Raw genomic sequence first — 57,671 nt, 5'->3', positions numbered from 1 at the left:
GGAGAAATGCCGATACCATTATCTTCGACGACGAACCGTACGCGGCCATCTTCCATCCAGGATTTCAGCTCGACCTCCGGCTTCCTGCCGTTGGTGAATTTGAGGGCGTTGGCGAGCAGGTTCTGAAAAAGCTGCACGAGTTGAACGCGGTCTCCGTAGATGAACGGCACCCCGCTATCCACACGGATTTGGGCATCCGACTGCTCGATGGCGTCGTTCAGGTTCTGGATCGCTTCGCCGATCACCTCTTCCACGTCCAGCTTCTGACGTTGCAATCCGCTCTTGCTTATCTGCGAATAATGCAGCAGATTATCGATGAGCTCGTGCATGCGCTGCGCCGCCAGAATCCCCTTTCCAATGCTTGGTTTCAAAAGGTTGAATTTCTGCTGGTCGACGTGCTGATCCATCAGATACAAAAAGCTCCGCACAGTTCGCACGGGCTCTTTCAAATCATGTGAAACAATGGCCGTGAACTGTTCCAGCTCACTGTTCACAGACGAGAGTTCGTTGTTGGCCACCGAAAGTTCCTGCGCCAGCTGCCTGTACTTGTCGGAACTCTCCTGCAATGCCTGCTCGCTCATTTTGCGCTCGGTCAGGTCACGCGTCACTTTCGAAAAACCGCTCAGCCGCCCTTCGGCGTCATATACTGCCGTAATGACCACGTTCGCCCAGAAACGGCTCCCGTCTTTCCGTAAACGCCATCCTTCCTCTTCATATTTACCGGTTGCCCTTGCCACTTTCAGCTCCCAACCCGGCTTCCCGTTGAGAATGTCCTCTTCGGGATAAAAAATGGAGAAATACTTTCCGATCACATCTTCCGCACTATAACCTTTGATGCGCCTCGCGCCCTCGTTCCAGCTGATAATGCGGCCTTTCGTATCGAGCATGAATATGCCGTAATCGCCCACCTGCTCCACCAGCGACCGGTACCTGGCCTCGCTCTGCCGCAATATTTCCTCTTCTTTCAACCGCCCTGTCAGATCGCGTGTCACCTTTGAATAACCAATCAGTGCATTACGGTCACTGAAAAGTGCGGTCAACACCACATTGGCCCAAAACAATGAGCCATCCTTCTTTACCCGCCAACCTTCCTCCCGGTAGGAGCCATTGTCACGCGCCATTTGCAACTTCTTTTGAGGCTTGTCATCGAGCAGGTCGGCGGCTGTGTAGAACACGGAAAAATGTCTGCCCAGGATTTCGCTTTCCGCATAACCGTGGATAAACGTCCCACCCTCATTCCAGGTAACTACGTTCCCCTCCGGGTCCAGCATGAATATCGAATAATCGCGGATCGCCTCGACCATGAGCCGGTAGCGTTCCTCACTTTCGAGCAGACCTATTTGCTTATTCTTTTGCTCTGTAATGTCGCGGAGCAGCACGCAATATCCCGCAAGGCCTTCCGATTCATCGAAAACCGGGGAATAGGAAGTTTCTGCCCAATACCTGGTGCCATCTTTTCTCAACTTCCAGCCCTCGGCTACAAACTTTCTCCTTTTCAAAGCCTGATCCAGCTCGTAGCGATACTTGATGGGATCGTCGTGCCCATCACCGATTGCATATAAAGGCTTTCCGGTTATATCAATGTCCTGATAGCCTGTAATAGCGCTCGCGGCCGCATTGCAAGTCGTTATTTTGCCTGTTTCATCCAGCAGAAAAATGCCTTCTGCGAAGTCCCGGAAAATCAGGTTACTGTTCAAATGCATGTGTGGGTAAGGTATAAATCAAATCGGCAAAAAATGCAGCAAATTCCATGCCAAAAAAATCAGGCGTACCGGAGCTAAGCCAGCACGCCTGAAATACATTCACATCCATGGTTTTTAACCAATATGGTGACCGGCTACATGGCCGCCATCGAGGTTGATCACCTCGCCGGTGATAAAGTTGCTGCCTGCCAGGTACAATGCAAGCTGTGCAACGTCCTCCGTTTCGCCGATACGATCTACCAGGTGCAGACCGGCTAGGCTGTCGGCATCGCTGACGCCCGTTTTCGCTTGAAGCGGGCTCCGGATAATGCCCGGCGCGATCGCGTTGACACGGATATTGTTTTTGCCAAACTCGGCCGCGAGCTGCCGCGTCAACGCATGAATACCCCCTTTGCTCGAAATAGGTGCGGTTGCGGGGAAGCCGCCGATCGCATGGTCCACCAGCACGGTGCCGATGTTGATGATCGAACCTTCACCCTGTTGCAGCATTTGCCGGATAGCTGCCTGGCTGGTAAAATAGGTACCTTTCAGGTTGATCCCCAGGAAATAGTCGAGATGGGCTTCGTCGACTTCGAGGAAGTTGCGCGGTTCAAATACCCCTGCATTATTAACGAGCACATCCACGCTGCCGAACCGGCTTACGGCGGTATCGACCAGCAATTGACCCGTTGCCCGCTTGCTGATATCGCCGGCCACCATAACCAGGCGGTCGTGGTTACCAAGCTCGTTATACGTTGCCGCCAGGTTATCCCGGTTGGCCGAATTGATGACTACGTTATGCCCGTGTTCGAGAAACAGGCTGGCTACTGCTTTGCCGATGCCGGTGGATGCACCGGTTACGATGATGGTTTGTGTTTTCATGATGTTATGTCAGATCTGTTACTGTTTTCTTTGAGCGGTGATCCCTTTTTCGCGGAGCACGGAAACCTGTTCTCCGGCGTACCCCCAATCGTCGAGTTCCACTTCCCGGATCACGACGTGGGTGAGATGAGGATCTTTGTCGAGCACTTCGGTAATCAACTGTGTGACACCGGCAATGAGCTCCTGTTTTTGCTTGCGGGTAACGCCTTCGCGGGTCACCTCAATTTTTACATATGGCATGATTACTGCATTTAAAAAGGGTTGTCAATGTATTCTTTGCCAATCCATTACTGCGTTTTGACGATACAAAGTAACCCGGCTTACGGCAGACCATTACGTGACATACATCACAAGTACACGTCCCCTGAAACGTTCTTAATGCTCACCTTCGCAATCGTCTTCTTCATCGTCGGCATCATCGGCCGGGCCGGAAAAAAGAACGTCTCCGGTGTTAGCGCAGCTGATAAGCGGATATTGAAATAATACATGAAAAACCATCACCTTTATTTTAGCTGGATTTAAATAAAGGATTTCTCACGAATGCCGCGCCAGGCGAGCGGACGAATCCTGAAAGACTGGAATTGAGCCATTTACAGCATTTTTCTTTTTATCAAAATGAGAGACTATTCTCAAAAAGGAAGTGTTCCTAACCCTTGTTACCGCACGATGTTTTCATACCGCATTTGCATTGCCGGCCAAATAGTGAGAAATTGCGCGCCCAATTTTCCAAAACAATGACAACTCCTGTTTTCTGCGGCATCGATTTCGGCACTTCCAATTCCAGCCTCGCAATAGCAAACCCAAACGACGTTTTCCTGATTCCGGTAGAAAACGACCATAAAACAATCCCCAGCGCGATGTTTTTCGCGCGGAAAGATAACGAGGCATTCTTCGGACGGGCAGCGATGGAACGCTTCCTGAGCCGCCATCCGGGCAGGTTAATGCGAAGCCTGAAACGCGTGCTGGGAACACCTGCTATGCGCCAGGGCACGATGGTGAATGGCGAACTGATGAAATTCGATCAGATCGTCGCCGCCTTCCTGGACCAGATGAAGAAAAAAGCCGAGGCAGACTGCGGTACCGAACTGAAACACGTGGTAATGGGCCGACCGGTGCATTTTATCGACAACGACCCTGCCGCCGACGAACGGGCAGAAAACGAGTTGAAAGCGATTGCCGAAAGCCTCGGCTTCGAGCACGTCGGCTTTCAGTTTGAACCCATCGCAGCCGCATTCGCCCACGAAGCGCAGGTGACGGGCGAAAAGCTGGCCATGGTGGTCGACCTGGGCGGTGGAACTTCGGATTTTACCATTATCCGACTTTCCAAGGACAATGCGCGCAAACACGACAGAAGTAGCGATATCCTCGCGAATACCGGTGTGCGCCTCGGCGGTAACGACTTCGACAAAGACCTCAGCCTCGCCCGCATGATGCCCGAGCTGGGTTTCCGTACCACTTACGGTGCCAAGAACCTCGAAGTACCTTCCTACCATTATTTCGATCTTTCGGAATGGAGCAAAGTCAATTTCCTGTACACCAACCGCACCATTTTCCAGGCCAAGCAACTACTTCGCGAGACGCATTCTCCGGAAAAATACGGAAGGCTGATCAACGTCCTCGAACAGGAAAGCGGCCACGCGGTACTTGCTGAAACCGAAAATATCAAGATCGGCCTCACCCAAAACGATACCTACGTCGCTTCCCTCCCGTTTATCGACGAAAATTTGCAGATCAACGTCGAACGCGAGGTATTCAACGAAGCGATAAACACCAAGACGCAGCGCATCATCGATGCCGCCAAACAATGCCTGCAAAGTGCGGCAGTGGCGCCGGAGGCGATCAGTCTGGTGATCATGACCGGCGGTTCTACCGAAATCCCGCTCATCCAGGAGCGCTTCCGCGAGCTGTTCCCCGCCGCCGAATGGTCGGAAGAAAACAAGCTTTCCAGCGTAGGCCTCGGCCTCGCCTATGATGCCCGGAGCCGGTTCTCCTGAGGGAAGTTCGACGCATTGCTGGTCTCCAATTCGCTCCACTCGCGCGGCGCATCCTAATCTCTTTGCTGCTGGCGTTTGCTTCGGATACTGATATCTGGTTATACTTGCATTATGTCAATTTCAGATAGAAGCATCTTAATACTCGGCTGTTTCGATACCAAGGGCGATGTGTTTTCTTACCTGCGGGAATGCATTGGCGCACAGGGCGAAACGGTGATAACCGTAAACACGGGCGTTTTTGGCACCACCAGCGCATTCCCGGTCGATTTTGAAGCCGATGCCGTGGCCGCGGCGGCCGGCCACGATATTACCGACCTCCGCCGCGACCGCGACCGCGGGAAGGCGATCGACATCATGGGCCGGGGCGCTTCCAGGCTGGTTTCGCAGCTTTACCAGGACGGAAAAATCAAAGCCGTCGTCGGAATGGGCGGCGGGGGCGGCACTTACATTGCCCTCTCAGCCATGCAGGGTATTCCTTTTGGTGCACCGAAGGTTTGCCTCACTACATTGGCCACGAAAGACCTTTCCCGGCAGATCGGCGATAAGGACATTATGCTGATCCCGTCTGTGGTGGACGTGGCCGGCATGAACCATATTTTAAGACAACTGGTAGCACAGGCCGCAGCGGCCGTTTGCGCCATGGCCAATGTCGATACCGCCGATCACCATACGAAAGCTCGAAGCATCGCCATCAGCATGTTCGGGAACACGACGGCATGCGTCGACAAATGCACCGAACTCCTCACCCAGGCCGGTTATGAAGTGCTGGCCTTCCATGCTACCGGTGTGGGCGGCAAAACCATGGAATCCCTCATCCGCGAAGGCTGCTTCGACGCCGTCCTTGACATTACCACCACCGAACTTGCCGACGATCTTTGCGGCGGCATTTGCAGCGCAGGCCCCGAAAGGCTCACCGCCGCCGCCGAAATGGGCATTCCGCAAGTGGTGGTCCCCGGCTGCATGGATATGGTCAACTTTGCACACCTCGATACCATCCCGCCTGCATTCGCGGGCAGGCACCTGTATAGCTGGGCGCCCGACGTGACGCTCATGCGTACGGACGCGCACGAGAACGCGATCCTGGGCGAGCGCCTGGCGCGCAAGGTAAGCCGCTCGCCGGTTCCTGCGGCGGTGGTGCTCCCGTTGAGAGGCATTTCACAGGTCGCTTCGGAGGGCGGCATTTTCCACAACCCTGCCGTCGATGAGGCATTGTTCAGCGCCATCCGAGCCCACGTATCCGGCAACGTGTCGGTAACCGAAGCGGATACGCATATCAACGACCCGGCATTCGCCCATTTGCTGGTGGAAACGTTGCTTGATTTAATGCAGAAGAAATAGCAGTAAGAAAATAAATCAATCAAATCACTTAACAACCGAAACAAGAACATGCCTAATCCATGGACAGGTAAGGGAAATCCTTATACGAAACAGGAAGTAAGAGACCGCCTGCAAGCGACGATAGATCAGGGTAAAGCGATCATCGCGGCCGGTGCGGGCACAGGTATCAGTGCCAAATTCATTGAAAAAGGCGGGGCCGACCTGATTATCATCTACAACTCGGGCCGCTTCCGTATGGCCGGGCATGGCTCTACGGCCGGCCTGATGGCCTACGGCGATGCCAACGCAGTAGCAATGGAAATCGGTGAGTTCGAGGTGCTGCCCGTGGTAGAAGAAATACCCGTGATCTGCGGCGTACACGGTTCCGATCCCCGCCGCCGGATGTGGCACCATTTGCTGAAAGTGAAGGAAATGGGCTTTTCGGGTGTCAACAACTTCCCTACCCACAGTATTGTAGACGGGCATTTCAGGCAGGTACTGGAAGAAACCGGGATGGGTTTTGCCAAAGAAGTGGAAATGGTCCGGCTGGCGACCATGATGGATCTTTTCTCGATCGTGTACGTAGCAACGCCCGAAGAAGCACGCCAGATGGCCGAAGTGGGTGCGGATGCCATTATCGCGCACGTCGGCACTACCGTGGGCGGCTCCATCGGTGTGGTAGACGCCACTTGCAGCATGGACGAAGCCATCGAACGCACGCAGCTCATCGGCGACGCGGCAAGGGAGGTTAACCCCAACGTATTCGTGCTCGCCCACGGCGGACCCGTCAATACCCCCGCCGACGTCCGCGAAGTGCTCTCCAAAAGCGATATCCACGGCTTCGTAGGCGCATCTTCGCTCGAACGCATGGGCGTGGAGCAGTCGCTGACCGAGCTGACGAGGGACTTTAAGAGGTTGACTTTGGGGAATATTTAGTGACCGCCGACGACTGACCGCTGACCGCCGATTACTTGATTTAATAAAATAGGTAATCGGCGGTCGGCGGTCAGAAATTCAATACAAAAACACCTTCCTCGCCACAGTACCACCAGCAGTCGTCACCCGCACGAGCACGATGCCGGCGGCGGCGCGGGAAAGGTCTAGCGTGGACTCTTTGGATATGATCAGCATACGCCCCGAAAGGTCGAAAACAGTCACCCGCTCAACAGCCTCACTCGACCTGATATGTAGTTGGCGTGATGCATCCGCCCATACTGTTACGGAATGCTCCGGATCGGCAAATCGCACGGCTGCCACGCGGGAACGCTCGGTGGTACCGTCGAAATCCGTTTGGCGCAGGCGGTAGTAGCTAAGGCCCGCAAGCGGTTTTTCATCCCGGAATGTGTAATTCTTCACGACCGAAGTGGTTGCGTTGCCATCCACGAAGCCGATATCGTGCCAATTGAATGCGTCGGCGCTGCGTTCGATGTAGAAACCGGCATTGTTCGTCTCCGAAGTTGTGCGCCATTCGAGTTTTACGAACGAATCTTGTGCCCGGGCATTGAAGGAAACAAGTGTGACCGGCATCGGGTCGTCGTAACGTAATTTCACTGCATTATCCTCATACAGCACCTTCCAGCCTATTGCCAACCCTGTTACCGAGCTGAATGTACCCGATACAGAATTGGCACTCAGGATTGTAAACATATCCCCGATGGTTGGCGCGTAGTTTACTGTCACAGCCAGCGTACCGCCTAGCGTCGCCTGCCCCGTAACCACGATCTGGTCGTAATCGGTACCGGCAGCGCCTGCTCCGTTAAGCTCCATATCCAGAATGCTGTTTGTGAAATCCTGGCTATCGTTGAACGTGAGAATACCAGGTGAATAGCCGGGCGACAACGTGCCGCCTGCGCTGGTAAGGGCTTGTGCATTGATATTGCCGGTGCCTTTCAATACCCCGCTCCCATTGTTGCTGAAAGTTCCGCTTCCGTCACGCGTAAGCATGACGGTCACTTTCGGAGGGGCTGCTACTTTCACCGTGCCCGCATTGGCAAATGTGCCGTCCTGCGAGTATATCCCGTCGTGCGATCCTTCCAGGTTAATCTGCCCGCCGGCATTATTTGCGAAAGCCGCCTGGTTACGGATACCGTAGTCACCCGAAGCGCTCACAGCGCCGATGGTGATATTTCCTCCGTTGGTAAACGTACTCTGGAAATTCCGCAGGCCGGAGCCCGCAGACCGATCGATCCGGATATCGCCATTGGCATTGTTATTAAAAACAGCTTCATTGAAAATGCCATGACCTCCGGGCGACTGGTTCGCACCGATAGTCAGTTTAGCGTCGTTCGTGAATGTTCCATTCGAATGGTAAAGTCCGGTGTCCGTCGAGCGGTCTATACGGATTTGTCCGGCACCAGTGTTGTTAAATGTCGAGCGGTTTACCAGGCCGTATGTACCTACGCTCTCGGTACCGCCGATGGTAATCTGCGCTTCATTGGTGAAAGTCCCGTAAGGCGTTTTCAATGCAATGCCCGTGCTCCGGTCAATGTGAATATGCCCTGCGCCGGTGTTGGTGAATGCTGCCTGATTTTCCAAACCATCGGCACCTATCGCCGCATAGCCGCCAATCGTGAGGTTGCCTGCGTTGGTAAAAGTAGCTGCTGGTGCGGGTGCCTCAGCGTTGGTCTGCCACAAACCGGTTACGGTCGAACGGTCGATCCATATACCGGCATTATTCCTGAATTCGCCGGTATTCCTCAAACCATATTGGCCTACGGCGTCGCTGTTGCCGATTATTACAGCACCATCGTTCGTAAAAGTCCCCGCTATATGGTACAGTCCGACTTCCGATGTGTTGTTGATCCGGATATTCCCTATTGTCTTGTTATTGAACTCCGCGCGGCTCTCGATACCGGTCGTTCCACCGGAGACACCTTCGCCGATGACGATGCTGGAGGTATTGTTGAAGATACCCGCAGCATGGTAAAGCGACGAGCCCGTTGCTCTGCCTATCCAGAGGCCGGCCGTTCCCCCATGCTCAAATACACCCTCATTCACAAGCCCGTGTGTACCTGTACTGCCTCTCCAACCGATGACGATGCTGGCAGCATTGGTAAACGTTCCTGCGGAATTATACAAGCCGATATCGGTGGCCCGGTCTATGGTAATATATCCTCCGACATTATTATTGAAACTGGCCATATTACGAATACCTACCGTACCAACGTCCGCCGACACGCCGATGTAAAGGTCGGCGGCGTTGTTGAAGGTTGCGTGTATAGATTTGGATTCGTCGGCATTGTTGACCAATGCCCTTAATGTGGAATTGCTGATCACGATCTGGCCATCGCCATTGTTATTGATCACAGCGTCGTTCCAAATTCCGTGCAACCCTATGGGATCACGCTCGCCGATCATTAGCAGACCGGCATTCGTAAAGGTACCGGATGCGTTATAAAACGCGGTGTCGTCAGCCTTCGAAATGCCTAACCTTGCGTTTGTATTGTTATTTAAGGTCTTCTGGTTAATAATCCCAAAATCTCCGCCTTCGTTGATTGACCCTGTACTTAGGAACCCGCTATTGTCGATCTTTCCTTCATTGTTGATCGCCGCCTCAAAATTGAATGGGAACGTGTAAGCCGCCTTGCCCTGCACCCCTACGATTACCCCTGAGTTGATCGTCAGTGAGGCATCCTGCTGTATGTGGAGCGACCACATGATGGCGTTCGACGTGATCACGGGCGCATTGGCCGCGTTTGGAATGACCACATTGTCGCCACCCACTGGCGCGGTTCCGTCCATCCAGTTTGCTCCGTCGTTCCAGTTGGTCGATACGCATCCGGTCCAGGTATCGAGGACCGTCGCCGGATATTGTGGGTTAATTACCACGGGATTTGCCGGGTATGCGCCCTCGCATTCCGGGCTGGCCTTTAAACGCGCTTTCAAAATGTAACTTCCACCAGGAAGCGCGGAAAAAACGGAATCCTCGGACCATGACTGCCCATTGTCCACGCTGTATTCGAGCACGCCTTTCCCCGTAGCGTGCATGGTTATCGCTCCGGTCGCCTGGGAGCACGACGTTTGTGTCACATCAGGTGCGGTCAACACGGGCGGTACGCAGCATTCCGTGAGCGTCAGCTGCCAGGGCACAGTCCACGAGCAATCTGCCCCGTCGGCGATCTTTACGAACAGGTTATAAGTCTGTTCGCTCAGTGAAGCGTCGGGTGTAAAAGTGTTGGTCGCGCTATCATACACGCCCGCAGACGTAGTTCCCGCCTGATCGGTAAAAACACCCGCAATGGTGAAGTCGATCGGGCCTGCGCCAAATGGCTGGTTCAGTGTTCCGCAGCTGCTGACGGAGCGCGGTGTATTGACAATCTCATGATTATAAATGCCTTGAAAAGGGTTGCCTTGCGGAAAAACCAGGACAGCATAATTCATAAATTGTGCAGGGGCAAGATACGTATGCGTACCGGAGGTAGTAACCTCGAAAAAACCTCTGTTCCCGATATCAGAAGCCATATTAACCGGGGCAAAGAGGCGTATTTCAGCGCAATCATTGTTATCCAGAACCGCTGCATTGGAAATGCTGTAAGTCCCCGGAACATCGGCACCGATGATCATCCTCCCGTCATTTCTGAAACTCCCCGTCCATTCGAGACGAAATCCATTGGTGGTCGCACGGTCTATTTTGAGCGTACCGGCATTCACAAAGCCGCCCAGGTTTTCGAATCCCGAAATACCCACGCCGGCAGTGGCACCGATTGTGATCTCTCCATCGTTCTGCATCGCGCCGCGAATGCCGGCAACTGCATTGGCATTGTTCATGATAGCGCGTATCGAGGTGCGGTCGATCACCACTTTTCCAGTGCTGTGAAGATAGGTTTGTCCATCGTTCCAGAGTCCGTGGTTACCCGAACTGGCCAATCCGCCGATCGATATTTCTCCACGGTTCTCTAAGCGCCCCCCGCTATTGAAAATCCCGGCCTCGATGGAATTGTTGATCTCCAATTTTGCGCCGACCATGTTGTTGAATGTCCCCGGGTTATAAATGCCGTGGTCGCCGGAACTACCTGTGGAGCCGATCACAAGCTCACCCATATTACTAACAGTCCCCAGGTTGGCCAGCGCCGAAGTGAATGCCGAAGGCGTCGTGTAAGAGGCAAAACTGGCAATAGTGAGTTTCCCTCCTGCATTGATCGTTAGCAAAGCATTCACCTGTACCAGTACCGAGCGGGCCGTTCCCACAGTGCCCGCTCCTATCACTGGGGTATTTGCAACGAGCGGTATTCGCACATCGTCATCGGCATCCGGCACCCCGGCCGACCAGTTCGCCGGATTACCCCAGTTCGCATCCGCACCGCCATGCCAGGTTGTCTGCGCAAACGCATTTGCGGCAAGCAGGACCAGTAAAAGGTTTAATATAGTTGATTTCATTTTTGATGATTTAGATAAATGACGGCCGACGGCTGACGACCGACGGCCGATCGGCAAGAAGCATCGGCGGTCGGCAGTCGGTCGTCGTCGGTCAAAAACTCACTTCCCCGGCTGCGCTACATACCGCAGATATGGTTTCACGGTCTTCCAGCCTTCGGGGTATTTCTCTTTTGCTTCGGCATCGGATACGGCCGGGACGATAATCACCTCATCGCCGTCCTGCCAGTTTACAGGCGTTGCCACCTTGTGCTGGGCGGTGAGCTGCATGGAGTCGAGGACACGGAGGATTTCGTGGAAATTGCGTCCAGTCGTCATCGGGTATGTAAGGTTCAGCTTGATTTTCTTATCGGGACCGACGATGAACACCGAGCGCACAGTCTGGTTTGTGGCAGCGGTACGCCCTTCGGAAGTACCCGGTTCTTCGGCCGGGAGCATATCGTAGAGCTTCGCGATGGCGAGATTCGGGTCGCCGATCATCGGATAGTTCACGGCGTAGCCCTGCGTTTCCTCAATGTCCTTTTCCCATTTCAAATGGCTATCCACGGGGTCGACGCTCAGACCGATCACCTTGCAGTTACGTTGCCCGAACTCGGGTGCAAGCCTGGCCATGTACCCAAGTTCAGTCGTGCAAACGGGTGTGAAGTCTTTGGGATGTGAAAACAGAATGGCCCAGCCGTCACCGATCCAGTCATGAAACTGGATGGTACCTTGGGTAGTGTCGGCCTGGAAATCCGGAGCGATGTCATTGATTCTCAAACTCATGGTATGGAGTAATTAAAAGGTGAATGGATAATTACGATCATGTGCAGGGGTGTGGGCGAGTACTCAAAAAAGCGTGTACCGCTTTTTACAGGTTTCGCATTCGTAGCATTCGGGTTTGACCTTCCCCAGTGACACGATCCTCGCTATACGGGCGAAATGGCACTTTCGGTCGGAAACGACCAGATTCCCGCCGCAAACGGTGCAGCGGATGCTCAGCACGGTCCGTTTAATGATGATTTTGTCGAGATCAAGCAAACCCATAACGTCGCCAAAAGTGGCGTCTGGCGGGCATTTGAGCAAAAAATAGGGACGAACGCCGTTGGCGTGGGATGAATGTGGGGAGGTTTGGGAAGGGGGTCAATTATCCCCCCTAATCCCCAACGCCCTCAGCAACTCCTCCCGATACGACTTCCCGATCGGGAGCTTTTCGCCCTGAATGGACAGCTCGTTAGGGAAAATGTCGTCGATAAAATGGGCGTTGACGGCGAAACTCCGGTGAATACGTATAAAACGGGCTGGTTCGAGTTGCTCCATGAAGTCGCTGATCGTGGAGCGGATCATGACTTTCTTTTGGGACGTCAGATGCAGGAGAACGTAATTGGCTTCGCTTTCCATGTAGAGCAGTTCATCAAAAAAAACCTTCCGGAATGCGTAGCCGTCTTTTACGAAAATGTAATTCCTGGCCGCAGAGGCGGCGGGCTTGCCGGAGCCTGCCTGGTTGCCGGTAAAATTATGGAAGGCAATCTCGATTGCAGCGTAAAGCTCCTCCTTGGTAAACGGCTTTACGATATACGCGTGAGGTTTTACCTTTTTGGCGCGGTCGATGGTTTCAAAATCACTGTTGGCAGTAAGGAAAATGAATGGCAGCTTGTAAGTTTCATTGAGCTGCTCCGCTACGTCGAAGCCGTCCTTTCGCCCGGCAAGCTGGATGTCCAGTAAAAGCAGGTCCGGTTTATCGGCATCGAGCATTTCCAGCGCCTCGGTATAGCTGATCGCCGGGCCGCAATGCGTGTAGCCCAGCTCTTCGAGCGTGCCCGCGATCGTACGCGCGATCACCAGCTCGTCTTCCACAATACCTATTTTCAGTTCTGCCATCAGGGTTTAGTCTTGATTTTTACGCACTTCGCGATTGGTGAAATCGATGATAAATACGGCTCCTTTCACTGCCTGGTAATGCACGCGGCCCCCTATTTGCCTGGTAAGGTCATTTACGAGCTGCAAACCCAACGTGGTGGCCTTACGCACCTCGAAATGCTCCGGCAAGCCCGGCCCGTTATCCGAATAGACGAGCCTGAACCTTCCTTCCGAAACAACATTGACCGTAACCCCTATTTCACCTTCGGATACATCTTTGAATGCATACTTAAACGAATTTGATAACAATTCGTTCAAAATTAACCCCAGCGGGACCGCAGAGTCGATATCCAGGTGAACATCCGGCACATCAACAGCCAGTGAAACCGTCTTTTCCCTTTGAAATACACTCTGTACCTGCCGACACAGGTCCCCGGCGAAGCGTTTCAGGTCAATGTTGCTGAGGTTTTCGAACTGATACAGGTTTTGGTGGATCAGTGCGATACTGCGCACCCGGTTCCGGCCCTCCTCCAATGCTTCACGTGCCGCATCATCGGTGAGCGTCTTGCCCTGCAATTCCAGAAGGCCCGAAATCACTTGCAAGTTGTTCTTCACCCGGTGATGGATTTCCTTCATCAATACATCCTTTTCCAAAAGCAATGCTGTTTGATCTGAAATCGATTGTTTCAATTGCACAGTCCGCTCATTGACAGTCTCTTCCAGCCGCTGCTTCTCGCGCGCGAGTTGCCTGATCCTGAGCCGTACAAGCAGGTAAATCAACAACGCAACCAACAGCACGACGGTCAGTATAAAGTACCACTGAAGGTAAACCGGTTTCAAAACGCTCAGCGGGATGCTTAGTTCCTCCTTATTCCAGGCCCCTTCCCGATTTTGTGCCTTGATCCGCAGCACGAAATCGCCATAGGGCAGCCCGCTGATCCGGACCGAGTTTTCATTGATAAAAACCCAGTTCCTGTCCAACCCCTCTATCTGATACGCATATCGGTGGCCGGCATACCGGTGGCCCTCGTCTTTGATAAAATCCAGCAACTGGAAATCGAGGGTAAAGAACTTATCGTCCGGTGCCAGTACGATGCCACCATTGCGGAGTAATTCGGCTGTTTTGTTAACCAACTCATTGGCAGAGCCCACAAACTGGTTGAATGCGATAATGCGCAATGGCACGCTTAGCTGCAAAGTATCGGTTTTAAACGCTCGCGGATCAAAGCCAACTACGCCATTCAGGCCACCGAAATACAGCTTCCCATCGGCCGCTTTGAACGACGATGTGCGGTTGAACTCATTATGCGAAATGCCCTCGGTGGTGGTGTAAGTGTTAATGGCAAAATCCTTCCGATTGAAACGAATTAACCCATAATCAGAGCTGATCCATAGGTTGTTGAATGCATCCGGCTCAATGCGGTAGAGCACGTCCGACGGAAAGCCCGCCGTAATATTGAACTGCCGGGAGCGGTTCCTCTTCGGGTCCCAGTGGTAAAGCCCCTCCCCATTCGTAGCAAGCCACCATGCGCCGTCGGTATCCTGCCAGGCATCGAGCAGGCTCAGGCCGTTCAGTAACGTCGATTTTAGCCTGACCATTTGCAATGTACCCCGCGCAGGATCGCCTTTGAGCTCGTACAACCCGTTTTCGGCCACAGCCCAAACTTGACCATGTTTATCCCTCAAAAACCTATACACAAATCTGACTTCCGGCTCTCCCTCCGTGTGCAAAGGTTCGAACCGCTTAGCCGCAGCATTGAAAACCGCAAAACCGTTGATACACCCAACCAGCAGAAGGCTGTCGTTCAGCGAGTAGAGCGACCATATCTCCGAAGGCGGCGGCATGGGAATACCGATGAATTTTTTCTGTGCTTCATCGTACCGCGACAATCCAAAGCCGCCGGTGTACAGCGCGCCGCCATGCCAGGCGAGGCCGTAATTAATAAAATTGTGGCTGAACCCGTGCACGCGCTCGCCCTCCTGCATAAATGTGTGCCCCCACACGTTCGCGACCACGTTGCCGCGCCCGTCCGCGAGTATGCCGCGCGCCTGACCGTTCCGCTCCATTGCCTGCTGACTGGTCGAGAAATAGGGTTTAAAACGGTTCTTTTTGATCGTCAGCTGCATGACCCCGGATGACGTGCAGAGCCACAGGTTACCGAGCTTGTCGGGAAAAAGCTGGTATATAAACAGGTTTTCAAAACCCTTCAACTCCGATTTGCCTATAATTTTCAAAAAAGCGCGCTTGTTCCAGAGATACAGCGCATCGGTTGCCATGTAAAATGCCGTAGCCTGCCCGTCGGTAGCCGGCCGCACCTGGTACCAATACCGGCCCTTCACTTCATCCAGGCTATACTGATCCGGATTTTGAGCAGGCACAAGCTGCCCCTGGCCGGTTAGCTTATCGATTTGAAAATGGTCAACGTCGGTCGCGGTGTTGTAAGTAATCAACAACTCGCCCTGACCCGTTAGGCCGACCGGCAGCGAGCGCAGCACATCATGCTGCTTAAACGAGCTCACCTTTTTATCCTTCACCACATATTGCACCTGCTGGTTATTCAGTTTCAAATGCGCGGTTCCTCGCAGGAAGGTATTCACCGGCCCGGTGGTGCGGTAGTCGAGCAGGGAGTCCTGCCTCACCCACCCTTTCATTTCGTGCATGAGCCGGAAACCCTTTTTGGAAGAATACCGCCAGTATCGGAACGGGGACGCCGTCAGGAAGCTGATCTCGCCGGTGCCGTCGTTCGCGATCCAGTAAACATCCTTTTCCTTAAAAGGCAAATTGGGAAATGCGGCCGTGAGTGTCTTCACTCGTTGCGTAGTGGCATCCATGACATCCACCTTACCGATGGTCGTCAGCTGAAACCCGGCGCTGCCGTACTGGATAAAAAGATGGTCGGCGTCATCGACGGCCAGCTGCACCACCTTGTTCTCCTGAAGTCCGTTCCGCTGGCGGGTAAAAAGCAGGCATTTGCTTCCGTCGAAGCGGTTGAGCCCGTTGCGGGTACCGAACCACAGAAAGCCGGACGAATCCTGCACCCCGCAGAATACTTCGTGGGAAGCAAACTCGTTTTCGACCGAAAGCAATCGTTTGGTAATGGTGTATTCCAAACTGGTACGTATGGAATCGCTCTTCCCGAAAACGGTGAGCGCATTCGGGAAGAGCAACAAAAACCATATGATACGGAAACGGCACGGAGCAGGTTTCCAAACCCGACGATCTGCCAATGACAACGGCTTTGAGGTGAATGCGGCAAGATAGCCCAAATTTCACAAAAGCCTGCCAAACGTCCCGGCTGGTCTATTGATTTGCCCCGCCGTTCACCAGCAAATGCTGGCCGTTTACGAAAGAGGAAAGGTCGCTGGCGAAGAACTCGGCGATGTTGGCCACGTCTTCCACTTCGGCCAGACGGCCCATCGGGCAGCTATCGAGCAACGATTTACGCAGTTCGGGGTAGCTGCCCTCTTCGGCAAAAATACCCGAATGATCGACCGCGAACGGAATGATCGAATTCACCGTCACACCGCGATAGCCGATTTCTTTGGAGAGCACATCCACCAGGTACCGCGGGGTGGTTTTGCTGCCGCCGTACACCGCCATCCCTGCTACGGGAAATGCCGTAGTACTGGAAGCAATGTAAATGATGCGGCCATTGTTTTCGACGTTCAGCGCCGCCTGCTGCATGGTGAAATAGGCGCCTTTGGTATTGATGGAAAACAGGCGATCGAACTGCTCCTCGGTGAATTGCGTAACAGGCGTTTCCACCATTTCGATACCCGCATTGGCCACGACAATATCGATTTTACCAAATGCTTTCTTCGCTTCTTCGAACAGGCGGTGAATATCGGCTACTTTGCTGACATCGGCCTGCACGGCGATCACACGGGCACCCATGGCAGTGATATTGCTCACCACTTCCCCGGCCGAGGCTTTGTCGCGGGAGTAGTTGATCACGATATCGGCGCCGAGTGCGGCATAACGTTCTGCAATAGCTTTACCAAGGCCTCTTGCGGACCCTGTAATAACGGCTACTTTGTTTTTGAGCGAGTTCATGGTCGTTTTGTTTAGTGTTAAAGAACATGACAAAGGTGGCCGACGCGCCTCGCCCCGGGCGTACAAGGATTACAGCAAGAGTTGTAAATATCTCAGAACCGCCGGATTGGCCACAACTTTCGCCCGGTTCGCCAACTTTTTTCAGCGCATTTCTCGTTTTTGGGACTAATTTGTAGCAGAATGGCGACCTGGCTGCAAAAGAACGGAACACCCCTACTGATCGGAATTGCGCTGGCGGTTCTGCCGGTGCTGTATGTCAGCTACACCGGTGCGAGCTGGCACCCGCTCAATCCGCACGAGCACCTGGTACAAAACGGGCTGGCCTATTGCTTCCTGCTGCTCTTTTCCTATTTCAACCACACGGCATTCGTGCCGCGCTGGTTCCTCAACAAACGTTACACGAGGTACTTCACGATTACCGTCATCTGCATATTGGGCGCGGTGTATTTGCCCTATCGCATCGAGCAATGGGTATTTTTCAAGAAACCGCACGAAAACACCGTGGTGGCATGGGCCAGGCAGCTGTTCTGGGAGGAAAATATGCTCAATGCGCCGCGGCGGGGCCCGCACCGGCCTCCGTTTGACGAGCCATTTCCCGATCAGGGCGGTCCGAAGGGAGAGCCGCCTGCGATACGGCCCGATGGTCCGGGCCCCGGCCCTGAATCTGGTCCCGATTCCGGTCCTCGCGGAAGAAGCTTCTCCGTAATACTACCGGCCAAACTGGCGATATTTTTCCTGCTAGGCAGTGTCAGCTCGCTGATCTCCATTCTGATCCAGGCCACCAACAGGCTGCGGCGTGTCGAGAACGATCAGTTGCAGGCGGAGTTACAGCAGCTGAAAGCACAGATCCAGCCGCATTTTTTATTCAATACTTTAAACAGCATTTACTCGCTCGCCATCCGCAACGATGAACGGACAGCCGATACGATCGTCAAACTTTCGGATTTCCTGCGATACATCATCCGGGACGCCCACCGCGACAAGGTACCGCTCGCTGCCGAGCTGAACTACATCGCCAACTACATCGAGCTGCAAAAGGCGCGGCTGCGCGACTCCGTACAAGTAGATTACCTGCTTGAAGGCGACCCGGGCGGGTTGCTGATCGCCCCGCTGTTGTTGTCTTCATTTATCGAAAACGCATTTAAGTATGGTGTCAATCCCGAAGAGGATTCGCCGATCGGCATTCATTTGACCATCCGGGATCATACGCTGCGGCTCATTGTCACCAACAACAAAGTGCAGGTCAGCCAGTTGGAAGAATCGAATGGCATCGGGTTGCGCAATACGCGCGAGCGCCTGCGCCTCACGTATCCGGGCGCGCACGAGCTCACGATCGACGACACTGCTACCGACTACCGGGTTCACCTGTTCCTTCAACTGACATGATCAGAGCCATTGCCCTCGACGACGAACGCCCTGCGCTGGATGTGATCGAAGCATTTTGCAGTCGCATTCCTTCCATTACGCTGGTCAAATCTTTCACCCGCACGGGCGAGGCGCGGTTGTACATGGAAAATAACCCGGTAGACCTGATTTTCCTCGACATCAATATGCCGCGGGAGTCGGGGCTGGAATTTTCGAGGAGCATCAACCAGCAAAGTATGGTCATATTCACGACGGCTTACAGCGAGTTCGCGGCGGAGAGCTACGAAGTGGAAGCGGTCGATTATTTACTCAAACCATTCACATTCGAGCGGTTCGGGCAGGCGGTGCAAAGGGCACAAATACGTTTGAAATCGCTGAGTACCGAGCGCATGGAAAGCGGGGAGCCCGCGCATTTGTTCCTGCGCGTCGACTATGGGCTCGTGAAAGTGACGCTTTCGGACATCCTGTTCATTGAAGGGCTCGACAACTATCTCAAAATCCACCTTCGCGGCACCCGCGCACTGGTGGTGCGGCTAACCATGAAAGCCATGCAAGACAAGCTCCCCGCAGAGCATTTCGTTCGTGTGCACCGCTCCTACATCGTCCCGCTCGACAAAATCCGTACCGTTCGCAACAAGGTCATTCTCATCGAAGAGGAGGAAATACCCATCGGCAGCAGCTACGAGAGGGATTTCCTCGACCGGTTCATCCAATAATTCCGCCCAGGACTTCGCCCGATTCGCCACAAAGGCCCCCCATCCGCCCCCACATTCCCACGATTCGCCACAGTTTTTCCGGCGTCTGCGCTTTTGAGGCAAAATTTGGAGTATTGATGGCTGACCGCTGACGGTCACCCATCAAATCCCACAATTACTAACATTACCCACATGAAAGCACTGACAAAAGCAGGATCCAGCCTTGCGCTGCTTGCGCTTTTTACTTTGAGTTGCAGTTCTTCCGAGGAGTCCTCGGAAGTAACACCCGATACCGGCGCGACGTCGTCGGTTACCGAAGCCCTGGCGGTTACCACGAGCGCCAATACCTCCTGTTCATCTGCGAGCGGTGTCGCGAAAGTGGTATGCCTGGCGGAGGCATTTAAGACCACGCTCAGCAGCAGCCAGGTTTCCACCATGCAATTGACTTACAACCAAACCAATACCCGGAAATGGTCGAACCTCCCGGCTGGCATGTCGGCCAGGGTCGGCATTGACTTAGGCTCGCTGAATGACACCCAGCTAGCTGCGTTCCGGGATTTGATGGTGGCTGTTCTCGAGGTGGGTACCAGCAATGAAGGTTACGACGAAATGCTCGGCAACCTCGTAGCCGACGATTACCTGACTACCGTCGGTGGCGGGTCGGACTATGGTGCAGGAAACTACTACCTGTCGTTTCTGGGCACGCCCAGCACTACCGGCCTCTGGGAAATCCTGTTTACCGGGCACCATTACACGCAGCCTTACACATTTAATGCAGGCCAGCTTACCGGCGTAACTCCTGCATTCCGGGGAGTGGAACCCGCTTCCGCCATTACCGCAGGCAGCACCACCTACCAGCCATTCGAACAGGAACGCCAGTTATTCGCTACAATGCTGGGCGGATTCAGTTCGGCTGAGCAGGCTTCCGCCAAACTTTCGGCTACCTATTCCGACCTGCTGCTCGGCCCCGGCCAGGACGGCAAGTTTCCGGCCACGAAATCAGGCCTGAAAGTCGGCTCACTGACTTCCGATAAGCAAGCATTGGTATTGAATGCCATCAAACTGTACGTCAACGACCTCGATGCCACGTCCGCATCATCGATTTTGACCAAATACACCAGCGAACTGGCCGATACCTACGTAGCCTACTCGGGCACTACGGCGGTTTCCACCAAGAATGACTACGTGCGCATCGACGGCCCGAGTGTCTGGATCGAGTTCTCCTACCAGGGCGGTGTGATTATCCGCGACACGCCGCACCCGCATTCGGTATGGCGCGATCACAGCTCCGATTACGGCGGCAACTAACAGCATCAATGATGAATAGCCTGCTCCGCACCATCAGCTTCACCAAAAAGAGGCTGATGTTCGCCATCCAAATCATTTTGGCCGCGCTGTTGCCTTTCACAGCCCCGGCACATCCGATGCCCAATTCTGTGGTACTCCTCACAGTACATGAAAACCGCATCGATGCCGAGATTCAAATCCCGCTGAGCGAATTGGAAGCTGCAACGGGGCTACCTGTGAACGATCCGGAAATCGGGTCGGCGCAACGATTTGAGCAGCAACTGCGCGCCTATTTACTAACTCACACCCGTTTGCAGTCACCGAACGATCAATATTGGCGTGTAGAGGTTGGCACATTGTCCTTCACCAAAACGCAGAACACCATCAACGGCACTTACCGGGAACTGGTTGCGCACCTGCGCCTCGTTCCGCCCGCGGGCGCAGACACGCGGCGGTTCACGCTGCATTACGATGCGGTCCTGCATCAGGTGGCGACCCACAAAATCCTCGTATCTATAAGCCAGGATTGGGAAACCGGGCAGCTCGCCGAAGAAAACCCGGAGCAGGTAGGCGTTATCGAGCTGGATATCGTCAATAACAGGATATTACCGCTGGCTGTCAGTTTGCAACCGGGCAATGCCTGGACCGGCTTCTCCTCTATGGTAAAGCTTGGCATGCAGCATATCGCCGAAGGTACGGATCACCTGCTTTTTCTGCTGGTATTGCTGCTTCCCGCGCCATTGTTGTTTTCGCGCAGGCGTTGGGAAAGCTTCGGGGGCGTTCGTTACAGCCTGATGCATTTGCTGCGGATCGTTACGGCATTCACTGTCGGGCATTCGCTTACGTTGCTGCTGGGTGCGATGGGTTGGGTGCATTTGCCCATCCAACCGGTTGAAATCCTCATCGCAGTATCGATCCTCGTTTCGGCGCTCCATGCGTGGCGGCCGGTTTTCCCTGGCAAAGAAATATGGGTAGCCGCCGGCTTCGGCCTCGTACACGGGCTCGCGTTCGCGGATACGCTCGCGAACCTGTCGCTGAGCACCGGACGGATGGTACTCAGCATTCTGGGATTCAATGCGGGTATCGAGCTCATGCAGCTACTGATCATCGCGGTTACCATTCCTGCGCTCATCGCACTGAGCCGGCGGCCGGCCTATCGGCTGATACGCGTCGGCGGCGCGCTACTCGCCTCCGTGGCCGCCATTTTCTGGATCATCGAGCGCGCGGCGATGTGAATGCATTAATGCGCATTCAGCTTCGGCAGCGACTGCCACCAGGCAACCAGCTTCCCGCTTAGTTCTTTCGTGATTTTTGCCTCCGTTGCTTGAAGATTGGTCGTTTCGGCCGGATCTTTAACAATGTTGTAAAGTTCCGCTTTACTGCCGTCTGCATCCATCAGCAGCTTCCATTCGCCGGAGCGCACTGCGAGGCGTGGACTGCGGTCATTGCCTTTCGGGTAATTATAGGCAATATCGTTCCGCCCGTATTCCCAGAACATTTCCTTTTTTCGGAACGAAGGTTTGCCCAATAACATACCCGATCGGTCGAGGCCGTCGCCATGATAGCTTTCAGGGATCCTTACCCCTGCCAGCTTGGATAAAGTCGGCAAAAGGTCGGTCGCGTGCAGTTCTGATCGGTCGTCGGCTTTACCAGCAGGAATATGACCGGGCCAGCTAACGATGAAAGGCATTCGAATGCCCCCTTCATACAGCGACAGCTTCGATCCCCGGAAGCCTCCGCTCCGTGCACCGCCGAAAGTAGGGAGTGCACCATTGTCACTGGTGAAGATCACTATCGTATTCTCGGCCAGCCCAAGCGCTTTCAGGCCGTCGAGCAATCGCCCGATTTGCACATCATATTCTTTGAGAACACCCTTAAATGCGGCTTCCTCCTGCGGATTCATCGGAAATTTGCCGGTATACTCGGTTTCCACTTTGGGTACCCAGGGCGTATGCACGTCGTCGGGCCAGAGGTTGATGAAACACGGCTGACCTTTGTGCCGCTTCATAAAATCCAGCGTTTTGTCGACGAAGTATTGGGTGCGGCCCCACCTTTTAATGCTGTCTTTTTCCGACCAGATCCAGTTCGTAGCGGTAATCGCCGGGTCCGGCTCGGGGCTTTCGTAGGTGCTGGCATGCTCGTCGAAGCCATACTGCGCGAAGCCGGGCGCATTGGTCACGTCTCGCCCACCACCCATATGCCACTTGCCAAAATGCCCTGTGGCATAGCCCGCATTCTTGAAAAAACGGGCTATGGAAGGTGCTTCCGGAGTCAGGTAGTCAATCTGTTCCGCGTCCTTATTGTGCTTTCGGGTGTCCAGAAACGTGGTAAAGTTCCATTTTCCGGGTTGCATGCCGGTGAGAATGCTCGCCCGCGAGGGCGAACAGATCGGCGCGCCACTGTAATACTGCGTGAGTTTAAGACCGCCCGCCGCAAGGCGGTCGATATTTGGCGTGGGAACAAAACGTCCGCCATAGGCACCGATATCCCCGTAACCCATGTCGTCGGTGAGGATTACGATGATGTTCGGCGGCGATTGCGCCGCCTTCCGCTGGGCAACAGCAGGCAGCAAACTGAATAGCAGTACAATACAAACTAATGACCTGACTAATCTGGTTCGTCTCATAAGATGGCATATAGCAGTAAATTCCCCGGAACAGCCAGCATAAGCACTCCGGGGGTTGGTCCAAGTTTGCTAATATACCAAATCCATAGAATAGGACAGATTAATTTAAAGATCTTACTCGCTTCTCAAACTTTTGACCGGGTTCATCAGCGCTGCTCGAATGCTTTGGAAACTCACCGTAAACAATGCAATGGCGATCGACAGCATACCGGCCAGCAAGAACACCCACCATTGGATGTCGGTATGATAGGCAAAGTCCTGTAACCAGTTTTTCATGCCATACCATGCAATCGGCGATGCAATGAGGATGGCCACAACGACCGGTTTGAGGAAATCCTTTGAGAGCAGCCCCACAATGCTGGGTACCGAAGCGCCCAGCACCTTTCTCACGCCGATTTCCTTCGTCCGAAGCTCGGCCATGAACATCGAAAGCCCCAGCAAGCCCATGCAGGAAATGAGGATCGCAATGCCCGCGAATATGCCGAACAACAGCTGTTGGGTTTGCTCCCGGGCATAAAGCTTGCCAAAGCGCTGGTCGAGGAATTCGTATTGGAACGGCACATCCGGGAAACGACTCTTCCACACCGAGCCCAGGTGAGCCAATGCGCCCTGAATATCCTTGCCCGCCACCTGCACGGATACGCGCCCGAGGCGGCCCGGCTGGTAGAACATCACGATAGGCGCCACTTTCTGATGCAGCGATTCGAAATGGTAATCGGCCGTCACACCAATGATTTGTCCCCGCATTTCACCATAACCAAAACGGTTACCAATGGCCTCCTCCGGGTTTTTCCAGCCCAGCAAACGGGCGGCAGTTGCATTGAGGATAAACCCGTTGGTGCGGTCGGTCGGGTATTGACGGGAGAAATTCCGACCTGCGGCCATTCGGATCTGGTACGCGGGAATGAAATCCTCGTCCACGGAAAGCGACTTGATATTGATTTGCGTAGGCGCCATCGAATCGCCTTTCATGACGTACGCATCCCACGAGTCGAGCAGCCGGCCCGACGGTATGCGTGACGAACGCCCTACTTCCCGAACCCCTGCATGTTCCTTGAACCGCTGGCGGATCGCCTCGACATTCATCGTCGAGTCATCGGGCATACTAAACGTGATCACCTGGTCTTTGGCATACCCCAGCTTATAATTCTGTATAAAGCGCATCTGGTTGTAAACGACGGCCGTGCTGATGATCAGCGTGACGGCGATCGCAAATTGGGCCACCACGAGCGTCTGCCGTAGCTTGCCGTTTTTAAGAGCGGATGCAATCTTGCCCTTCAATACCGCGATTGGCTGAAAACCCGTCATGAAGAATGCCGGATAACTCCCGGCTACCAGTCCTGTGAAGATCGTAATACCCAGCAAAATCGCCAGGAATGCAGGGTCCAGCAATGCCGAAACAGAAAGCTGTTTCTGGGTGAAATTATTAAATAACGGCAGGCATAATACCATGGCCACAAAGGCAATCACGACCGAAATTGCGACCAGTACCACCGATTCGCTCAGAAACTGGTTCACGAGCTGCGTGCGCACCGCGCCGATCACCTTGCGCATGCCCACCTCTTTCGCACGCGTGGCAGATTTGGCGGTTGCGAGGTTCATATAATTGATGCAGGCGATCAGCAAAATGAAAATCGCAATCGCCGAAAACAGATATACATATTGAATATCCCCGTTCGCTTCGATTTCGGAATCCAGGTGAGAGCGCAGGTGAATATCGGTGAGTTTCGTGAGCGTCAGCACGGAATATTTCGACGCCTTGGGATCGATGTGCTTGTTCTGGAATGCCGGAAAAGCGGCGGCCAGCTTTTGTGCATCATAATGTTTCGGCAAGAGCAGGAATGTCGAGAAAGAATTGTTGCCCCAGTTGGTACGAAGCCCCTCGGCGCCGTAAATACGATCGTCGTTCAGGGTGGAAAAGGAAACCAGGAAATTAGGGTGAAAATGCGATTGCGCGGGAAGCGGCTCGAAAACACCCGTTACGGTATAGTCGAACTGGTTGTCGAGCCGGACCACTTTCCCGACAGGATCTTCATTCCCGAAGTACTTCTCCGCCATAGGCTTCGAAAACATAATCGAAAAAGGGTTTTCGAGTGCCTTATCGGGGTTTCCCTGGTCTACTTTAAAAGTAAATACCTTGAAAATATTCGCCTCGGCGGCAAACATTTGGTCCTCCGAAAAGCGCTTCTCGCCATATTTTACCAACGCCCCGGTTTCCAGCAAGCGTACGACCTGTTCAACCTGCGGGAAGTCCTGCTTCACGAGCGGGCCAAAAGGCGGTGCCGCATGTCCGAGCCGCAGCGATTCCGTACCGTCGTTGGCCAGGAAGGTGCGGTTCAGCCGGTAAATACGATCGGCATGTTCGTGAAACCGGTCGTAGGCCAGCTCGTCCTTCACATATAACGCGAGCAGCAAAAAGCAGGTCAATCCCAACGAAACGCCGGAAATATTGATGAAACTGAAAGCCTTGTGCTTTGTCAGGTTCCGGAAGGCGATTTTCAGATAATTCCTAAACATATTGTCTGTATTTGGGCCTGGCAGGGCGCGGGAGAAAAGGATCGGTTGTGGTGAAACGCTAATAAATGCATGCCATTTCAATAATACATTGAAATTCAAAACATTAACCAAAACATCCTGTCCGAAAACGGACGCCCTCGTCCGTCGCTGCACGGCCTTCATGAATTGAAAACGGACAGCCCCGTTCGCTTCCGAACATCGCATTAACTTTAAAATGCACTGTGTATCAAAAAGTTACAAACTGGCATGATACTTGAACCAGCACGTTCATCTAATCAGCCATATTGTATGAAAAACAAATTCCTCACGCTCATCCTGTTCTCTAACCTACTGACCCATATACTTTTTGCTCAAACCACCCCTCTTCCCCGACGCATCGACTCCCTGATGCAGGCAGCGCACCGCATCGGTGTCTTCAATGGAAATGTGATGGTAGTAAACAAAGGCCAGACCATCTACAAAGCCGCGGTAGGGTTCGCGGACGGAAGCCGGCAATACCCGCTGACCATGCAAAAACGGTTCGATATCGGCTCCATTGCCAAAGAATTCAACGGCATATCGATCATGCTTCTCGCTGAAAAAGGCAAGCTCTCTGTAACCGACCCCATTCGCAAATACCTGCCCGAGCTTCCCGCCTGGGCCGACAGCATTCGTATTTCGCACCTGCTGAGTTATACCAGCGGGCTCCCCGCCGGCGCTATGAATAGCAATCGGGATGTCCGGAATGAGCTTCTTTCGCTCAAAAACCTCGCTAACGCACCGGGGAAAGCATACATATACAGCTATTCGAACGTGTACCTGCAACAGCGGATCGTCGAGCAGGTTTCGGGTTTGAAATACCAGGTATTTGTAGAAAAAAATATCCTGAAACCGCTCCAAATGAAGCATACCGTGATGGACTTGCCTTTAAACGACACCACAATGGCAATCGCTTTCAACAACAAGTTTATCAATGAAAAGCCCCGCGAAACGACCTCCGGCTGGCCCCGGCTAACGACCGAGGACCTCTATCGGTTCATTGCGGCGGTTGATAGCTACAAACTCGTCAGGAAAACGGCTATCCAACAGCTTTCCGAGCATTTCGGCGAAGGTGAAAGCAGCCTGGGCGAGGCAAGATTCGAAAATGGCGAGCTGGTCTGGCATCAGCACCACGGATCCAATTTCAATTACGAAGCATTGATCACACACGACCTGAAAAACGACCGGTTCGTGATCCTGACGACCAGTAACCAGAATTTCAAAGTGAGGCAGCTCACGACGGCAATCCTCTCGATCCTCGACGATAAGCCTTACATCGTGCCCAAACGCTCGCTATACCTCGAACTCCGCGAGGAAATGCTTACTGATTTCGATGCGGGCGTTGCATTTTACCGCACAGCCACTGAGACAAAAAAAGACGTTTACGACCTTTCGTTCCCGATCGGCGACCTTGTCAATACCGGCAAATTCCTCATGCGCCGCAACCGCATCGACGACGCGATCAGGGTGTTCACGCTTGGTCTCCTGCTGGATTTACAGGATAAGGACTATGCCATCGCCTGCCAGTTCATCGCCGAAGCGTATAAACAGCAGGGTAAGAACGATATGGCGGTTTTATATGCACAGCGGGCCGTCCGGAAAGATCCCGACAACAAAATTGCCCGCTCCATGCTGGACCAGGCAGCCGCACGCGGCAAAAATCAGTAGCAGAAAGCCGCCGGTTGTTTGTACCCGCGCAAACCTTTGAACCAGGCGTAAAGTACCTGGAAGAATTTAGGCGGAGTGCGCATTGTCCGCTGCTTCCGTACAGCAGGTTGGAGACTTTGGGAGTTCCCGGCACCAGGGCCTTGCGAGGCAGAGGCTGCTACCAGAATGTCCAGCGCTCCATTGGTGAGCGCGTAAATGTCTTCGTGAAGTTCATCGAGCAGGTTGGCTGCCCGTCCGCGAAGATGGTGCCGGTCGGCGATTTGAAGGGTGGTTTTGACGGCGAAGTCGTAAATTTCCTGCGAAAGCTGGTCGCAAAGCTCGCACATATCCGCCCTTCGTTCGGGCAGGACAATGTTTCTGGCTTTCATTTCCTGGATTTTACGCTCGGTTTTCGCGACCAATTCGGCGCGGATTTCATTCAAATTCATGTTATGGGTGCTGTTAGAGGAGTATTCAAGAACGCATAAACGCTCTCAGAAATATTATCAATATTTTAATAGAATCAAAGGTTTTAATTTTTTTCTAATCTCTATTGGTCGGCACTGACCCCGGTATCCCCTACTTTTAATGCTCATCATTAAATCAGGGAATGTTTATAGGCTACTTGCCACACGGGGCGGAAGATACTTTTTTAGAAAAACTTCAGATGGCGGGATGCCATCAAATCATCAGAGAAACGGAAGCCGGCGGCAGGTCCGGCCTATCGGAAATAATCAATGGGTTGAACGAAGGCGATGTGCTTATACTGTGCCACAGCAGCCATGCCGGAACGGAAACAGATTTCCTGCAATTACTGGTACAGGTGGGCACCCGATCCGCCCATTTTGTTTCCATAGACGAAGACTTCGATACGCTGCGGGACACCACCCATCACTACGCGGAAACCTCCCGTTAAAGCCATATTGTAAACAGCGCTGTGGCATCGCATATCATTTGCGATGGCTATACCGGTTGCAGCAGCGTCGGCAAGGCCTGACTGTGCCCGTCGACCGCCCGCAAGAGAAAATACATAAAAGTCATTTCATACGCTTCATATGACGGTTCATCTGAGTGAACGTAGGCGCCCCCGCTGCTCCGCCCTACTTTTGTCTCATTCAAAACGATTAATATCAGCCATGAAATTGAAACGTATACTTTTTGCGACCGTTCCGCTCGACGGCCATTTCAGCCCGCTTACCGGCCTGGCCATTCACCTCAAACAGCTCGGGCACGACGTGCGCTGGTACGTGGGCGGGCATTATGGCGCGCGCGTCACGAAGCTCGGGCTCGTCCATTACCCGAGTGTCAAAGCCCCGGTGATCAACCAGGAGAATATGGACGAGCTGTTCCCGGAACGAAAAAAGATCAAAAACCCGATCGCCCGCGCCCGGTTCGATGTAAAACACACTTTCCTAAGTCCGATTCCAGGGTATGTTGATGATCTTGTGAAAGTACACGAAGAATGGCCGTTCGATCTGATCGTTTACGACCTGGCGTGCCTGGGTGCATTGTTTGTGCAGGAATTGCTGGCCATCAAAGGGGTGGCCGTGGGTGTGCTGCCTTTGTTTGAAAGCGAGTTGAACCTGCCCTCGGACGATCCCGAACAGAATGTCCTGGCAAGATCGGTGGTACGCTGGGCAAAACGTGCCAAGATCCATTTTCAGTTTAACATGATCATGAAGCCGTGCAGTGTGCTGTTCAACGAACTCCGCGCCCGCTACGGCCTGCCGCAGGAGCCGGGGTTCATGTTCGACGCGGTGTTCCGGAATGCCAGTCTGTACCTGCAAAGCGGCGTGCCGGGTTTCGACTATCCGCACAGAAAACTGAGCCCGAATGTCCGGTTTGTCGGACCATTGCTGCCCAACAAACCGAACGCCAAAGCGTCATTTGCGCAGGCTGATACTACTTTAAAATACAAGCGGGTTATCCTGGCCACGCAGGGCACATTTGAGCGTAATGTCGAAAAGATTATCGTTCCAACGCTCGAAGCCTACAAAAATGATCCGGAAACGATGGTGATCGTCACCACCGGCGGCTCGGGTACCGGGGCATTGCGCCAGCGTTATCCGCAAACACATTTCCTCATCGAGGATTTCATCGATTATGACGCTGTGATGCCCTACGCGAGCGTGTACGTAACGAACGGGGGTTACGGAGGCGTGATGCTCGCCCTGCAACACCGGCTGCCGATCGTGGTTGCGGGGGTGTACGAGGGCAAAGACGACATCGCGGCACGTGTGCAGTTCAACGGCGTCGGAATAGACCTGAAAACCGAAACGCCCGGGGCCGCCCAGATTCGGCGGGCCGTAGCAACGGTATTGTCCGATCACAAATACCGTCGCCAGGCACAGCAGCTCAGTGAAGAGTTCAAAAGTTATCCGGCCAATCAAATAGCAAGCCGGTATATTGGAGAATTGGTTTGAAACCTGATTACCGGGAAGCTGACACTTCTTCTTTCCGCGGTACGCCCATGATCAGCTTTTCAATCGAAGCCATTTTAGCATCCATCGCTTCCAGTTTGGCTTTCAGCTGATCATTTTCTTCCTGCAATTGCCGGGTACGTTTTTCCAGCGCCTGGATAGCCGCCATATTCACGCCGTCGATGTCGGAGGAATTGATCGTCGTATCGTTCCCGATGCCGTCCAGCCCGAATGCGGCATAGAAATCCTGGGCCATCGGGCCCACGTGCCGGGTGGTTGCAGGCTGGCTTTTGTAGTTCCAGCTGGTAAGCGGCAACTGCGCCACTTTACTGAGGATATTTTCGGTATTCAATACTTCGAAATTCTCTTTTTTGCGCCTGTCGCTGACCGCACTCCACGATCCTCCGCCGGCAGTAATCTCGACGCCGCTTGTAAGGCCCTGGTTGGTGAACACACGTGCCCCGCCCGCAAAACGCATGGTGAGCTGGTTGTTGGCGGTACTATATGCGCTGTCGGAGCTGAAACCGGCGCTTCCGTCGCTGATCACGATGGAACCCTGGTGTCTTACCCGCGCATTCTTGCCCAGTGCGACTGAGAAATTCCCCCGCGCGCTGTTTTGCAGACCGATAGCCACCGCAAATGCCCCGTTCGCAATGGAAGGTCCGATTACTACGGAAGCCAAACCGCCTGCGATGGACGAGGGGCCCAGGGCAAGGGCATCGTCACTGGTAGCCTGCGCACCACTTCCTATTGCAACGGCCCCAACACCGCTCGCCGTGCCGTTGAATGCCAGTGACCTGTCTGCCGCAGCTGTGCCGTTATTCCCGAGCGCCACCGACTCATCGCCGGATGCGGTAGTCGCCAGACCCACGGAGAAAGAATGATCGCCAGAAGCACGGGTATTCTGGCCGGCCGCAAACGAGTAATTCCCAATGTTGGCTCTATTCCAATAGGTGCTCCCGAAAGAGCCCACCTGACCTACCCGAAATGCGGCCTTATCCACATACCACATCATACGGCGCCCTTCGCCTTCAACGGGTGTGGGTTTGGCTCCTGAAACATCACCGGGAGCGGCGAAAACAACGCTGCTGTCCGCCACGTCCAATCCGGCCCGGGGTGTGGTGGTACCGATACCGACCTGGGCATGGGCATAAAAAGATGCTGCAACAAAAAGGGAAGTAATGACGATTCGCTTCATATCAAAAGGATCAAGGGAGAGACATTTATTCAACAACCAGCTTGTGATTTACCACACCCTGGCTAGTGACTACTTTAAGAAGGTACATTCCCGAAGCAACGCCATTCAGGTTAACTTGTACGGAGCCATCGGACAATGAGGAAGTACGTACAGACATCTCCCGACCCAGCATATCCCAAAGGCTGACCGCATTCGCAGGAATGCCCGATGAAACAGTCACCGAACTCGCTTTCCGCGCTGGATTGGGGTATACGCCCGCATACTGGCCCGCGCCGCGAGGTTGCAGGGCAACTGCTCTCGATAAGCTGAATGTACCGTCCAGGTCAACGGAGCGGAGCCGGTAGTAAACAGTTTGCAGCTGGCTTCCAAACGAACGGTCTGTAAAATTGTAGCGTTGCAGGGCATTACTGTTACCGGCCGCAGCCACTGTACCGATTTTCTCGAATCTCCGCGCATCGAGGCTTCGCTCTACTTCAAAATGGGAGGCATTCTCTTCGCTGGTGGTCTGCCATTCAACGAATGCATTCTTTTCAACCACCTTCGCATTGAAACTGACCAGCGTAACGGGCAATCCGGCCTCCGGGACAGCACCGAGTGTGAAAGGGCTCCACGACGATATTACCTCGCTCGTTACAAAGCCGGCGGTCAGCGTTCCGGTCACATTGTGCCCTTCGTTGAGCCAGTTACCACCCGTAAGGTGCGCAACGCTGAAAACATTCGGGTTTTCGGATATGGTGATCGACGGATTCTTGTAGTCGTCATAAGTAATAATAACCTTGCCCGTTGCGGTGCCTTTCGGCGCAAGATCCCAATACTCCTGGTTGTTATAGGCTTCCAGCGCAATGGAAGAAGCCCCCGTCGTAGTGAACGTACCTGTTCCCGCATCTCCGTCGAAATAACGAACGCTCATACCGGCGCTATTGTCAGTCAGGTCGAGGGTAATGGGCTGGTATCTCACGCCATCGCCGACAGGGTACACAAAACTACCTGTTCCGTTTTTGACCACGTAGCCCTTCACGTGTCGTGCATCGGACACACCCACCACGGCGGCGGTATCCCCTATGATCAATGCGGCTACGTCGTTGGTCGCGTCCACGAGTCCGTTAGTGAAAGTAGCCCTACCGCCTACCTTGATACTGTTATCCAGCACAATACCCGCCGGATTATCGATATTCAACAGGCGGGTAAAATAAGGCTGGGTACCACTCACGGTTTGCGTAGCGGCGCCATCCAGCGTCAATGCCCCGGTATCCGCTTCCGTCATGGCCTGGTTGTTGACCAGGTTACCGGAAACAAAAATGTTGCCGTTATTGGTAAAAGAGCCTCCACCCAGTTCCAGGTTGCCCTTCACTTGTAAAATACCGCCCTTGACGGTCACGGTCCCGCCGGCGCTGGACAAGCCCTGCGCAGCGGCGCTACCGCCGAGCCCGGCAAGGACCGCCAGAATATATATTGGTTTCATTTGGAATAGATTTGGTTAAAAACAGAGAGTTGAAGAGGACCAACGTGCGAGGACCAGAACCTGCCTTAGCCCGCGATTACACGTCGGCGGGCCAGTAACAAGCTTCCCGCCAGCCCCAATATCAGCAATCCGAGGCCTGCGAAGCCCATCCAGGAATTGCCGCTATTGTCCTTCATTTGCTGGCGAAGTGCCGCATTATCCGCTTTCAGATTTTCCAGTTCTGCGGCGAGGTTACGGGTGCGCTCTTCCAATGCTTTGATACCGGCCAAGGCCACACCATCGGCATCCACGGTACCGATGCTTCGATTGTCGCTACCAAGCCCAAACGCCGCGTAAAAGTCTTGCGCCATAGGCCCAATGTGCCTGACACTATCTACCTCTGTCTTATAGCTCCAACTCGTAACAGGGAGTTTCCGGAGTTTTTCGAGAATTTGTTCGTTGGATATCTGTTCAAACCGGTGTTTACGGTTCACATCCGATGCATTCGTCCATACCCCGCCGGTTGACAGCATGGCCCCCGTCGATGTAGAAATAACCGCATTGGCTTGCCCCCAGTTACTCACCGAAGCGCCGCTCTGGAACGTCATACCGGTGCTGAGGTTGGATGCGGTAAATATCCGGAACCCGCCACTCACCCTCCAATTGGCCGAGTGATTCACTCCGGCCCGGATCGTATCCACTGTGGACCTGTCTCCGAAAACAAAGCTTCCCTGCCGTGCATTGGTATGTGAATGATAGCCCAATGCGACCGAGGCCGCTCCACTTGCCGTCGCATGCTCCCCCGCAGCGAATGAGGATTGTTGTGCAGCCACAGATCTTAAACCAAAGGCAGTTGCATTGGATGCCGAAGCCCGCACATCCTGACCCATTGCAACGGAATAGTCGCCGATATTGGCGGCCGTCCACTGCGCACCGGACACGCCTCCTGAGCGAAAGGCGGCCTTCGCCGGGTACCACATCATGCGCGTCCCGACCTCTTCGATCGGTATGGCAACGCCTGATGCGTCTCCATCATATACCCCGCCCAACAGAAACGCTCCGTCTTGAAAAATGATCATGTTCTTGTTTTGGGAAGCGTCACGCCCTACCATGAGCGTGTCCGTCTTTTGCGCGTATACGCTCACCGGTACAAGTAGAGCGCAAACAAGAGGTTTAATGGCAGGTCGCCAGGAAAATGGCTTTGACAGTTTTCTTGCGGAAAACACATTGGTAAAAGTTGGATTCATAAGAGAGATAGAATTAGGTGCTGTTATAAATAATACAACTAATTCCAAAAATACGACTACATAAACAAAATATTTACTACTCCGAAACAATCTCATTTGTAGAAAATGTTAGCGGCCGTATTTCATCACTCCAAAGCCGCCGAAAGCCAGTCCGGCCTGCCGTAAAACATCTTTGTAACTAACTGGTTATCAAACAATATTCAACATGAGGATTCATTTCAAAACCGTTTAATAACTATTTACAAAAAAGCGCCGCGGGAATGGGTCCCGCGGCGCTTTTACATCAGCTATTTTATTCAATCACTGCGCAAACTTACGCTGCTTGGTTTCTGTCTCAGTCGGAAAATCGGCTGGAATAGGAATATCCACTTTACCGGTTGCCGCCCATTGGCTGCCGCGTTGCAGGCAGGTAACGAAGCCCACACATTCCACGGAGTAGTCGGCATGGCCCAGCGCCATATGGAAAATGCGGCCCTTACCGTAGCGGAGGACAATCAGCATGGGTTCGTTGCGGTCGGTGCCGTTATTGGTCTTAGGCGAAAATGCCGTGGCGAGGATCTGCATATGCTCGGCCGGGCCGCGGAGGCGATCGTACAACTCGTCGCGGCTGTGCAGCCAGTTCGCAGGCATACCCTTCGTAATCGGGTGGTTAGGTTCACGAACGGTGATCTTGAACTCCATCTGCGCACCGTGCGAACCGGCTTTGCCCGGCTGCATATCGCGCACCTCTTTGCCGCTCTGGTCGTAATACACGTACGGGCCGTCCTTTTCGGTTCGGTCACCCCAGCCGCCCAGGCCGATCATCTGGTTGTAAGCAGGCCATTGCGGGAATGAGTTATTGGCCGCGTGGATGACCACCAGTCCGCCTCCGTTTTTCATGAATTTTTCAAAATCCTTCTGAGCATCCGCTGTCCACGGCGCGGCGTTCCAGCCGAAGTTGCAGATCACGACATCGTAGTTCGAGAATTTGGGATGAAATGCGGAATCCATTTTAGGCTGCTTCAATGCCTCGGTCTGCGGTCCGTTTTTAACCGGGTACTCCTGTGCGAGCTTGTCGCCCTGCCAGGTGTAGCGCGTACGCTGGATGTCCACGGCGAATTTTTTACTGTCTTCCAGATAGTACTTCATCATGGCGGTGATCTTCGGCCATTGCTCGTGGTTGTTCTGCCCATCCACAATGAGCACTTTCAGCGGCGACTTCTGGGCAAATGACGAAACCGAAGCGGCCCCCGCACTTAGTAATGCGAGCAGGAAAATCAGGAATTTGTTATTGAATGTCATAAATAGACGGGTTATGGGATATTGCGACCGGCCAAGTTAAATGAATGTGCGTTTCAAACCAAGCGCGCTACCGCCCCATTACCGGCAGGCCGCTTGGGACGCTCTCGGGAATAGACTTATCGAAGGAGTCGTCATTGAGCGTATTCAAAAACTCTACAATTCGTGAAATATCCTTGAAATTAACGTCCATATGCGTTGCCAGCGGATCGACCTGCCCTTCTTTGACGTTCGGGTTCAGCAGCTTGCCGCCTGCGATATCTTCGTAAAACATCAGCACCTGGTCGAGGGTCGCAAACTTCCCGCTATGCATATACGGCCCCGTGAACCGGAGATTACGCAGCGTCGGCGTCCTGAATGCGTATTTTTTATCGGCACCCGAATCGCTCTCTTTCCGGTTTTCGGTATCGGGTACGCCCAGGGTATGGAGTTTGAAATCCGAGAACATCGGGCCGGAGTGGCATTTGGCACAACCTGTTACCAGGAATGCATTCATTCCCTCCTTTTCACCGGTGGACAACGCATTACTGTCGCCCCGCATGTACTGGTCGAAACGGGTGTTTGTAGCCACAAGCGTGCGCTCATAGGCCGCAATGGCGCGGGCTAGGTTCAACTGGCTGACGGGCGACGGGTCCTTCGGAAAGGCCACTGCAAACAGCGTCCGGTATTCAGGAATGCGCGATAGCCTGGCTATTACCTCATCGAGGATGCCATTTTCGTGGTAACCATTTCCACGCATTTCCTCCAACGTTTTGATAGGCTCCAACGCCTGCTGTTCGAGCCCTTTGGCCCGCATGTCCCAAAACATCGGCGCGGAAGCCGGGTCGTATGGTTCGTTATTTTTAAGGCCATTGAACGCTGTATTCAGCACGCTCTGGGAATTCCTTTTAACAAACGGAATATCGTTCGGATCCACGAACCGGCGGCTCTGCCCACGACCGACACCATTGACGCCGATAGAGGTTTCCAGAAACTCCGCGTAATTGAATTCGGGTTGATGACAGGTAGCGCAAGCCACGTCCTTGTTCCCGGAAAGTACCGGATCGAAGAACAGGACCCTGCCCAATGCAACTTTTTCCGGTGTCGACGGATTATCGGCCGGGTCGGCAACCGTGAGCGGCAGCGCCCCCAGGTCCGCGATGGTTTCAACGCGCGCGGCTTCCTTTTCCGAGGCCTCATTTTGCTCCCCGCCACAGGCAAAAAGCATAGTGGCGGCGCTCACCGTTAAAATACAATTCCTTAACACTTCAATCGATACTCCTGCCATTCCAAATCTGATATCTCAACTCAAAACTCACCCATATAAGGCAAGCCGGATCTGAAATTTACCATTCACATGGCATGAATAACTATGATGCAGGTCATACCGTCACATTTTAATCCGCCCGCGGCGGTCGGCGGGAACTTAACCGCCTCCCATTTCATTTGATTTGTATAATACGCAAAGCCGCCATGCATACCGAAACGCTGCAACAGTTCTACGAACGAACAAAACAACCGATGCCGGCAGAGTTGGCCTCACAGGCGAACGTGAGCCATTTCAATGTAAAACAGCGCACCTGCCTGAACAGGATGACGCCCTACAACCGGCGCGACTATTACAAGATATGCATGATCATCGGGGACGGTATGCACCTGGCAGGCGGCAAGGAAACGCCTATCGAAGGCGCCGGCATTATATTTTCAAACCCCGGCGTCCCCTCGTCCTACCACGCGATTTCGGAATCGCAAACCGGGTTTTACTGCCTTTTCAACGACACATTCCTGTTAAACAGCGTCCGGCAAGAGATTCGCTACCGGAGCGCATTGTTTAACCCTGCCATTCAGGCAGTAATCCCACTCGACGTCCCCGGCCAGGAGCGGTTTCGGCACCTTTTCAGCGAGATGGAGAGCTTATTATCAACCACATACACTTACCGGTTCGATATGATCAGAAGCCTGCTGCAAATGCTCATCCTGGAAGGCATCCGCTTACAGGGGCCCGTCGCGAGCGAAAACAGCAACGACCGGCTGATCTCCCGTTTCTTCGGATTGCTTAACCAGCAATTCCCCGTCGATTCACCCGAAAATCCTTTGAGATTGCTCACTCCCGCCGCCTACGCTGATCAGTTGAGTATCCATGTCAACTATCTCAATAATGTCCTCAAAAAGTCTACCGGAAAAACTACCCGGGAAATCATCCACGAGCGCATTGTGGAAGAAGCTAAAACATTGCTACTGAACACCGACTGGGACGCCGCCCAAATCGCCTACACCCTCGGGTTCGAGTACCCTTCCCATTTCAACAAGTATTTCAAGCAAAACACCCAAACCACTCCCCTGCTTTTCCGTGAGCAACTCCGGCAAAGCCATTGACATTTGTTTTGTATAATCATTGGTTTGATTCATATTACCTGCGCGTTTGCTTGCTGCCCTACCTTTGGTGCATTAATAGCAAGCATATGAAAACACTTAAAGAATCCAATAAAGCCGTCAGCACCGTCCTGGCCCTCGCCCTGATCCCGATCACCGGCTTTGCCCTCGACGTGTTCATCCCCTCGCTTCCGGCCATGAGTGCCCGGTTGCACGCTACGCCCGAGGCGGTTCAGCTGTGTATCTCCATTTTTCTCGCGACCTATGGCGTCAGCCAGTTGCTCGTTGGCGGATTACTGGATAGCTACGGCCGTTTCTGGCCTAACATTTTCGCGCTGGCCGGTTTCAGCGCCGCCAGTTTCGTGATTGCCGATACCGAAAGCCTGCAAATGATCTACGTAATGCGGGCGGTTCAGGGCGTAATGTCAGCGGTGATCGTCGTCAGTAAGCGGTCGTTCTTTTTCGATCTTTTTGAAGGCGATAAATTAAAACATTACACCAGCCTTTTTTCCGTGATCTGGTCGGCGGCACCGATCATCGCCCCCTTCCTGGGCGGTTACCTGCAAACCCATTTCGGCTGGCAATCCAACTTCTACTTTCTGGGCTTCTTCGGCTTAACTTTCCTGGTGCTGGAACTCGTGTTCAGTGGCGAAACCATCGCCTCCAAAGCGCCACTGCGGCTAACGACCATCAGCAATGCCTACCGCTCCATGCTCGGGACCTGGGATTTTACCTCCGGCCTCCTCATTCTCGGATTATCTTATGCGGTACTGATGATTTATAATATGTCGAGCCCGTTCCTGATCGAAGAAGTGATGCATTACCCCGCGACGGTAACGGGCAACTGCTCCATGATTTCGGGCCTTGCCATGCTGGGCGGAAGCCTGCTATCCAAAGCACTCATATCCAAGCCATTTTACAAAAGATTATTCACGGCGGCCGTCGCGCAGCTGGCGGTATCCGGAGTGCTTATTTTGCTTACAATACAGTTGCACAACCTGTACACGCTCATGGTGTATGTGATTTTGCTGCACTCGGCATCGGGTTTTATTTTCAACGGCATGCTCGCCTATTGCCTCACCCGCTTTTCACAATTCGGCGGCCTGGCCAGCGGCCTCACCGGCGGCGGCTACATTCTTTCGACCTCGGCATTCAGTTACCTCGTTGTTAAAACCATCCGGATCGACAGCCAGGTTTGGCTCGGGGCAGGCTATGCGGTGCTGATTATAGCTGTGCTGACGCTCATCATCCGCACGAAATGGATCGAACGCGGCGCTAAAACCGAGGTTTTGGAAGAGCGGGATGCCACATTGATTCTGGAATAAAACCGGGGCGGAGTAACTGGCATTGGCAGTCGGGAATGCTGTCAGTTACCCGTTTCCCCGCCCTCATTTTCTTTCAGGAAGTCGATCGCGATCCGGCAAAGCATATCACCTTTCAATTCCGGCATTTCGTGCCCGATGTGAGGATAAACACACAACTGCCCATTTTTAAGCAGCCGGTACATTTCGATACTGTGTTCCAAACGGATCATATCCCGGTCGCCTCGAATGACCAGTACCGGAACTGCAATGCTGGAAAGCTTTTCATCCGGCACCTTGATTTCCCTCGCCCACATTTTCTGATTATCCTCCCAAAATTTGACCCATTTATCGGGCTGAGGGTTCATTTTTTGATAATTAGCCAGCCAGTCCTTATCTTCCTTTACCGCTTCTACCGTATATTCTTTTAATAAGTCACGCCCTTCCTGCGTCAATCCGGCTGATTTCGAATTGGAAGCGCCGCTTATTACCTGTCTCACCTTGTCGGGCCTGTCCGCGCCGAGCAAGAGTGCTGTGTTGCCGCCCATGCTCCATCCCATTACGTAAACACTATCCAGTTTCAGCTGGTCGATGAGTGCGGAGCCGTAATCCGCCAATAATGCCCCGCTCAGGCTATCGGCCTGTTCCGAACGGCCGTGCCCGGGCGCATCATACGCGATAACCCGGAAATGCCTTGATAACTCCGGGATAATAGCCCCGAGGTTTTCAATGGATCCCAAACCCTGATGCAGCAACAGCAGCGGAACCCCGTTCCCGTATTCTTCATAATATACCCGTGTATTCCTGATCGTCAGATATTTCCCATTGTTGGAACCGTATTTAACGGGCATCTCCGCATTTTCCGCTGGTTTGCAGCCGAAAAACGCAATGCAAGTGATTATCGAGTACAAAAACTGTTTCATAGCGACCGTATTTAAGTAACCTATACGCAAACCGACGCGCTTCTGAGGCAGCTTTCAAAAAAGCACCTCGCAGCTCCCGACGGCAGTTGACGGATATTAGCATGACAGTCCGGCTCTCCCGTGCTGCGCGCGGGGGCAGCACGCACGGGCATACGTATACGCATAAGGCGTCATTTCAAGGCATTAGCTATCATTGGCTGATCACGAGCGGAGCCAAATGCCCCACGGAGAAATTATGTAGAGCGGCCCATTGGGTACCGTCATTATTATACGATTTTTGCCAATTCTCCCACCACAAAAACGCACCTTCCAAAGCCCCGCGAGCCGAAGAACCCCGGCAGTCTGCACGTTCATCCGGAAGGCCATCACACTTTTGCATACCACAACATGAGGCACCGGGAAAAAGCCAATCCGAATGATGAAACACTAGTCACCGGCAGTGTACCTCGCGTGCTGAAACGAGCTCGGAAATATCCTCACAGCCTCTCAGGTGCGCAATGAGGCCACAAAAGCCTTGTATTCACAGACCAGATACTCCCCCCGAAAAAGTACTACAATGCGAATGACTCGGCGAGGCCTTTTGCGCCGGAAGTTTTCGCGTGTGCACCTTACCACCATCGCCCAAAAAGATTAAAAATAAATTAGAAAAATAACAATCCCCCTTGCTGTAATTCTTATATTTTTTTGATCTTTATGACGTCTCAATAAAAGAAGACGGCTCAATCCCTAACAAACGTAAAGCATGTCCCCTATCAACAATTTACTTCCTAGCCTGTTACCGCCATTCCGGCCCAAATACAGGCATATCTTATGCAACACAAGTAACTGGCGGTTTCCAGAATAACCCTCCAACTCCCGGCCAGAACTGCCTATTTTCCTCTTTTTGGAGCAGCAACTATTTTTTTGACCGATAACCGTCATTCGGTTACAACCATGGTTAATCCGTGTGTGTCTCGTGTTTGCTATATCCTGTCGGAAGAGAGAACATAGTCGGCAATCAGGCCGTGCAGGAAATATCCGACACCAGGTGTATCAGGGAATAATAACTCAGGATTATTGATGGATTCCGCTCCGGCAACATCGCTCATTATCGCAACTTATAATTGGGCGGATGCGCTGCATTGCAGCCTTTTGAGTGTTATCAGGCAAAAAACCTTACCTACGGAGGTGGTCATCGCCGACGACGGTTCAGACGACCGGACGAAAGCGGTGATACGCAAAATGCAGGAAGTATTTCCTGTGCCCATAATTCATGCCTGGCACGAAGACCAGGGCTTCCGCAAAAGCCAGATCCTTAACAAGGCGATCGGACAATGCTCGGGCTCATACGTGATCCAGGTGGATGGCGATGTACTGCTGCATTCCTCTTTCATCCAGGATCATTTGGCTGCGGCGGAGCACGGGGCTTTCATACGCGGTACCCGTGCGCGCCTCACACCCGCAAAAACCAATGAATTGCTCCGAAACGCCGGAACGAACGTCGGCTTCTTTTCAAAAGGAGTTTATAACCGGTTCAATGCCTTACGGTTGCCCTTGCTGCAAACGCTCGGCCAGCGGAAGGAAATGAATTGCAGGAGTGTCCGCGGCAGCAACCTCGCCTATTGGAAAGACGATTTCCTCCGCGTGAACGGATATAACAATGAGCTCAGCGGATGGGGCCACGAAGACGAAGAATTGGCCGCGCGCTTCATCAACAACAACATTATCAAGAAAATCGTGAAACTGGGCGCAGTACAGTACCACCTGCATCACGACGAATTGCCCCGGTCGAACGAGCCCGTTCATCGCCAGATTATCCAACATACCCTGCTAACAAAAGTCAAAAGATGCCTTAATGGATATGAAAACCTTCTCTAAAAGCTCGCTGATTATTTCCACCTACAATTGGCCGGAAGCACTGCGGCTTTGTTTGCTCAGTGTGTTGGAGCAGTCGGTATTGCCCGACGAGGTGATTGTTGCCGACGACGGCTCGACCGGGCAAACCGCGGACGTCATCGAAGCCATGAGGCCCCTGTTTCCGGTGAGACTCATTCACGTCTGGCAGGAAGATAATGGCTTTCAACTATCCAAAATCCGGAACAAGGCCATTGCCATGAGCTCCTGCGACTATATTATCCAGATCGACGGCGACCTCATTCTGCACAGGCATTTTATCAAAGACCACCTCACATTAAGCAAACGCGGCTCCTTTGTGGCAGGAAGCAGGGTATTGATGACCAAAGAGCTCTCCGAGAAAATGCTGGACCGCCGGCAGGCTCGGGTAACGCCGTTCCAGTCGGGCCTTGGCAATTTCACGAACCGGTTCAGCGTCGCCTGGTTGAGCAGGTATATGGCAGATCGCTATAAAACGCACGATATTTACGCATTGCGGGGTTGCAATATGGCATTCTGGCGGGAAGACTTGCTCCGTGTCAATGGCTACAACGAAGTTTTTCATGGTTGGGGCCGAGAAGACAACGAAATTGCCGTGCGACTCCTCAACTCCGGTGTCAGGAAACGCGCCGCCAAATTCGGTGGGGTTGTGTTCCATATTTATCACCCCGAAGTGGACCGTGCCCGCTGCCCAAAAAATGAAGCTTATCTTACCGAGGCATTGCTGAACAAAACCGTGTATTGCCGCGAGGGGGTTCATCAATATCTTGCTCATGTCGAGCCGGTTGGACTGGCAGAGAGAGAATTTGCGCTTTAATGCATGATTAGCACCCCATTGATCTCCGTCATCCTGGTGACTTACAATGCAGAAAAGTTTTTGCAGAGATGCCTCGACAGCATCTACGACCAGCAGTATCTCCCTATCGAAGTCATCGTCATGGATGGCGGTAGCACCGACGGCACGCCTGCCATCCTTCGCAGAAATGACGACAAACTTGCCTTCTGGAAAAGTGAAAAAGACGGCGGCATTTACGAAGCGATGAACAAAGCCCTCGACCACGCAAAGGGGCAATGGATTTATTTCATCGGCGCCGACGATATACTGACGCCCGAGTTCTCGCGAATGGCCAAAGAGCTTACCGACTCTCATGCCATCTACTACGGCAGTGTAATCAAAGCCGGCCGAAAGTATCTTGGTGAAATGCAGGACTATAAGCAAGCGAAAACGGGCATCAACCACCAGGCGATCATTTACCCGGCAGGGGTATTCTCCGTGCGCAGGTACGATACGCGTTACCGCATCTCAGCCGACCACGTGTTCAATATGCAATGCCACAGCGACAAGCATTACCACTTCACTTTCAGGGATTTTAACATTGCCATTTTCAATGATACGGGCATATCATCGCTGCAAAAAGACCGCATTTTTGAAAAGGAAAAAGCCGGATTGATTTTGAAGCATTTCGGTCCGGCCATTTATCTGAGGTTTTTATTCAAGAGGCTGAAAGAACGGCTTTTCAACCATTAAGAAGTTTCCAGCATCACCATTCCGGCATTCCGGTCGGCTACAATTTTGGGCGGCAGGCCGAGTTGCTTCGCCGCCATGCGGTTGCGCCACTTTCGTTTTGGAATCAATTTAATCAGCATCAAGACGAGCCGGTTAAAACCCAGCTGCGATGCATTGCTTTTCTCCTTTACCAGCAACTGTTTCATCTCAGTCAGGTATTGACCGCGTTGATTGTAGCTCTTCTGGTTTTCGCTCCGGAAACGGAAGCCTCCCAGCATGAACGACGTAGTATACAAGCGTTCATGCCTGAAAAAACGGAGCCAAAGTTCAAAATCGGCCGCTAATGCATAATTCTGATCAATAAAACCGCCCGCTTTTTCCCATAGACTGCGCCGCCAGAAGACCGATTCCTGCTGAATGAACCCGCCGTCGGATAATTGCAGCCGCAACCGCGACCAGCGCTGGCCATACAGGAGGTCGTCGTAGAGAAAAGGCCTTCCCGCTTCATCGAAAAAAGTATTGGCGCCCATGATCCATTTTACATCCGTAAACCGGTTGAAAATCTCGGCTACGGTAAAAAGGGATTGAGCATGGTACATATCATCGGCATTGAGCCAGGCCATAATGTCGCCCGAAGACCGACCGAAGCCCTTTTGCAGGGCATCGTACAAACCCTTATCCGCCTCGCTCACCCACCAGGCGAGCTGGTGCTCATACTTCCGGATGATATCCACCGAGCCGTCCGTGCTGCCGCCATCGACAATGATGTATTCCAGATTGGGATACCCCTGCCCCAGCACCGAAAGAATGGTACTTTCCAGGTATTTCGCCTGGTTGAACGAGGGAGTCACAATGGTAATTTTCGGCAGCATATGCAATGCAAAATACTCTTTAACAACCCATTAAGAAAGCGAAAACTCATACTGCCGGGGCTCCTGCACGCATTCCTCTTGCTCAAACGGCTCGGATGCGAGTACCATCAGAATAGATTCGTCGGTGAGTTCAAGCATCTCGTGCCGGTCTTCCGGCGCCAGCAGCAGGCATTGGTCAGCCGAATTAAGGATAAAATGCTGCTCTTCGCTGCCGGTATGGTTGGAGATAAGGCAGCTCCCTTTCAGACAAATCACCGCCTGTTTCATACGCTGGCGCTTTGTACCGGTTTTGAAATGATCAGGACCATTAACGTAAAAAATACGTTTGATTTCGAACGGAATTACGCGCTCGATCACGGTCAGGCTCCCGCGGGTGTCCGTAATGGTTTTTAGATTGATTAAACGAGCCAAGGGGTGTTTACGATTTAGATTAGGTTAATGCATTCCTTTTTGTATAATTCTTATAGCGCCCCCGCAACCCGAACTGTATACGTCGCGACAGACTGACTCGGATCCATTTCAGGACCATCGGCTGCTCATGGAAAACAGCCGCAGGATCAACCCGCAGGATCTGGGATTCCGCGGAAGAGAGTGCTTTGATATAAGTACTGTACACGAGCCGGATCATACTTTCCGGGAGACGATATTGTTCGGCGGTGAGGCGGAAACTCTTGTCGATGCAGTACCGGAAGTCGTGGAAATGATAGAACACGAGCGGCACCTTTTCCGTATTCGTTCTCTGCACATACAGTTGCCCATTTTCGTTTTCACAAGTATAATCAATGGCATTCCAGGGCGCCACGCCCCCGCCCGGATGTGCGAGCACGTGTACGCCCGCGAAGCGCTCCGTCCAGTCATCAAGGTATTTCTGGTCCCCGAATTTGCCGTCCTCGAAGCGTGCATAACACCATTCCAGGCAGGCGTTCATCCACCACGCCAGCACCGCAAGCCCTTCCTCCGTATTCCTGAAAGTGACAAACTGCACGCAATAGATGCCGCTGTTTTCCGACTGATCATATTGCGCCGCATACCGGTGCGCGGTGATCAATACCGATTTTTCGCCCATCTCGTCCGTCAGGACTTTCGGATCGGTAAAAAACAGGAGATCGGCGTCGAGATAGGTGCAATGATCCAACGAAAACGCATGAATACAATGCCAGATCGTGAAAGAGGTACAAGTCCAGCAATACTCCCCTGCCGTGCGGCTGCTTTTTACCGCGAGCAGTTCGGGGGTTTCAAATTCGTGCAGCGAAATAATTGTCGCATTCACTAAATTAAGCCGGCGCAGCAAGGCGTCGCAAGCATCGTCGAATGCGAAAATATACAAGTGAAAATCACCCCCTTGCCGGAGCAGCGAATTGTACATCGCCAATCCCCGCGAGAGGTAGCCCGAATTAAAAAGGGTACAAAAATTCTGCATTAAAGTATGTTAGGGGTAGAAGAGGGTAACTTCTACTACAAATATCAAAGATAAATTGCGAATGTAGCTATCCCTTCGGTTGGTAAAATAATATATAACTGATCATTTTTTTCATAACAAGGTTGTAAATGTCGTTCAGAATTAATTGACATTCAGACACATAAAATCAAACATTGCTCATTATCACGGAGTTGACTGTGCTAATATCGTATTATAGCCGAGTTACTGAATAATGTCATAAATTGCGGGCGATCTAAAAGAAAAATATGGGCTTCTTTAAACCGAAGAAAAAAAATCCTTACGGCTGGTTTGGCGACTATAAAAAGTGGGAAGCACTCACCGCGCTGTCGGGCGGCTACGAAGCAGAAGCCATTTTGGACAAAACCAAGAACGCGCTCCTCAAAGTAAAGAATGGCCAGGCAGTTTACGAGCGCGATTCGGTGCTGTTTGATAAAAAAATTTACCCCTACTCAGTCATTTCAGCCCTTCTTTATACCGCTGTTGAATGCGGCAACAATCTGAATGTCCTTGATTTCGGAGGCTCATTAGGCAGCACCTATTACCAGGTGAGGGACGTTATCCCGCCGGTAGTAGATCTGCATTGGAGTGTCGTGGAGCAGGATAATTACGTTCGGTGCGGACAGGAGTTCTTCGAAGACGAAATTCTGAAATTCCATTTTACGATCAAAGAAAGTTTGAAGGCCCGGAAGGCCGACGTGCTGCTGCTTTCGAGCGTGGTGCAATACCTCGAAAAGCCGCACGACTTTCTGGAAGAGATCAAACAATATGATTTCAAATACATCCTCATCGACCGCACAGCGTTCATCAAAGCCGATCGACCCGACCGGCTCACATTACAAGTAGTGCCGCCAGAGATCTATGAGGCGCATTACCCGGCCTGGTTTTTCAATGAGAAGGATTTTCTCAAACATTTTGAAGGCTACGAAATCAAAATGGAGTTCGAATCGTTCGTCGCAGGCGAGCAGGAAATGGAGATCGACCACGAGAAGGCCGGTTATGACAAAGGATTCTTTCTGATCAGGCGCTGAGTAGCCATTATTTACTCTGCCTGCTCACCATTTCATTGATCCAAATGGGTGCAAAGGGAGATGTACAACCCTTTGAAACCGGATAATCGCGGTAAATGCCCAGCTTTTCGCCGATCGCCAGCGCACGCGCCCGAAGCTCCGGAAAATGAATCCCGATCTGCGCCAGGGTGGTGTTCATAGTCCATTGTACCTCGGAAGGGGCTGTGGGCATTTCAGATTCAATGCGATCCAGCAGACCCGGAACGTCGATCCCCTCGGGGGTGCGTGTCACGCGCCCGGCCGTGAGGCTCCATCCCGCACGTGCCGCCCACGGGTAATCCGATTCCATCCAAACTTCACGAAGTTCTTCTTTTTGCGGATGCTCCTTTACAATATAGGACGAAAACCAATCGGCCACCCAACCGTAATTGACTCCGTGTACCAGCCGGTCGAGTTCTCCCACGGAGAGCAGTTTGGGTTTCATGATCAGCATTCCCAAAAGCTGGGCCTCGATATTGCCGGTAGCCCACAAAGCCAGACCTAGTTCATGGTCGGACTTGATTTTGTTCGCGATGCCCCTGATATCGCCCATTTTCACCCCGAACTGATTTTCGTGCGCGCCATTTTTTTTATTCATGGCGCGCACTTTTTCAGATCCGAGCGATTCAAGTTGTGTTAATACTTGTTCGACGGTCATTTACCTTGCATTTTTTCCGGATCATCATAGTTGACCATCCAGTTGATACCAAATTTATCGGTCAGCATTCCAAAATACGCTCCCCAGAACATATCCGCCAGCGGCATCGTCACCTGCCCGCCGTATGGAAATCCTCCTCCAAAAACGGATTTATAAATAATAAGGCTTTTCCAATAAAAAACTGCTTACGGCTCCACTTCCACGATCATTTCGATCTCTACGGCAATCCCGGAAGGCAACGACGCCACGCCCACCGCGGAACGTGCATGCTTACCGCTTTCGCCAAAAACTTCGACCATGAAATCGGTGAAGCCATTGATAACCTGCGGCTGCTGAGTCAGCGTTGGCGTGGAGTTCACCATGCCCAGCACTTTGATTACCCTTTTCACCTTTTTCAGGTCGCCTATCTCGTGTTTCAATGAGGCCAGCAAGCCGATCCCGCACAGTTTGGCCGCTTCCTTACCCTGCTCGACGGTGAGGTCGTCCCCTACTTTGCCGAGTATCTGGCCGCCGCCGGGTTTGTCAGGGCCGTGGCCCGAAAGATAAACGAGGTTGCCCACACGCACCGTGCGCAGAAGATTTCCTTTACCCGGATTGATTTTGGGCAGTGTAATACCCATTTCGGTCAGCTTTTTCTCGGGATCGGGACGGCCGGTCTGGGCCACGGCGTGAAAGCTAACAGTCAGTGCCAGGAGCAGCGCAGCTGCCAACGAGGTTGATTTAAATCGCATAAGGTTTAGTTTAATAATTAATGCGGCTAAAATTAACAATCATTCGTAGAGAACCCGCAATCTCAGCCTTTCAATCGTGATCGCATCCCACCGCGCCGCTCCCTCCCGATGTAGCCTATCGTTGCTACCCCGGCACTTCTCTATTTTATTTTTAATATTTTTTCATCATATAGTTAAACAAATACAGTATTTGTTCAGTCATTCTTGACTTTCTAAGGCGTAAATCCCCCCTGATTCGTCTGGCGATCCAGATTATGATATTGTTAAATAGCGATTCGCGGCAGCCTTAAATAATGCGGATTGCCCAATTTTGTCGCCTCAAAACCGGAACTAACTCAATTCATTCACCATACCCAAAATTTACACCCATATGTATCGATGTAAAGAAAGGTGGTCGCTTGGCGCAGGCGCCTTACAAAAATCGATTGCCCATGCAGCGCTGCTCGCAATGATCGGCGGCACGAGCTGGGCAAGCCCGACTAAAACCGGCATTCTGCCCGGTAACGTACACAAGAGCATCGTGAAAGCCGACCGCCAGATCAAAGGCCGCGTAACTGATGTGGATACGCCCGACGGTATCCCCGGTGTGAACGTCGTTATCAAAGGCAGTCAGGCTGGTACGGTCACCGATGCAAGCGGTAACTATACGCTCGAAATCCCCGACGGCGGTGCCGTGCTGGTGTTCTCCTATGTAGGTTACACAAGCCAGGAAGTTGCCACGGGCACACGGTCGACCATCGATGTCGCATTGAAGGCCGACAGCAAATCACTGAACGAAGTGGTGGTTGTCGGATATGGTACGCAAAAGAAAGTAAACCTGACCGGTGCTGTCGATCAGGTGGGACAGGAAGTGCTTCAAAACCGTCCTGTACCTAACCTCGCACAAGGCCTGGTGGGTGTCGTACCCAACCTGAACATCCGGATGTTCGACGGAAAACCTACCCAGTCGCCCCAGTTCAACGTCCGCGGTACGACCTCCATTGGCCAGCAAGGCAGTGCACTCGTCCTGATCGACGGTGTGGAGGGCGACCCGCGCATGCTGAACCCGCAGGATATCGAGAGTATTTCGGTATTAAAGGATGCTGCTTCGGCCTCTATTTATGGAGCAAGAGCGGTTTTCGGGGTGGTATTGATCACCACCAAACCAGCGCCCGAAGGTAAAATGCGGATTTCCTATTCGGCCAACTACTCAATCAAAGCACCGACCGAAGTACCAGACAATATCGTGGATTCTTATCCATGGGCACAGGGTTTCAGCGACGCATGGTCACGCTGGAACGATAACGGAAGCACGCCGACGGCGATCAACAAAACCATTGCATTCTCCCCTGCCTACCTGGCGGAGATCAAACGGAGATACGAAGATCCCTCGCTGCCCCGCGTAGAAGTGAACCCTTCCACGGGCGAGTATCAATACTATTACAGCACCGACTGGTATAAAGAGCTTTACAAGAAAAACCTCAGCGCACAAGACCACGCATTGTCCATCGCCGGCGGCACCGACAAAGCGACTTACCTGCTGAGCGGCCGCTTCAATAACCAGGACGGTTTGTTCCGCTACAACACCGATAAATACAGCATGTACAACTTCCGCGGTAAAGGCGGTGTGCAGCTTACGTCGTGGCTGCGCGTGGATAACAACACGGAGTTCTCGTCGATGAAATACCACCAGCCGCTCAATGTCGGTGAAGGAAGCGGTATTTACCGTAACATCGCCGATGAAGGCCACCCGCTGGCACCATTGACCAACCCGGACGGATCGCTCTCATTCTCTGCCGCTTATACTGTGGGCGATTACTACTACGGCCGCAATGCGCAGGATCAGACCCGCCGGTTCCTCAAAAACCAGACGGCCCTGAAGGCACAGTTCTTCCAGAAAGCGCTGACACTCAAAGCCAACATGACGTTCCAGAGCACCGACCTCGCGACGAGCCAGATCCGCGTGCAGGTGCCATACAGCCGCACGAAAGGCGTAATCGGCTACACCGGCACCAACACCAACGACATTGCGGAAGGACGTAACACGATTAATTACCTCGCTACCAACTTCTACGCCGACTACGTGAAGTCGTTCAACAATACGCACAACTTCACATTGCTGGGCGGTTTCAACTACGAGCGGTCACTCACGACCAACCTGGCTGCGCAGCGCAATGGTATCGTGTACAGCGGCGCGGACGATATTAACCTCGCATTGGGACAAAGCATTACCACCCAGGGCGGTTACCGCAAATGGGCCATCGCCGGTGGTTTTTTCCGTTTGAACTACAACTTCCGCGAGCGCTACCTGCTTGAAGTGAACGGTCGTTACGATGGTTCTTCCAAATTCCCGACCGACCAGCAATGGGCATTCTTCCCGTCGGTATCGGCCGGATGGCGCGTGTCAGAGGAGCCATTCTGGAAAGTGGACCCGAAAATCCTTTCCAACGTGAAAGTCCGTGCTTCTTACGGATCGCTGGGTAATGGTAATATCGACCCGTACACATTCAATGAGAAATTCAACATTTCGCAATCCGGACGTGTGATCAACGGGATCCGTCCGCAAACAACGAGCATGCCGGGCGTTGTACCGAACGGCCTGACCTGGGAAACGGCTACTACCGCCAACCTTGGTCTGGATTTCTATGCGCTGAACGGCCGTCTCCAATTCTCGGGAGATATGTACCAGCGCAAAACGACGGACATGTTCACCGTTGGACCGACACTGCCTGCGGTTTTTGGAACGGGCGTTCCAAAAGGAAACTATGCCGACCTGAAAACGAACGGATGGGAGCTTTCGATCAACTGGGACGACCAGTTCAACATGGGGTCTAAGCCATTCCATTACAATGTCCGTTTCACATTGGCCGACTACAAAGCGACTATCACCAAATACAACAACCCCGACAAAAACCTGACCGACTATTACGAAGGCCAGCGCGTGGGTGAGATCTGGGGATACAAGGTGGCAGGTCTGTTCCGGTCGGACGCCGAGATCGCCGAATCTCCTTCGCAGGCGAACATCCCGAACACCAACACCCGCAAAAACTATCCGGGCGACCTGAAATTTCAGAACCTGGATGGCGACAATGTGATTTACCAGGGTTTGAACCGTGTGGGGAACTCGGGGGATAAAACCATTATCGGTAACTCCGAACCACGTTACAGCTACGGGGTGAACCTGTCGGGTGACTGGAACGGCTTCTTCCTTGGCGCCTTTTTCCAGGGTGTATTGAAGCAAAACTGGTATCCATCATCGGAAGCGCGTTTCTGGGGACAGTACAACCGCCCTTACAACGCCTATCCGCGTTGGCAAAAGGACAATATGTACCGCGAAGAGCTGGGTAACTTCGATGCTTACCTGCCGCGTCTTGTAGGATATGTGGCGCAAGGCTCGGGCCGCGCGTTGCAGGTTGCCAACGACCGTTACATGCAGAACGTGGGCTATATCCGTTTGAGAAACCTGCAAATAGGATACACCATTCCTGAACGCATTACCTCGAAAATCCACGCCCGCGACCTGAAAGTTTACGTTTCCGGTGAAAACATCTGGACGTGGTCACCGCTGTACAAATGGACCCGCGACACCGACGTGACCAGCATTTACGGATCCGACCGCGACCTGGGCGGCGGCGGCTCGGGTGACGGTTACAACTACCCAATGCTGAAATCCGTATCGATCGGCTTGTCACTCAATTTTTAATGGAATTTATGAAGACGAAAAAAATACTTAGCTATACCCTTGCCGTCATGCTGCTCGCTACGGCAAGTTCCTGCGACCTGAACGAAGTACCTGTAGATACCGCCACCAATGAAGCCGTGTTCGGCTCCGAAAGCGGTTTGGAACTTTATGCGGGTTCTTTTTACGACCTGCTTCCCGGTACGGACGTAGGCGTGTTCCAGATCGACGATAACTCCGACCTCGTGGCACGAAACGGCGTCGACGACTACCTTGCCGTCAACGCATTAAGCCCCATTACCAGCAGCGGATGGAGCTGGACGCAGCTGCGCAATATCAATTACTTCATTGAAAATACCGAAAAAAGTACTGTCCTAACCAAGAACCACTACCTGGGCGTCGCGCGCTTCTTCCGGGCCTTGTTCTATTTTGATAAAGTAAAAAGATTCGGTGATGTACCCTGGATCGATAAGACCATCGGTGTGGACGACGATGCCGCGCTCTATGGCGCTCGCATGAACCGTTACGAAGTAATGGACAAAGTGCTGGCGGATCTCAATTTCGCGATCGAGAACATCACATTGACTTCCGACCCGTCGGTAACACGCATTACCAAAAACGTAGCCCGCGCGTACAAGACGCGCATTGCATTGTTCGAGGCATCGTGGCGGAAATACCATACCGAGGACAACAAGCAGGCAACGGCCAATACCTGGTATGAAGAGGTAGTGAAAGAAGCCAACGCGATCACCGGCTTTACGCTGCATTCGACTACACCCGACAGAGCCTACCGCGAACTGTTCCTCGCGAAAAGCGCTTACACCGACGAAACGATCCTTTCGGTAGCTTTGAGCGCGAGCTTGCAGGTGTACAGCTCGGCCAACCGCCGGTTCATCAGCCCAACTTACGGTAACCGTCCCAGCCTGACACGCCGGTTTGTCAATACCTATCTGAATCTGGATGGGACTCCTTTCACCAGCAAAAAGGGTTACGAAACGACTCCATTTGTGGAAGAGGTCAAAAACCGTGATTTGCGTTTGAAGCAAACCATCCGCACCGGCGACTACACCCGTACCGAAAACGGCGCGCCTGTCATTGCCCCACCGAATTTCACCCAGACCTACACCGGCTACCAGCCCATCAAATGGTGCTACGACGAGCGTTTCCCTTTCGACGACGAAAGCCGCAACGACAACGCGCATATTATCATGCGCTGGGCGGAAGTGCTCCTGAACAAAGCAGAAGCTCTGACCGAACTCGACAAAATGACCGACGCGGAATGGACCAACACCATCGGCGCATTGCGCAAGCGTGCAGGAATCACCGGCGCAACATTGACGAGCCTTCCTACCACGGCCGATCCTTATATGGTATCGTTCTTTGGCGGCAAGTTCACCAATGCCGTGTTGCTGGAAGTATTGCGTGAAAGAGGTACCGAAATGGTGTTCGAAGGCCTCCGCCCCGACGACCTGAGACGATGGAAACTGGGTAGCCTGTTCCAGGATACGCCTATGAACGGCATGTACGTACCAGCCCTCGGCGAATACGACCTGAACGGCGACGGTAAAAACGACGTGCACTTCTACCAGGGAACAAAACCTACTTCAACCACACCCGGCATTGCATTCGTGGACGTGAGCCCATCGACTGCCGTAGGCCGCATCCAGCTATCAAAAGGCACTTCCGGCGAAGTAATGTGGAACCCCGGACAGCGCGAATGGGCGGACAAGAAATACCTCTACCCTATTCCGGAACCCGATCGTATCAGAAACCCTGCTCTGGGGCAGAATCCGGGCTGGTAATGTTCCGTATTGTCAGGAGTTGTCAAGAATTGTCAGGCATTGTCAAGAGTTGTCAGGCATTGTCAAGAATTGTCAGAGATAGACAAGTGTAGTCAGGTGTGTTAAGAATAGCACTTGAAAAATTGCGAAGCGAGGTTGTCGGCAACGGCAACCTCTTTTTGTTCCCCCGCCAGTCCCATTGCCCCGGTCTTTGGACCGGGGGATATAAATAATATAGATTTTAAGCTTAAAAATATTTTACATACAAAACATGATTTTATGTTTTAATAATACATACATTTAATGACTAAATAGACTAAACCATTGTCGGCCAGATGAAAGGGACTAACCTTGGCGAATTTGAAGAACTGGTACTGCTCACCATTGCCGCGCTCGCTGCCGAAGCATACAGCGTGGCTATTTGTGATGAACTGGAAAGGTACACGGGCCGCTCTGCCAAACTCGGCGTAGTACATGCCGTGCTCAACAGGCTCGAAGAAAAGGGGCTGGCCAAAAGCCACCTGGGCGATGCCAGCGCCACGCGAGGGGGCAAACGAAAACGCTTTTATGAAGTTACCCACGCGGGTAAGGTGGCGCTCATGCGTGCTAAGGAGCTGCGCGAGGCCATCTGGCGGAATATCCCCGGCTTTAACCTGGAAGGATCCATATGAACAAGGATCCGCAACCTCCGCAATGGGCCACGGCCTTCCTGAGATGGTACTGCCGACCCCGGCTGCTCGAAGATCTGGAAGGCGATCTCTACGAATATTTTGTCCGGAATGTGAGCCGGAAAGGCCTCCGCTATGCACGGCTGGTTTATTGGCTCGATGTGATCAAGTTCCTCAGACCCTACACCATCCGCAAAATAGAACCTCTCACTTTTCTAACCCATTTCATGATGATCGGCAGCTATTTTAAAACTTCGAGGCGTAACCTCGTCCGCAACAAACTCTTCTCATTCATCAACGTCGTAGGCCTTGCCGTGAGCATGTCGGTTGGGTTGCTGGTGATTTCCATCGTGAACGACTTGCGTTCCTACGATGATTTTCATGAAAAGAAAGACCGCATTTTCCGCGTCCTCACCCACCACCAGAACGACGGCCAGGCGCCGACGGACCTGGCATCCAGCTCCATAAGGACCGCTCAAAGACTTGCCGGAGACGTTCCGGGCGTGGAGAATTTTACCATCCTGCGCAACGGATTTTCAGGGGATGCGAAGGTGGGGCAAAATACTTTTCCATTGGAAGGCACCTGGGCCGATCAGTCATTCTTTAAAGTATTTACTTTTCCGCTCCTGGCAGGCGATCCGGCAACGGCCCTCCAAGCGCCCTATTCGCTGGTTTTGACAGAAAAAACGGCAGAACGGCTGTTCGGCAGTACCCAGGTTTTGGGCCAAACCGTACGCTTCGACACGCTCGAATACCAGATTACCGGCATCGCCAGGGATATTCCACACCTTTCCCACATCCATTTCGATGCATTGCTGTCGTTCGCCAGCGCGGATGCGACAATGGGTAAAAAGCAGGATGGATTTTACAACTGGGATAATGTATGGTCCAACTACACCTACATAACCCTCTCCAAAAACGGCAGCACGGCAGGCGTGCAGCGGGCACTCAATCAAATCAGCAAAGAAGAAAACAAGGCATTGCTCCACAAAAAGGTAACGTTGTCGCTCCAACCTTTGAAAGACATCGCATTAGGCAGGAAGCTTTCCAACAATATGGGGCCCCGCATGGAGCCTGTTACGCTCTGGATATTGGGCGGGCTGGCTTTCGTAATCATTTTATCGGCCTGTTTCAATTACACCAACCTGTCGGTCGCGCGGTCGCTCAGGCGCTCGCGCGAGGTGGGCGTACGCAAGATTATAGGCGCACGCAGGAGCCATGTTTTGGGGCAATTCATGACCGAGGCAGTACTGATCTCCTTCCTGGCCCTGGTCTTTTCTTTCGGGTTGTACCTGCTTCTGCGTCGCGAGTTCCTGGCGCTCGACCCGCATATTCCCGAAATATTCACACTCGACCTTTCCGTTCGGTCCGTGCTTTCCTTTATTGCGCTGGCAGTCATTACCGGCTTCGTGGCAGGATTTCTTCCGGCGGTTTTCTTTTCGAAAATCAATGCACTGTCTGCCATGAAAGATGCTTCCGGGCTCCGGATTTTCAAACACATCGGCTTACGGCGGGTGCTGATTGTCGCTCAATACACCCTTTCGCTGGTATTCATCGCCACCACGCTCGTGGGGTACAGCCAGTACAAAGGCTTCCTGAATTTCGACCTCGGCTTCACGACCGAAAACATCCTGAATATCAAACTGAACGGCACCGATGCAGCAACATTAAAAAAAGAGCTTTCGGAAATCCCCGGTGTGACACAGATCGCGCACTCCAGCATGGTCAGCAGCCTGGGAAGCATGTATGGCTTTGATGTAAAATACCGCCCCAGCAATGCATCACCGGGAGATTCCGCATTGGTTTGGGTCAATACGGTGGATGAAAACTACCTTCCTATTCACCAGCACAAGCTGATTAGCGGCAGCAACTTCACGCTGCGCCCCGAAAAAGGAAAAGAAAGCGAAGTGATCGTCAACCAGCAGGTTTTGAAACGGTTCAATATCGGCGGACGCGACCCGCAGAAGGCATTAGGGCACGTTTTGTCGGTCGACGGACGGGACCTGACGATCATTGGCGTCATGAAAGATTTCCATTATGGAACCGTCGAAAACAAGATCGAGCCGGTGATGTTCCGCTATTCCAAAAGCGAGCCATGGGGCTACCTGAACCTCCAAATGGCCTCTACCGACCTGGAAAGCACGATGGCGAAAATTGAATCGGCCTGGAAACAATTCGACAAAGTACACCCGCTGAAAGCGAATTTTTATGATGATCAGATTGAAAATGCATACAGCCAGTTTTCCATGATGGTGAAAGTAATAGGCTTTCTGGCCTTTCTGGCTATTTGCATTGCCTCGTTGGGCCTTTTCGGCATGGTCGTGTTCACAACCGAAACCAAATTGAAGGAAATCAGCATCCGCAAAGTACTGGGTGCCAGCGAACCGGGATTGATATACCTGCTTTGCCGCGGATTTATCGCGCTGCTGGCCGTTGCTGCGCTGATAGCCCTGCCGGCTACTTACCTGCTGTTCGACAAAGTACTGCTTACCCGATTTGCCTATCACCAGCCCATCGGTATCCCCGAAATGCTGGCCGGGGCGTTGATCGTGATGCTGCTGGCCCTGGTCATGATCGGCTCGCAGACCGCCCGCGCTGCCAGGAGCAACCCCGCGAAAGTCCTCAAAAGCGAGTAAATGACAACGCCGCCGATAAATCCGGCGGCGTTGTCATTTATTTAACATTCACAAATACATTGATCTTCCCGACTCCATCCCCGGCGTAGTTCTGCAATGCCTTACCGATTACCTGGCCCGGCTTTATCTGGCCCGGATCGGCTTTCATAGCCACACCCGGCCGCGAGGACGTCACCAGCAAATCGCCCCTGTGAATGGCCCCGCCGTCGGCACATACCTTGGTAGGAATTACCCCCACCACGCCCATCGGTACCCTGTCGATCATTTCCACGTCTACCGGCTGATCGGTAAGCAGCACGCCCGGCTTGGTGGCATACACCCCCAGTACCAGCGTGGAATAGGCCCCGGTGCTTTTTTCCACCGTCCGGTCCTTTTCTGTGGCGATCGCCAGCACATCACCCGGTTCGTAAGCGGCAATGTGCTCTGTTACCTCAAAAGCTTCTGCAAGGTCGGCACCGGAATTTTGGGTACCATCATTGAAATACCCTTTCCCCGCCCTGTCGATGCGGGCGACGTTGGCCCCCGCGGCTTGAAACACTGCAATATTACCAGCCGTTCCCCTGTGGTTGGCAAGAAAAGCATTTCCCTTACCTTGCGTGTTGATCTCGACGATATTATTGGTATTGTTAGCGGCCGTATTCCCGAAAAAAGCAACCTTTCCCGAAGCTGCGCCGGAGATGGTAGCATTGATGGCATTGCCCGCATTCGAATGCGCGGCATAAATGGCATGACCTGTTTGCTTCGCCTGAGCGATAACGGCGTCGCCGGTGCCTTCAACAATTGAGACAATTCCGTTCCCGTCGCCAGCCGGATTGCTGGCATGGAACGCCCCCGCCTGCCCAACGCTTCCAGAAGCAATGCCAAAAATACCCGCCGCGCCAAAGTTAGCAAACTGGGAATTCACCTCGCCCCTCACGGCAGCACTGGTACTCACCGCCTGGTCCACCTTGAAACTAGCCGCATAGCCATTGGCCTGGTTCGTAATCGTCATTAACCCCGGGGTGCTGCTTTGCGTGGCTGAATACGGCAATGTAAACGGTTCATTATCCAGCTTGCCCCAGCCGCTTCCGCCCGCATAGAACCAGAAATGCTTGCTATCCGTATCGTATACCAGCAAGCCGTCCGCGGGATTCGCTACGGCTGTCCGTTGGGCGGTGGTCATGCGAGGTACCAGCATACCTTTGGCAGTGGAAACAATGTCGAGTTGCGCACTGGCGTCGGGCGTCTGCGTGCCTATACCTACCTGTGCATACGAAGTATTTAAAATGCCTGATACCAAGGCGATTGCCAGAGTAGTTTGTAAAAATATCTTTTTCATGGAACGGTTCATCAGAGAAGATTGTGA

At 52.9% G+C, this 57,671-nt stretch carries 44 protein-coding genes (1 of these 44 running past the window's edge); 21 read left to right on the top strand and 23 right to left on the bottom strand.

All coding sequences use genetic code 11. The features are described 5' to 3' along the window. From CLV60_RS02370 to CLV60_RS02360, 3 genes are all read right to left on the bottom strand, one after another. Positions 1-1,703: the 5' portion of a PAS domain S-box protein gene (locus CLV60_RS02370; protein ID WP_106593762.1), read on the bottom strand. It extends 181 nt beyond the left edge of the window; only the first 1,703 of its 1,884 coding nucleotides appear in the window; the start codon lies at positions 1,701-1,703; the stop codon falls past the left edge of the window. A 114-nt stretch (positions 1,704-1,817) separates the two neighbouring features. Continuing rightward, on the bottom strand, positions 1,818-2,564 hold the full coding sequence (locus CLV60_RS02365; protein WP_106593761.1) for an SDR family NAD(P)-dependent oxidoreductase: 747 nt from the start codon (positions 2,562-2,564) through the stop codon (positions 1,818-1,820). 18 nt (positions 2,565-2,582) lie between these two features. Further along, on the bottom strand, positions 2,583-2,804 hold the full coding sequence (locus tag CLV60_RS02360; protein WP_106593760.1) for a tautomerase family protein: 222 nt from the start codon (positions 2,802-2,804) through the stop codon (positions 2,583-2,585). A gap of 494 nt (positions 2,805-3,298) precedes the next feature. Here CLV60_RS02360 and CLV60_RS02355 point away from each other — a divergent pair, with 494 nt between their 5' ends. From CLV60_RS02355 to CLV60_RS02345, 3 genes are all read left to right on the top strand, one after another. After that, positions 3,299-4,558 (top strand): Hsp70 family protein, encoded by a 1,260-nt coding sequence (locus CLV60_RS02355; RefSeq protein ID WP_106593759.1) that lies wholly within the window; start codon positions 3,299-3,301, stop codon positions 4,556-4,558. A 111-nt stretch (positions 4,559-4,669) separates the two neighbouring features. Further along, positions 4,670-5,896, top strand: coding sequence for a Tm-1-like ATP-binding domain-containing protein (locus CLV60_RS02350; RefSeq protein ID WP_106593758.1), 1,227 nt, complete (start codon positions 4,670-4,672; stop codon positions 5,894-5,896). Positions 5,897-5,944: 48 nt separating this feature from the next. After that, positions 5,945-6,811, top strand: coding sequence for a phosphoenolpyruvate hydrolase family protein (locus tag CLV60_RS02345; RefSeq protein WP_106593757.1), 867 nt, complete (start codon positions 5,945-5,947; stop codon positions 6,809-6,811). A gap of 78 nt (positions 6,812-6,889) precedes the next feature. On the opposite strand, the gene CLV60_RS02340 is transcribed toward CLV60_RS02345, so the two are convergent. Next, on the bottom strand, positions 6,890-11,251 hold the full coding sequence (locus CLV60_RS02340; RefSeq protein WP_106593756.1) for a T9SS type A sorting domain-containing protein: 4,362 nt from the start codon (positions 11,249-11,251) through the stop codon (positions 6,890-6,892). Between the two features lie 99 nt (positions 11,252-11,350). Then, positions 11,351-12,013: a peroxiredoxin gene (locus tag CLV60_RS02335; protein WP_106593755.1), complete on the bottom strand. Its 663-nt coding sequence runs from the start codon at positions 12,011-12,013 to the stop codon at positions 11,351-11,353. A 156-nt stretch (positions 12,014-12,169) separates the two neighbouring features. On the opposite strand from CLV60_RS02335, the gene CLV60_RS34190 reads away from it, so the two are divergent. After that, positions 12,170-12,346 carry a hypothetical protein gene (locus tag CLV60_RS34190; RefSeq protein ID WP_170118698.1) on the top strand — a complete coding sequence of 59 codons (177 nt, stop codon included), beginning with the start codon at positions 12,170-12,172 and terminating at the stop codon, positions 12,344-12,346. A gap of 24 nt (positions 12,347-12,370) precedes the next feature. Here CLV60_RS34190 and CLV60_RS02325 read toward each other — a convergent pair whose 3' ends face one another. The 3 genes from CLV60_RS02325 to CLV60_RS02315 all read right to left on the bottom strand — a co-directional run bounded on the left by CLV60_RS02325 (position 12,371) and on the right by CLV60_RS02315 (position 17,141). Next, positions 12,371-13,108, bottom strand: a complete 738-nt coding sequence (locus CLV60_RS02325) for a LytR/AlgR family response regulator transcription factor (protein WP_106593753.1) — start codon at positions 13,106-13,108, stop codon at positions 12,371-12,373. A gap of 6 nt (positions 13,109-13,114) precedes the next feature. Further along, complete coding sequence (locus tag CLV60_RS02320) at positions 13,115-16,315, bottom strand: histidine kinase dimerization/phosphoacceptor domain -containing protein (protein ID WP_146151511.1); 3,201 nt, start codon at positions 16,313-16,315, stop codon at positions 13,115-13,117. Between the two features lie 73 nt (positions 16,316-16,388). Further along, positions 16,389-17,141 (bottom strand): SDR family oxidoreductase, encoded by a 753-nt coding sequence (locus CLV60_RS02315; RefSeq protein ID WP_106593751.1) that lies wholly within the window; start codon positions 17,139-17,141, stop codon positions 16,389-16,391. A 180-nt stretch (positions 17,142-17,321) separates the two neighbouring features. On the opposite strand from CLV60_RS02315, the gene CLV60_RS02310 reads away from it, so the two are divergent. The 4 genes from CLV60_RS02310 to CLV60_RS02295 all read left to right on the top strand — a co-directional run bounded on the left by CLV60_RS02310 (position 17,322) and on the right by CLV60_RS02295 (position 21,723). After that, on the top strand, positions 17,322-18,527 hold the full coding sequence (locus CLV60_RS02310) for a sensor histidine kinase (protein WP_106593750.1): 1,206 nt from the start codon (positions 17,322-17,324) through the stop codon (positions 18,525-18,527). Beyond that, complete coding sequence (locus tag CLV60_RS02305; RefSeq protein ID WP_170118697.1) at positions 18,524-19,222, top strand: LytR/AlgR family response regulator transcription factor; 699 nt, start codon at positions 18,524-18,526, stop codon at positions 19,220-19,222. Before CLV60_RS02310 ends, CLV60_RS02305 begins: the two co-directional genes overlap by 4 nt. 171 nt (positions 19,223-19,393) lie before the next feature. Then, positions 19,394-20,509: a DUF3500 domain-containing protein gene (locus tag CLV60_RS02300; RefSeq protein ID WP_106593749.1), complete on the top strand. Its 1,116-nt coding sequence runs from the start codon at positions 19,394-19,396 to the stop codon at positions 20,507-20,509. A gap of 8 nt (positions 20,510-20,517) precedes the next feature. After that, positions 20,518-21,723 carry a HupE/UreJ family protein gene (locus CLV60_RS02295; protein ID WP_229210776.1) on the top strand — a complete coding sequence of 402 codons (1,206 nt, stop codon included), beginning with the start codon at positions 20,518-20,520 and terminating at the stop codon, positions 21,721-21,723. A gap of 5 nt (positions 21,724-21,728) precedes the next feature. Here CLV60_RS02295 and CLV60_RS02290 read toward each other — a convergent pair whose 3' ends face one another. Next, positions 21,729-23,114: a sulfatase-like hydrolase/transferase gene (locus tag CLV60_RS02290; RefSeq protein ID WP_106593748.1), complete on the bottom strand. Its 1,386-nt coding sequence runs from the start codon at positions 23,112-23,114 to the stop codon at positions 21,729-21,731. Between the two features lie 114 nt (positions 23,115-23,228). Continuing rightward, positions 23,229-25,631, bottom strand: coding sequence for an ABC transporter permease (locus CLV60_RS02285; protein WP_106593945.1), 2,403 nt, complete (start codon positions 25,629-25,631; stop codon positions 23,229-23,231). 288 nt (positions 25,632-25,919) lie between these two features. Here CLV60_RS02285 and CLV60_RS02280 point away from each other — a divergent pair, with 288 nt between their 5' ends. Further along, positions 25,920-27,317, top strand: a complete 1,398-nt coding sequence (locus CLV60_RS02280; protein WP_170118696.1) for a serine hydrolase domain-containing protein — start codon at positions 25,920-25,922, stop codon at positions 27,315-27,317. On the opposite strand, the gene CLV60_RS02275 is transcribed toward CLV60_RS02280, so the two are convergent. Then, positions 27,311-27,745 carry a hypothetical protein gene (locus tag CLV60_RS02275; protein WP_106593746.1) on the bottom strand — a complete coding sequence of 145 codons (435 nt, stop codon included), beginning with the start codon at positions 27,743-27,745 and terminating at the stop codon, positions 27,311-27,313. The genes CLV60_RS02280 and CLV60_RS02275 overlap by 7 nt on opposite strands. 161 nt (positions 27,746-27,906) lie before the next feature. On the opposite strand from CLV60_RS02275, the gene CLV60_RS02270 reads away from it, so the two are divergent. Beyond that, complete coding sequence (locus tag CLV60_RS02270; protein ID WP_106593745.1) at positions 27,907-28,212, top strand: recombinase family protein; 306 nt, start codon at positions 27,907-27,909, stop codon at positions 28,210-28,212. A 220-nt stretch (positions 28,213-28,432) separates the two neighbouring features. After that, the gene (locus CLV60_RS02265; RefSeq protein ID WP_106593744.1) at positions 28,433-29,719 is read left to right on the top strand and encodes a glycosyltransferase; all 1,287 of its coding nucleotides are present in this window, start codon (positions 28,433-28,435) and stop codon (positions 29,717-29,719) included. Positions 29,720-29,726: 7 nt separating this feature from the next. Here the strand turns inward: CLV60_RS02265 and CLV60_RS02260 are convergent, their stop codons facing one another. The 5 genes from CLV60_RS02260 to CLV60_RS02240 all read right to left on the bottom strand — a co-directional run bounded on the left by CLV60_RS02260 (position 29,727) and on the right by CLV60_RS02240 (position 36,087). Then, positions 29,727-30,914: a tail fiber domain-containing protein gene (locus tag CLV60_RS02260; protein WP_106593743.1), complete on the bottom strand. Its 1,188-nt coding sequence runs from the start codon at positions 30,912-30,914 to the stop codon at positions 29,727-29,729. Positions 30,915-30,939: 25 nt separating this feature from the next. Continuing rightward, positions 30,940-32,376: a T9SS type A sorting domain-containing protein gene (locus CLV60_RS02255; protein ID WP_106593742.1), complete on the bottom strand. Its 1,437-nt coding sequence runs from the start codon at positions 32,374-32,376 to the stop codon at positions 30,940-30,942. Positions 32,377-32,441: 65 nt separating this feature from the next. Then, complete coding sequence (locus CLV60_RS02250) at positions 32,442-33,434, bottom strand: tail fiber domain-containing protein (RefSeq protein WP_170118695.1); 993 nt, start codon at positions 33,432-33,434, stop codon at positions 32,442-32,444. A gap of 468 nt (positions 33,435-33,902) precedes the next feature. Beyond that, positions 33,903-34,883 (bottom strand): ThuA domain-containing protein, encoded by a 981-nt coding sequence (locus CLV60_RS02245; RefSeq protein WP_106593740.1) that lies wholly within the window; start codon positions 34,881-34,883, stop codon positions 33,903-33,905. Positions 34,884-34,950: 67 nt separating this feature from the next. Further along, positions 34,951-36,087, bottom strand: a complete 1,137-nt coding sequence (locus CLV60_RS02240) for a cytochrome-c peroxidase (RefSeq protein WP_229210775.1) — start codon at positions 36,085-36,087, stop codon at positions 34,951-34,953. Positions 36,088-36,332: 245 nt separating this feature from the next. Between CLV60_RS02240 and CLV60_RS02235 the strand changes: the two genes are divergently transcribed. Both CLV60_RS02235 and CLV60_RS02230 read left to right on the top strand, forming a co-directional pair. After that, positions 36,333-37,235, top strand: a complete 903-nt coding sequence (locus CLV60_RS02235) for a helix-turn-helix domain-containing protein (protein ID WP_106593738.1) — start codon at positions 36,333-36,335, stop codon at positions 37,233-37,235. Between the two features lie 86 nt (positions 37,236-37,321). After that, positions 37,322-38,557: an MFS transporter gene (locus tag CLV60_RS02230; RefSeq protein ID WP_106593944.1), complete on the top strand. Its 1,236-nt coding sequence runs from the start codon at positions 37,322-37,324 to the stop codon at positions 38,555-38,557. Positions 38,558-38,598: 41 nt separating this feature from the next. On the opposite strand, the gene CLV60_RS02225 is transcribed toward CLV60_RS02230, so the two are convergent. Beyond that, positions 38,599-39,456 carry an alpha/beta fold hydrolase gene (locus CLV60_RS02225; RefSeq protein WP_106593737.1) on the bottom strand — a complete coding sequence of 286 codons (858 nt, stop codon included), beginning with the start codon at positions 39,454-39,456 and terminating at the stop codon, positions 38,599-38,601. Between the two features lie 1,059 nt (positions 39,457-40,515). Here CLV60_RS02225 and CLV60_RS02220 point away from each other — a divergent pair. From CLV60_RS02220 to CLV60_RS02210, 3 genes are read left to right on the top strand one after another with little or no spacing between them, the layout of a single operon-like run. Then, complete coding sequence (locus tag CLV60_RS02220) at positions 40,516-41,313, top strand: glycosyltransferase family 2 protein (RefSeq protein ID WP_106593736.1); 798 nt, start codon at positions 40,516-40,518, stop codon at positions 41,311-41,313. Beyond that, positions 41,297-42,145, top strand: a complete 849-nt coding sequence (locus CLV60_RS02215) for a glycosyltransferase family 2 protein (protein WP_106593943.1) — start codon at positions 41,297-41,299, stop codon at positions 42,143-42,145. Before CLV60_RS02220 ends, CLV60_RS02215 begins: the two co-directional genes overlap by 17 nt. A 3-nt stretch (positions 42,146-42,148) precedes the next feature. Further along, positions 42,149-42,856, top strand: a complete 708-nt coding sequence (locus CLV60_RS02210) for a glycosyltransferase family 2 protein (RefSeq protein WP_106593735.1) — start codon at positions 42,149-42,151, stop codon at positions 42,854-42,856. Here the strand turns inward: CLV60_RS02210 and CLV60_RS02205 are convergent. The 3 genes from CLV60_RS02205 to CLV60_RS02195 are packed head-to-tail and all read right to left on the bottom strand — an operon-like array spanning position 42,853 to position 45,127. Then, entirely contained in the window at positions 42,853-43,707 is an 855-nt protein-coding gene (locus tag CLV60_RS02205) for a glycosyltransferase family 2 protein (RefSeq protein WP_106593734.1), read from the bottom strand. The two genes, CLV60_RS02210 and CLV60_RS02205, sit on opposite strands and share 4 nt — an antisense overlap. Positions 43,708-43,737: 30 nt before the next feature. Beyond that, the gene (locus CLV60_RS02200) at positions 43,738-44,118 is read right to left on the bottom strand and encodes a sugar 3,4-ketoisomerase (protein ID WP_106593733.1); all 381 of its coding nucleotides are present in this window, start codon (positions 44,116-44,118) and stop codon (positions 43,738-43,740) included. Between the two features lie 19 nt (positions 44,119-44,137). Continuing rightward, positions 44,138-45,127: a glycosyl transferase gene (locus CLV60_RS02195; protein WP_170118694.1), complete on the bottom strand. Its 990-nt coding sequence runs from the start codon at positions 45,125-45,127 to the stop codon at positions 44,138-44,140. Positions 45,128-45,393: 266 nt separating this feature from the next. On the opposite strand from CLV60_RS02195, the gene CLV60_RS02190 reads away from it, so the two are divergent. Then, positions 45,394-46,176: a methyltransferase, TIGR04325 family gene (locus CLV60_RS02190; protein WP_106593732.1), complete on the top strand. Its 783-nt coding sequence runs from the start codon at positions 45,394-45,396 to the stop codon at positions 46,174-46,176. A gap of 7 nt (positions 46,177-46,183) precedes the next feature. Here CLV60_RS02190 and CLV60_RS02185 read toward each other — a convergent pair whose 3' ends face one another. After that, positions 46,184-46,852 (bottom strand): DNA alkylation repair protein, encoded by a 669-nt coding sequence (locus tag CLV60_RS02185; RefSeq protein ID WP_106593731.1) that lies wholly within the window; start codon positions 46,850-46,852, stop codon positions 46,184-46,186. 185 nt (positions 46,853-47,037) lie between these two features. Beyond that, complete coding sequence (locus CLV60_RS02175) at positions 47,038-47,583, bottom strand: RidA family protein (protein ID WP_106593730.1); 546 nt, start codon at positions 47,581-47,583, stop codon at positions 47,038-47,040. Between the two features lie 370 nt (positions 47,584-47,953). Between CLV60_RS02175 and CLV60_RS02170 the strand changes: the two genes are divergently transcribed. The 4 genes from CLV60_RS02170 (at position 47,954) to CLV60_RS02155 (ending at position 56,326) form a co-directional block, all read left to right on the top strand. After that, on the top strand, positions 47,954-51,265 hold the full coding sequence (locus CLV60_RS02170) for a SusC/RagA family TonB-linked outer membrane protein (protein WP_106593729.1): 3,312 nt from the start codon (positions 47,954-47,956) through the stop codon (positions 51,263-51,265). 8 nt (positions 51,266-51,273) lie between these two features. Then, complete coding sequence (locus CLV60_RS02165; protein WP_170118693.1) at positions 51,274-53,043, top strand: RagB/SusD family nutrient uptake outer membrane protein; 1,770 nt, start codon at positions 51,274-51,276, stop codon at positions 53,041-53,043. A 314-nt stretch (positions 53,044-53,357) separates the two neighbouring features. Further along, the gene (locus CLV60_RS02160) at positions 53,358-53,693 is read left to right on the top strand and encodes a PadR family transcriptional regulator (RefSeq protein WP_106593727.1); all 336 of its coding nucleotides are present in this window, start codon (positions 53,358-53,360) and stop codon (positions 53,691-53,693) included. After that, on the top strand, positions 53,690-56,326 hold the full coding sequence (locus tag CLV60_RS02155; protein WP_106593726.1) for an ABC transporter permease: 2,637 nt from the start codon (positions 53,690-53,692) through the stop codon (positions 56,324-56,326). Before CLV60_RS02160 ends, CLV60_RS02155 begins: the two co-directional genes overlap by 4 nt. Positions 56,327-56,363: 37 nt before the next feature. On the opposite strand, the gene CLV60_RS02150 is transcribed toward CLV60_RS02155, so the two are convergent. After that, a complete protein-coding gene (locus tag CLV60_RS02150; RefSeq protein ID WP_106593941.1) occupies positions 56,364-57,644 on the bottom strand; it encodes a phage tail-like protein in 1,281 nt (426 codons plus the stop codon). Between the last annotated feature and the right edge of the window lie 27 nt (positions 57,645-57,671).

This window comes from Dyadobacter jiangsuensis (genome assembly GCF_003014695.1).
GTDB classification, from domain to species: Bacteria; Bacteroidota; Bacteroidia; order Cytophagales; family Spirosomataceae; genus Dyadobacter; species Dyadobacter jiangsuensis.
This window is presented reverse-complemented; position numbering and strand designations above follow the sequence as displayed.

Excerpts from the sequence above, each read along its gene's own strand:
- CLV60_RS02260 (WP_106593743.1), bottom strand. The coding sequence starts at position 30,914 with ATGAAGCGAATCGTCATTACTTCCCTTTTTGTTGCAGCATCTTTTTAT.
- CLV60_RS02325 (WP_106593753.1), bottom strand. The coding sequence starts at position 13,108 with ATGGCAGAACTGAAAATAGGTATTGTGGAAGACGAGCTGGTGATCGCG.
- CLV60_RS02340 (WP_106593756.1), bottom strand. The coding sequence starts at position 11,251 with ATGAAATCAACTATATTAAACCTTTTACTGGTCCTGCTTGCCGCAAAT.
- CLV60_RS02345 (WP_106593757.1), top strand. The coding sequence starts at position 5,945 with ATGCCTAATCCATGGACAGGTAAGGGAAATCCTTATACGAAACAGGAA.
- CLV60_RS02245 (WP_106593740.1), bottom strand. The coding sequence starts at position 34,883 with ATGACATTCAATAACAAATTCCTGATTTTCCTGCTCGCATTACTAAGT.
- CLV60_RS02160 (WP_106593727.1), top strand. The coding sequence starts at position 53,358 with ATGAAAGGGACTAACCTTGGCGAATTTGAAGAACTGGTACTGCTCACC.
- CLV60_RS02250 (WP_170118695.1), bottom strand. The coding sequence starts at position 33,434 with ATGATCATTTTTCAAGACGGAGCGTTTCTGTTGGGCGGGGTATATGAT.
- CLV60_RS02185 (WP_106593731.1), bottom strand. The coding sequence starts at position 46,852 with ATGACCGTCGAACAAGTATTAACACAACTTGAATCGCTCGGATCTGAA.
- CLV60_RS02360 (WP_106593760.1), bottom strand. The coding sequence starts at position 2,804 with ATGCCATATGTAAAAATTGAGGTGACCCGCGAAGGCGTTACCCGCAAG.
- CLV60_RS02150 (WP_106593941.1), bottom strand. The coding sequence starts at position 57,644 with ATGAAAAAGATATTTTTACAAACTACTCTGGCAATCGCCTTGGTATCA.
- CLV60_RS02265 (WP_106593744.1), top strand. The coding sequence starts at position 28,433 with ATGAAATTGAAACGTATACTTTTTGCGACCGTTCCGCTCGACGGCCAT.
- CLV60_RS02205 (WP_106593734.1), bottom strand. The coding sequence starts at position 43,707 with ATGCTGCCGAAAATTACCATTGTGACTCCCTCGTTCAACCAGGCGAAA.
- CLV60_RS02290 (WP_106593748.1), bottom strand. The coding sequence starts at position 23,114 with ATGAGACGAACCAGATTAGTCAGGTCATTAGTTTGTATTGTACTGCTA.
- CLV60_RS02175 (WP_106593730.1), bottom strand. The coding sequence starts at position 47,583 with ATGCGATTTAAATCAACCTCGTTGGCAGCTGCGCTGCTCCTGGCACTG.
- CLV60_RS02300 (WP_106593749.1), top strand. The coding sequence starts at position 19,394 with ATGAAAGCACTGACAAAAGCAGGATCCAGCCTTGCGCTGCTTGCGCTT.
- CLV60_RS02295 (WP_229210776.1), top strand. The coding sequence starts at position 20,518 with ATGATGAATAGCCTGCTCCGCACCATCAGCTTCACCAAAAAGAGGCTG.
- CLV60_RS02355 (WP_106593759.1), top strand. The coding sequence starts at position 3,299 with ATGACAACTCCTGTTTTCTGCGGCATCGATTTCGGCACTTCCAATTCC.
- CLV60_RS02365 (WP_106593761.1), bottom strand. The coding sequence starts at position 2,564 with ATGAAAACACAAACCATCATCGTAACCGGTGCATCCACCGGCATCGGC.
- CLV60_RS02190 (WP_106593732.1), top strand. The coding sequence starts at position 45,394 with ATGGGCTTCTTTAAACCGAAGAAAAAAAATCCTTACGGCTGGTTTGGC.
- CLV60_RS02155 (WP_106593726.1), top strand. The coding sequence starts at position 53,690 with ATGAACAAGGATCCGCAACCTCCGCAATGGGCCACGGCCTTCCTGAGA.
- CLV60_RS02310 (WP_106593750.1), top strand. The coding sequence starts at position 17,322 with ATGGCGACCTGGCTGCAAAAGAACGGAACACCCCTACTGATCGGAATT.
- CLV60_RS02315 (WP_106593751.1), bottom strand. The coding sequence starts at position 17,141 with ATGAACTCGCTCAAAAACAAAGTAGCCGTTATTACAGGGTCCGCAAGA.
- CLV60_RS02170 (WP_106593729.1), top strand. The coding sequence starts at position 47,954 with ATGTATCGATGTAAAGAAAGGTGGTCGCTTGGCGCAGGCGCCTTACAA.
- CLV60_RS02195 (WP_170118694.1), bottom strand. The coding sequence starts at position 45,127 with ATGCAGAATTTTTGTACCCTTTTTAATTCGGGCTACCTCTCGCGGGGA.
- CLV60_RS02240 (WP_229210775.1), bottom strand. The coding sequence starts at position 36,087 with ATGCTTTTTGCCTGTGGCGGGGAGCAAAATGAGGCCTCGGAAAAGGAA.
- CLV60_RS02335 (WP_106593755.1), bottom strand. The coding sequence starts at position 12,013 with ATGAGTTTGAGAATCAATGACATCGCTCCGGATTTCCAGGCCGACACT.
- CLV60_RS02350 (WP_106593758.1), top strand. The coding sequence starts at position 4,670 with ATGTCAATTTCAGATAGAAGCATCTTAATACTCGGCTGTTTCGATACC.
- CLV60_RS02210 (WP_106593735.1), top strand. The coding sequence starts at position 42,149 with ATGATTAGCACCCCATTGATCTCCGTCATCCTGGTGACTTACAATGCA.
- CLV60_RS02230 (WP_106593944.1), top strand. The coding sequence starts at position 37,322 with ATGAAAACACTTAAAGAATCCAATAAAGCCGTCAGCACCGTCCTGGCC.
- CLV60_RS02280 (WP_170118696.1), top strand. The coding sequence starts at position 25,920 with ATGAAAAACAAATTCCTCACGCTCATCCTGTTCTCTAACCTACTGACC.
- CLV60_RS02270 (WP_106593745.1), top strand. The coding sequence starts at position 27,907 with ATGTTTATAGGCTACTTGCCACACGGGGCGGAAGATACTTTTTTAGAA.
- CLV60_RS02255 (WP_106593742.1), bottom strand. The coding sequence starts at position 32,376 with ATGAAACCAATATATATTCTGGCGGTCCTTGCCGGGCTCGGCGGTAGC.
- CLV60_RS02220 (WP_106593736.1), top strand. The coding sequence starts at position 40,516 with ATGGATTCCGCTCCGGCAACATCGCTCATTATCGCAACTTATAATTGG.
- CLV60_RS02235 (WP_106593738.1), top strand. The coding sequence starts at position 36,333 with ATGCATACCGAAACGCTGCAACAGTTCTACGAACGAACAAAACAACCG.
- CLV60_RS02275 (WP_106593746.1), bottom strand. The coding sequence starts at position 27,745 with ATGAATTTGAATGAAATCCGCGCCGAATTGGTCGCGAAAACCGAGCGT.
- CLV60_RS02165 (WP_170118693.1), top strand. The coding sequence starts at position 51,274 with ATGAAGACGAAAAAAATACTTAGCTATACCCTTGCCGTCATGCTGCTC.
- CLV60_RS02305 (WP_170118697.1), top strand. The coding sequence starts at position 18,524 with ATGATCAGAGCCATTGCCCTCGACGACGAACGCCCTGCGCTGGATGTG.
- CLV60_RS02215 (WP_106593943.1), top strand. The coding sequence starts at position 41,297 with ATGAAAACCTTCTCTAAAAGCTCGCTGATTATTTCCACCTACAATTGG.
- CLV60_RS02285 (WP_106593945.1), bottom strand. The coding sequence starts at position 25,631 with ATGTTTAGGAATTATCTGAAAATCGCCTTCCGGAACCTGACAAAGCAC.
- CLV60_RS02225 (WP_106593737.1), bottom strand. The coding sequence starts at position 39,456 with ATGAAACAGTTTTTGTACTCGATAATCACTTGCATTGCGTTTTTCGGC.
- CLV60_RS34190 (WP_170118698.1), top strand. The coding sequence starts at position 12,170 with ATGGCACTTTCGGTCGGAAACGACCAGATTCCCGCCGCAAACGGTGCA.